Annotated in this window: 40 protein-coding genes (2 of these 40 running past the window's edge); 29 read left to right on the top strand and 11 right to left on the bottom strand. The window is 60.3% G+C overall.

Annotated elements, in window-relative coordinates; translation table 11 throughout:
• A protein-coding gene (locus AAA021_RS00670; protein WP_349087563.1) for an FctA domain-containing protein crosses the window boundary here: on the top strand, positions 1-5,984 show its 3' portion. It extends 601 nt beyond the left edge of the window; only the last 5,984 of its 6,585 coding nucleotides appear in the window; its start codon lies beyond the left edge, outside the window; the stop codon is at positions 5,982-5,984.
• A 600-nt stretch (positions 5,985-6,584) separates the two neighbouring features.
• Here AAA021_RS00670 and AAA021_RS00665 read toward each other — a convergent pair.
• Both AAA021_RS00665 and AAA021_RS00660 read right to left on the bottom strand, forming a co-directional pair.
• Positions 6,585-7,214 carry a response regulator transcription factor gene (locus AAA021_RS00665; protein WP_349087561.1) on the bottom strand — a complete coding sequence of 210 codons (630 nt, stop codon included), beginning with the start codon at positions 7,212-7,214 and terminating at the stop codon, positions 6,585-6,587.
• Positions 7,211-8,356, bottom strand: coding sequence for a histidine kinase (locus AAA021_RS00660; RefSeq protein WP_349087560.1), 1,146 nt, complete (start codon positions 8,354-8,356; stop codon positions 7,211-7,213). The genes AAA021_RS00665 and AAA021_RS00660 overlap by 4 nt, the downstream gene beginning before the upstream one ends.
• Positions 8,357-8,553: 197 nt before the next feature.
• Between AAA021_RS00660 and AAA021_RS00655 the strand changes: the two genes are divergently transcribed.
• From AAA021_RS00655 to AAA021_RS00630, 6 genes are all read left to right on the top strand, one after another.
• Positions 8,554-9,492 carry an ABC transporter ATP-binding protein gene (locus AAA021_RS00655; protein ID WP_271731174.1) on the top strand — a complete coding sequence of 313 codons (939 nt, stop codon included), beginning with the start codon at positions 8,554-8,556 and terminating at the stop codon, positions 9,490-9,492.
• A 9-nt stretch (positions 9,493-9,501) separates the two neighbouring features.
• Complete coding sequence (locus AAA021_RS00650; protein WP_349087559.1) at positions 9,502-10,689, top strand: ABC transporter permease; 1,188 nt, start codon at positions 9,502-9,504, stop codon at positions 10,687-10,689.
• Positions 10,676-11,881 carry an ABC transporter permease gene (locus AAA021_RS00645; RefSeq protein ID WP_349087558.1) on the top strand — a complete coding sequence of 402 codons (1,206 nt, stop codon included), beginning with the start codon at positions 10,676-10,678 and terminating at the stop codon, positions 11,879-11,881. Before AAA021_RS00650 ends, AAA021_RS00645 begins: the two co-directional genes overlap by 14 nt.
• Before the next feature lie 253 nt (positions 11,882-12,134).
• Positions 12,135-12,848: an ABC transporter ATP-binding protein gene (locus AAA021_RS00640; protein ID WP_349087557.1), complete on the top strand. Its 714-nt coding sequence runs from the start codon at positions 12,135-12,137 to the stop codon at positions 12,846-12,848.
• Between the two features lie 8 nt (positions 12,849-12,856).
• The gene (locus tag AAA021_RS00635; RefSeq protein WP_349087556.1) at positions 12,857-15,523 is read left to right on the top strand and encodes an FtsX-like permease family protein; all 2,667 of its coding nucleotides are present in this window, start codon (positions 12,857-12,859) and stop codon (positions 15,521-15,523) included.
• A 329-nt stretch (positions 15,524-15,852) separates the two neighbouring features.
• Positions 15,853-17,058, top strand: a complete 1,206-nt coding sequence (locus AAA021_RS00630; RefSeq protein ID WP_349087555.1) for a DUF362 domain-containing protein — start codon at positions 15,853-15,855, stop codon at positions 17,056-17,058.
• A gap of 133 nt (positions 17,059-17,191) precedes the next feature.
• On the opposite strand, the gene AAA021_RS00625 is transcribed toward AAA021_RS00630, so the two are convergent.
• A complete protein-coding gene (locus tag AAA021_RS00625; RefSeq protein WP_349087554.1) occupies positions 17,192-18,157 on the bottom strand; it encodes an alpha/beta hydrolase in 966 nt (321 codons plus the stop codon).
• A 186-nt stretch (positions 18,158-18,343) separates the two neighbouring features.
• Between AAA021_RS00625 and AAA021_RS00620 the strand changes: the two genes are divergently transcribed.
• The 8 genes from AAA021_RS00620 to AAA021_RS00585 all read left to right on the top strand — a co-directional run bounded on the left by AAA021_RS00620 (position 18,344) and on the right by AAA021_RS00585 (position 27,573).
• Positions 18,344-19,027 carry a hemolysin III family protein gene (locus AAA021_RS00620; protein WP_172676303.1) on the top strand — a complete coding sequence of 228 codons (684 nt, stop codon included), beginning with the start codon at positions 18,344-18,346 and terminating at the stop codon, positions 19,025-19,027.
• Positions 19,028-19,137: 110 nt separating this feature from the next.
• Positions 19,138-20,511, top strand: coding sequence for a hemolysin family protein (locus AAA021_RS00615; protein ID WP_349074725.1), 1,374 nt, complete (start codon positions 19,138-19,140; stop codon positions 20,509-20,511).
• 24 nt (positions 20,512-20,535) lie between these two features.
• On the top strand, positions 20,536-21,369 hold the full coding sequence (locus tag AAA021_RS00610; protein ID WP_349087553.1) for a hypothetical protein: 834 nt from the start codon (positions 20,536-20,538) through the stop codon (positions 21,367-21,369).
• Positions 21,370-21,505: 136 nt separating this feature from the next.
• Positions 21,506-21,895 (top strand): YtxH domain-containing protein, encoded by a 390-nt coding sequence (locus AAA021_RS00605; protein ID WP_035136593.1) that lies wholly within the window; start codon positions 21,506-21,508, stop codon positions 21,893-21,895.
• A complete protein-coding gene (locus AAA021_RS00600) occupies positions 21,895-22,650 on the top strand; it encodes a hypothetical protein (protein WP_055252569.1) in 756 nt (251 codons plus the stop codon). The genes AAA021_RS00605 and AAA021_RS00600 overlap by 1 nt, the downstream gene beginning before the upstream one ends.
• Positions 22,651-22,722: 72 nt before the next feature.
• Complete coding sequence (locus AAA021_RS00595; protein ID WP_271737751.1) at positions 22,723-24,129, top strand: polysaccharide deacetylase family protein; 1,407 nt, start codon at positions 22,723-22,725, stop codon at positions 24,127-24,129.
• 328 nt (positions 24,130-24,457) lie between these two features.
• Positions 24,458-26,302: a CBS domain-containing protein gene (locus tag AAA021_RS00590; RefSeq protein ID WP_195503035.1), complete on the top strand. Its 1,845-nt coding sequence runs from the start codon at positions 24,458-24,460 to the stop codon at positions 26,300-26,302.
• A 74-nt stretch (positions 26,303-26,376) separates the two neighbouring features.
• On the top strand, positions 26,377-27,573 hold the full coding sequence (locus AAA021_RS00585) for an Nramp family divalent metal transporter (RefSeq protein ID WP_349087618.1): 1,197 nt from the start codon (positions 26,377-26,379) through the stop codon (positions 27,571-27,573).
• Positions 27,574-28,090: 517 nt separating this feature from the next.
• On the opposite strand, the gene AAA021_RS00580 is transcribed toward AAA021_RS00585, so the two are convergent.
• Positions 28,091-30,307 carry an acyltransferase family protein gene (locus tag AAA021_RS00580; protein WP_349087551.1) on the bottom strand — a complete coding sequence of 739 codons (2,217 nt, stop codon included), beginning with the start codon at positions 30,305-30,307 and terminating at the stop codon, positions 28,091-28,093.
• A gap of 185 nt (positions 30,308-30,492) precedes the next feature.
• On the opposite strand from AAA021_RS00580, the gene AAA021_RS00575 reads away from it, so the two are divergent.
• From AAA021_RS00575 to AAA021_RS00540, 8 genes are all read left to right on the top strand, one after another.
• Positions 30,493-31,455, top strand: a complete 963-nt coding sequence (locus AAA021_RS00575) for a ribokinase (RefSeq protein WP_349087550.1) — start codon at positions 30,493-30,495, stop codon at positions 31,453-31,455.
• Between the two features lie 30 nt (positions 31,456-31,485).
• Positions 31,486-32,460 carry a nucleoside hydrolase gene (locus AAA021_RS00570; RefSeq protein ID WP_349087549.1) on the top strand — a complete coding sequence of 325 codons (975 nt, stop codon included), beginning with the start codon at positions 31,486-31,488 and terminating at the stop codon, positions 32,458-32,460.
• A 260-nt stretch (positions 32,461-32,720) separates the two neighbouring features.
• Entirely contained in the window at positions 32,721-33,560 is an 840-nt protein-coding gene (locus AAA021_RS00565) for a PRD domain-containing protein (protein ID WP_349087548.1), read from the top strand.
• A 70-nt stretch (positions 33,561-33,630) separates the two neighbouring features.
• Complete coding sequence (locus tag AAA021_RS00560) at positions 33,631-35,079, top strand: PTS transporter subunit EIIC (RefSeq protein ID WP_227790492.1); 1,449 nt, start codon at positions 33,631-33,633, stop codon at positions 35,077-35,079.
• Positions 35,080-35,222: 143 nt separating this feature from the next.
• Positions 35,223-36,644, top strand: coding sequence for a 6-phospho-beta-glucosidase (locus tag AAA021_RS00555; protein ID WP_082222971.1), 1,422 nt, complete (start codon positions 35,223-35,225; stop codon positions 36,642-36,644).
• Between the two features lie 182 nt (positions 36,645-36,826).
• Positions 36,827-37,837 carry a LacI family DNA-binding transcriptional regulator gene (locus tag AAA021_RS00550; protein ID WP_349087547.1) on the top strand — a complete coding sequence of 337 codons (1,011 nt, stop codon included), beginning with the start codon at positions 36,827-36,829 and terminating at the stop codon, positions 37,835-37,837.
• Between the two features lie 202 nt (positions 37,838-38,039).
• Positions 38,040-38,528 carry an S-ribosylhomocysteine lyase gene (locus tag AAA021_RS00545; protein ID WP_099432485.1) on the top strand — a complete coding sequence of 163 codons (489 nt, stop codon included), beginning with the start codon at positions 38,040-38,042 and terminating at the stop codon, positions 38,526-38,528.
• A 136-nt stretch (positions 38,529-38,664) separates the two neighbouring features.
• On the top strand, positions 38,665-39,309 hold the full coding sequence (locus AAA021_RS00540; protein ID WP_349087546.1) for a DUF4867 family protein: 645 nt from the start codon (positions 38,665-38,667) through the stop codon (positions 39,307-39,309).
• A 196-nt stretch (positions 39,310-39,505) separates the two neighbouring features.
• On the opposite strand, the gene AAA021_RS00535 is transcribed toward AAA021_RS00540, so the two are convergent.
• Positions 39,506-40,612, bottom strand: a complete 1,107-nt coding sequence (locus AAA021_RS00535; RefSeq protein ID WP_117848350.1) for an ATP-binding protein — start codon at positions 40,610-40,612, stop codon at positions 39,506-39,508.
• Positions 40,613-41,076: 464 nt separating this feature from the next.
• On the opposite strand from AAA021_RS00535, the gene AAA021_RS00530 reads away from it, so the two are divergent.
• The 4 genes from AAA021_RS00530 (at position 41,077) to AAA021_RS00515 (ending at position 46,649) form a co-directional block, all read left to right on the top strand.
• A complete protein-coding gene (locus tag AAA021_RS00530; RefSeq protein ID WP_349087545.1) occupies positions 41,077-42,507 on the top strand; it encodes a 6-phospho-beta-glucosidase in 1,431 nt (476 codons plus the stop codon).
• Positions 42,508-42,733: 226 nt separating this feature from the next.
• Positions 42,734-44,482: a histidine kinase N-terminal 7TM domain-containing protein gene (locus AAA021_RS00525; RefSeq protein WP_349087543.1), complete on the top strand. Its 1,749-nt coding sequence runs from the start codon at positions 42,734-42,736 to the stop codon at positions 44,480-44,482.
• Between the two features lie 119 nt (positions 44,483-44,601).
• A complete protein-coding gene (locus AAA021_RS00520; protein WP_349087542.1) occupies positions 44,602-46,032 on the top strand; it encodes an ATP-binding protein in 1,431 nt (476 codons plus the stop codon).
• Positions 46,029-46,649 (top strand): response regulator transcription factor, encoded by a 621-nt coding sequence (locus tag AAA021_RS00515; protein ID WP_195919558.1) that lies wholly within the window; start codon positions 46,029-46,031, stop codon positions 46,647-46,649. Before AAA021_RS00520 ends, AAA021_RS00515 begins: the two co-directional genes overlap by 4 nt.
• 109 nt (positions 46,650-46,758) lie before the next feature.
• Here the strand turns inward: AAA021_RS00515 and AAA021_RS00510 are convergent, their stop codons facing one another.
• From AAA021_RS00510 to AAA021_RS00495, 4 genes are all read right to left on the bottom strand, one after another.
• On the bottom strand, positions 46,759-47,601 hold the full coding sequence (locus AAA021_RS00510; RefSeq protein WP_349087541.1) for a hypothetical protein: 843 nt from the start codon (positions 47,599-47,601) through the stop codon (positions 46,759-46,761).
• An 81-nt stretch (positions 47,602-47,682) separates the two neighbouring features.
• Positions 47,683-48,924, bottom strand: coding sequence for an SPFH domain-containing protein (locus AAA021_RS00505; protein ID WP_346976695.1), 1,242 nt, complete (start codon positions 48,922-48,924; stop codon positions 47,683-47,685).
• 48 nt (positions 48,925-48,972) lie between these two features.
• Positions 48,973-50,295: a hypothetical protein gene (locus AAA021_RS00500; RefSeq protein WP_349087540.1), complete on the bottom strand. Its 1,323-nt coding sequence runs from the start codon at positions 50,293-50,295 to the stop codon at positions 48,973-48,975.
• 24 nt (positions 50,296-50,319) lie between these two features.
• Positions 50,320-51,057: a DUF4428 domain-containing protein gene (locus AAA021_RS00495; protein ID WP_349087538.1), complete on the bottom strand. Its 738-nt coding sequence runs from the start codon at positions 51,055-51,057 to the stop codon at positions 50,320-50,322.
• Positions 51,058-51,431: 374 nt separating this feature from the next.
• On the opposite strand from AAA021_RS00495, the gene AAA021_RS00490 reads away from it, so the two are divergent.
• Positions 51,432-52,976 carry a helix-turn-helix domain-containing protein gene (locus AAA021_RS00490; protein WP_349087537.1) on the top strand — a complete coding sequence of 515 codons (1,545 nt, stop codon included), beginning with the start codon at positions 51,432-51,434 and terminating at the stop codon, positions 52,974-52,976.
• Between the two features lie 181 nt (positions 52,977-53,157).
• Here the strand turns inward: AAA021_RS00490 and mgtA are convergent, their stop codons facing one another.
• Complete coding sequence (gene mgtA, locus AAA021_RS00485) at positions 53,158-55,926, bottom strand: magnesium-translocating P-type ATPase (RefSeq protein ID WP_349087536.1); 2,769 nt, start codon at positions 55,924-55,926, stop codon at positions 53,158-53,160.
• A gap of 437 nt (positions 55,927-56,363) precedes the next feature.
• Here mgtA and pyrE point away from each other — a divergent pair, with 437 nt between their 5' ends.
• Positions 56,364-57,044, top strand: coding sequence for an orotate phosphoribosyltransferase (pyrE, locus tag AAA021_RS00480; RefSeq protein ID WP_148332521.1), 681 nt, complete (start codon positions 56,364-56,366; stop codon positions 57,042-57,044).
• Positions 57,045-57,398: 354 nt separating this feature from the next.
• On the opposite strand, the gene AAA021_RS00475 is transcribed toward pyrE, so the two are convergent.
• Positions 57,399-57,671 carry the end of a Fic family protein gene (locus AAA021_RS00475; RefSeq protein WP_195445967.1) on the bottom strand. 900 nt of this gene lie beyond the right edge of the window, so the window shows 273 of its 1,173 coding nt (coding positions 901-1,173); its start codon lies off the right edge, out of view; the stop codon is at positions 57,399-57,401.

Below are 57,671 nucleotides of genomic sequence, written 5' to 3'. Positions count from 1 at the left end.
CCCTGACGCCGTGTGTCGGTGATGACGCAACGAGCCTTAAGGAAACGGTCAACTCCATCAAGCCTAACGGCGCCACGCAGGCTGATTTCGGTATGCAGCTGGCCCAGGGAATCACCTCTGAGCGCGAGGATGCTCAGAAGGTCGTTGTGTTCTTCGCCGATGGCTCACCTACGAGCTTTCGTGATTTTGAGCCCGCGGTCGCTAGGGACGCCATCAATACCGCCAAGGACATAAAGAGTGGCGGGGCGACCATTTATGCCATCGGTATCTTCAACGGTGCGAAGCCGGGCGACGATCCAACAAGCAGCGACACGAGCAACGAGAATAAATTCATGCATGCCGTGTCGAGCAACTATCCGAATGCCACATCGTCCGTAAGCTATGGCTTTTTTGGAACTGAGGAGTGGAATGTCAATTTTGGTAACCCCGTTGCCGGTGCCAGCTACTACAAGTCGGCGACCAACGCCGCCGAGCTTGATCAGGTCTTTAAAGACATCTCGAGTGCCATTACGTCGGGCAAGGGTTTCCCGACCAAGGTCGAGGGCAACAATCCCAACGGCTCCGGTTACATCACATTCGAGGATGAGCTGGGTGCCTTCATGCAGGTCGATAGCTTTACCGGTGCCGAGTACAACGGTGAGACCTATGGCGCCGCCACTAAGTCTAGCGACGGCAATATTGATACCTATACGTTTGACGGCAAGCTCGCCCATCTCGTAATTACGGTCGATCGCGCGGACGAGAACAATCCACAGCGCGGCGACATCGTGACGGTCAAGGTCCCCGCATCGCTCATTCCGCTGCGCCGCTTTACCGTTGACGAGTCGGCGGGCACGTTTGTCGTCGATGCCATCTCGCCTATCCGCGTGGTGTATGCATCGAGTGTAAAGGCTATTGCACGCAAAAACCTGTTTACTCCCAATAACGTTCCGGGGCTGCAGGATTATATCGACAAGCACAGGGACGCCGATTCCAATACCGTTAGCTTCTACGCCAACAAGTGGACCGGCGACGATGCGGGCGATACGGTCGCGAGCTTTGAGCCTGCTGCTACGAACGGCTACTACTGCTTCCAAAAGCTAACGCCCGTCTACACGGATGCGGCTTGCACCAAGCTTGCAACGGAAAAGCCTTCGGGCTCTAAGACCTATTGGTACAAAGATGAGTTTATGGCGCAGAACTCGTCAGGCGCGCCGTACGATGATTCCGTTTCGATTCCGGTTAAGGGAAGCGAGCTTGAAAGCTTTGAGGGCGCTTTGGTAAAGGATGGCGACCACTGGTCGATTAAGGCTGGTACCGCGCGCCTCGCCTTTATCAATCAGCTCCACACCACCAAGGAGCGTGTGGGTGGAAACCCGACTGACACCGCACGCGACGTAATCAATCCCCAGTGGAACAACACGAAGGTTGTTTCCGGCGCGACGAAGGTCAATGTTTATCTGGGCAATAACGGCAAGATTAGCTTTACGCTCAATACCAAGCCGACAACGTTGACAACTGCCGACTTTGGCCTGGTCAAGGTGCTCGAGGGCCGCAACTGGACGGATGAGGACAAGTTTGAGTTTGGTCTGACGTCGGAGAACAGTGCCCCGATGCCCGAGTCCACGACTGCGGTTGCAACAGAGGGCCATGCGTACATTAGCTTTGGCGAGATTGCCTATGATAAGCCGGGCACGTATGTCTACAAGGTTTGCGAGAAGAACGCTGGAACCACGCTCGACGGCATCGCCTACAGCAAGAACGTTGCAGAGTTCACCGTGACAGTGAAGCCCAATGAGAAGGGCAAGCTTGAGGCTTCTGCGACGAAGACCTCGGGTGAGACCGAGTTCAAGAACACCTATGCTGCGGATCCTGTTGAGTCCAGTGTTACCAGCCAGATTGCAGTTACCAAGGCCCTGACCGGTCGCGACCTTACGGCCGACGAGTTTAGCTTTGAGCTGCGCGAGGTTAAGGGCGAGGACTCCGCGCTTATCGAGACTGCCAAGAATGATGCCGAAGGAAACGTTGCGTTCAACGCCATCAAGTACACCGAGATCGGTCAGCACACCTACACGCTGTGCGAGGTCAAGGGTAACGCCGGCGGTATTACCTACGACGAAACCGTCCACACCATCGTGACAACCATCAACGATAACGGCAAGGGCCAGCTGGTGGCTACGCATAAGCTGCAGGGCGCCGAGGACGTTACGAAGATTGAGTTTAAGAACGCCTACAGTGTGACTCCCGAGAGCTCCAGCGTCACCGACCGGATCACCGCGGTCAAGTCCCTGGACGGCCGTGACCTCAAGGCCGGCGAGTTCTCCTTCGAGCTCGTCGAGGGCGAGGGCGAGGACGCCAAGGTTGTCGCTACCGGCACCAACAATGCCGAAGGCAAGATTACGATGAGCCCCATCGAGTACACTGCTGCTGGCAAGCACACCTACACGCTGCGCGAGGTCAAGGGCAACGCCGGCGGTATCATCTACAGCGATGCCAAGTTCACCATCGAGACCACTATTACCGACAACGGCGACGGTACGCTTAGTGCCACGCATGTTCTGAAGGACGTCAAGGTTGCCGAGTTCAAGAACTCCTACAACGTGACCCCCGAGAGCTCCAGCGTCACCGACCGGATCACCGCGGTCAAGTCCCTGGACGGCCGTGACCTCAAGGCCGGCGAGTTCTCCTTCGAGCTCGTCGAGGGCAACGACGTCGTCGCTAGGGGCACCAACGCTGCCGACGGCAAGATCACGATGAGCGAGATCACCTACAACGAGCCCGGCAAGCACACCTACACGCTGCGCGAGGTCAACGGCGGAACCACCAGCAAGGGCGTCACCTACAGCGATGCCGAGTACACCATCGAGACCACCATCACCGACAAGGGCGACGGCACGCTCGAGGCGAAGCATGTCCTGAAGGGCGACGACGAGGCGAAGTTCAGCAACAGCTACAAGCCGAATCCTGACGAGTTCAGCGTCAGCGACCAAATCACCGCGACCAAGGTCCTGACTGGCCGCGACCTCAAGGCTGGCGAGTTCTCCTTCGAGCTCGTCGAGGGCGACAAGGTCGTCGCCACCGGCACCAATGCCGCCGACGGCAAGATCACGATGAACGCCGTGAAGTACACCGAGGCCGGCAAGCACACCTACACGCTGCGCGAGATCAAGGGCGGAACCACCAGCAAGGGCATCACCTACAGTGACGCCAAGTACACCATCGAGACCACCATCACGGACAATGGCGACGGTACGCTCAGTGCCACACATGTTCTGAAGGGCACCGAGCCCGCCGAGTTTAAGAACTCCTACAGCGTGACCCCGCTCGATGCAGAGCTCGACTTTGACCTGAGCAAGGCCATCGACGGCCGCGACTGGACGGACTCCGACAAGTTCAGCTTTACCATCACCGCTCCCGAGGGCACCCCGCTGCCCGATCCCGCAACCGTAACCGTGAGCAAGAAGGACGCGAAGGACGGAATCGCCGTCATCAAGTTCGGCAAGATTCGCTACACGGCTGCCGGAACCTACAAGTACGAGATTCGCGAGAACGCGGGTAATACGGTCGGCATGACGTATGACTCCCACGTCGCGACCGCCGAAGTAACCGTGACCGAGGACGGCGATGGCAACCTGACCGCCAACGTCACCAAGAAGGAAAACGGACGCTTTACCAACACGTACCGCACTGAGCTTAACTACACCGCGGCCGGCGGTCTGTGGCTCAGCAAGTATCTGGACGGCCGCCCCATGACCGAGGGCCAGTTCACCTTTACCGTGACACCTGCTGACGACGCCTCGGCTCGCGCGCTCGGTCTGCTGCCCGGGGCCAACAGCTTCAAGTCCCCCGAAGCGGCAGAGGCAACGGTCGGACTGATCGACATTCTGGCTGGTCATGAGGTTAAATTTACGCAGGCTGACGCCGGCAAGACCTTCAAGTACACCGTGGCCGAAAAGAACGACGGCCAGCCCGGTTACACCTACGATGACGCCGTACGCACGGTGACGATCGCCATCGCCGACGACACCGCCGGTATGCTCACTGCTACGACGACCGTTTCCGGTGGTCCCGAGGGCACGCATGAGACGGTCCACAAGAGTGGCGAGAACAAGGTCGAGAAGGCCCTGGTGCCGTTCCACAACAGTTACAGCGCTACGACCAACACGCCTGGTGGCACCGCTGCTCAGGTCGTTGCCACCAAGACTCTGACCGGTCGCCCGATGGCCGACGGCGAGTTCTGGTTCGGCATCGCCTATCAGGGTGAGCTTGTGGCATACGAAAACCTCAAGCCCAATATCGGCGGGCATGTGAGCTTTGATGCGCTGCACTACGACACCGAGATGCTTGCCAATCTTGAGGCGGCTGGGCTTGCCCATCGTACCGACAAGGACGGTAAGCTCGCTTGGACCATTAACTACACGGCCTACGAAGATTTATTCGGGCTGCCGAATGGCGTTTCCGCTACAACGTGGAGCTTTGGCTTTAAGGTTATCGTTGTCGACAACGGTGACGGTACCCTGACGGCAACGGTCGACTACGGTGGCGTCGAGCCCTTGTTCGAAAACGTCTACGGCGCCGAGGCCGTGGATGCCGCACTCATCGGCACCAAGAAGCTTCAGGCAGCCGAGGGCCTGACCCCGGCTGACATCGCGGGCAAGTTCACCTTTACCGTGACCGCCGACGAGGCTGGCGCCCCGATGCCCGAGCGCACGACCGTAACCAACGACGCAGCCGGTAACGTGGACTTTGGCAAGATCCACTTTACGCTCGAGGACCTCAACCGCGCTCTGGGCGTGACGGACGATGCGACCGATAAGGCCGAGGCGGACGAAGCTGACGGGGCCGAGGCCGACGAGGCAGAGGCTGAAGAGGCCGACCCCGCCGCTGACGCCAATGTCGACGAGTCCGAGCCTGCGGCCCCCACCGCTCCGCGCTCGCACACCTTTGCCTATACGGTGACCGAGACCGGCAGCGCCCCTGGCGTGACCAACGATGCCAACGCCACGCGCAAGGTTTCCTATACCGTGACTGACGACGGCGCCGGACATCTGAGCGTCAAGCGCGAAGGCGACGACGGTGCTGCCTTCACGTTCACCAACACCTACAGCGTAACGCCTACCGATTCGTCCGTGACCGATCAGGTCAAGACGGTCAAGCGTCTGACCGGACGCGACCTTGCAGTCGGCGAGTTCACGTTCGATCTGCTCGAGGACGACGTGGTTGTCGCAAGCGGCACCAACGACGCCAACGGCACTGTGACACTGAGCCCGATCCGCTACGAGGCGCCCGGCACGCACACGTACACGCTGCGCGAGGCTTGCCCCAATGCGCTTGGCCTGTACAAGGGCGTCACCTATGACGGTACGACCTACACCGTCGTGGCCACCGTCTCTGACAACGGCGATGGCACACTGGCCGTGACGCACAAGCTCGAGGGAACCACCGAGTCGGCTGGTTTTACCAACAAGTATCACGCCATGCCCACCCAAGTCTCCATCGGCGCCATCAAGGTGCTCGAGGGACGCGAGCTCAAGAAGGACGAGTTCAGCTTTAAGCTCGTTGGCGAGGGCATCGAGTCCACCATCACCAACGATGCCGACGGTAAGATCAGCTTCGACAAGTTTGAGTACGACGAGCCCGGTACGCACGTCTACACCATCAGCGAGGTCAAGGGCGACGAGATCGGTATGACCTACGACAAGTCCGTCTTTACCGTGACCGTCAACGTGGTCGATGACGGCGAGGGCAACCTCAAGGCGAACGTCGCCTTTACCAAGGGCGACAAGAGCGTCGAGGGTATCGTGTTCAACAACACGTACAAGAAGCCCGAGACGCCCGTGCCGACGCCCGATCCCGGCACGCCCAAGACCGTGACGAACATCGTCAAGACGGTCAAGGGTTTCCTGCCCACCACGGGTGACCAGCAGGCCGCCGCTCTGCTTATGGCATTTGTTGTCGCCATGGCCGGCGTCGGAGCCTTGGTCTGGGGTATCCGTAAGCGCTAGGCACGCTGGCAACGCCCGGGGCCAAAAGGCCCCGGGCGGCTGGCGGGGAGCCAGAACACAGCCCCCACCCCCATCCCCGGCCGCCACGGAGGTATCTCCCTCCTCCGTGGCGGCACTTTTGTGTGCCGGGGGCGCCACGAAACCGGCCCATCTACTACGTTTAGCCCCTTACCCCCAACCATGCCAAAAAAACGCGAAGACAAAACCGCAGGTAGAACGCCTGCCGTTTTCTGGAAAATGGGGATATGGTCGGAGGTATTGAGTCAAACGTAGTAGATGGGCCGATTTCGTGGCGCGCGGTTCCGGCTGATTCCTTGGGGGCGAAGGAAAACGGATCATTTTGGTTCCGCGAGGCTGGCAGAGGCACTCGTGCGGGGTTGCCCGAACAAAACTATGCCGGTTTACGGGGCTGGATGGCGAACCTCCGACCATACGGAAAATCCCAAAAACAAAACCGCAGGCAGATTGCTTGCTGTTTTTCAAAAATAGGGGGTATGGATGAGGGTTCCGACTTTAGTCCCGTAATCCGGCATAGTTTTGAAATGGCCCCATATCCGTAACAGCCATTTTGTTATGCCGGGCTGGTCGGTCGTTGGGTAATTACCCTCGCAGGTAGGCGATGGCGATCTGCGTGCGGTTGCGCAGGCCCATTTTGGCAAGGATTGAGCTGATGTGGTTGCGCACGGTGCCTTCGCCCATATAGGCGGTGGCGGCAATCTCCTTGTTGTCGAGGCCGCGGGCGATGAGCTCGGCGACTTCGAACTCGCGGTCGGTCAGGCCGGCAAAGGCGGCGGGCCGGCGGGTCGCGCCGGCCTCGACGTCCGCCCCATCAAAGTTGATATCTTCGATCGCCTTGCCCTCGAGTACGCGTTTGCCGTCCATGACCTGCGTCAATGCCGGAGGAATGGCGGCGACATCGGTTTTGATCAGGTAGCCGCGGGCGCCCAGTTTGAGCGCCGACACAATGTACTCGTCATCCGAGAATGTCGTCAGAAACACCACGCGCGCCGAAGGGTCGCGCTCGAGGATCTCGCGTGCCGCCGAAAGTCCGTCGCGTCCCGGCATCTGAATGTCGAGCAGCGCGATATCGGGTGCGTGTTCGGCGTAGAGCGCCACCGCATCGTTGCCGTTGGCACCGGTGCCCACCACTTCGATCTGCGGCTGGGCGCCCAAGATAATCTTGAGCGAATCGACCACCAAGCGGTCGTCGTCGACAACGATGAGCCTCATCGGCCCTCATCTCCTCGCTGTTTGGGAACGGTGGCAAACACACGCCAGCCGCCGGCGCCGGCGCGCGGGCCGGCGGTGAAGGTGCCGCCAAGCGCCTCGACGCGCTCGCGCATGGAGGCGAGCCCCATGCCTTCTGCGACGTTGCTGCTGCTCGCCGGGGTCGCGTCCGCGCCATCATCGGTAACGATGAGCTGGTAAAACGACGGATGCTCCATGCATCGTACAGTGATGGTCTGGGCGCAAGCGTGGCGCATGGTGTTGGAGAGCGCCTCGCGCAGGACCGCCGCAAAGCAGTTGGCGACGTTTGCGGGCGCATGCTCGGTCATAACTTCAAGCTCAATCTGCGGACCGCCGTCCGAGTGCGCGCCTTCGACAATGCGTTCGAGCTGCACGGAAAGGTCGACAGCGTTGTCGTTGAGCGCGTGGACGCTGGTGCGCACAAGCTGGAGCGCCTCGTCAACCGTGCGTTTAACGTCGGCGAAATCGGCGGCGACGCCAGGCTCGTCGGCGTGGACCACGCGTAGGGCTTCGGCCTGCAGTGAGGCGCGCGTGAGCTGGTGCCCGACGTTATCGTGGATCTCGCGCGCGATGCGGGCGCGTTCGGCGAGCGTCGCGAGTTCGACTTCGTAGTCCTGGCGATCGGCAAGATCGCGGTTGCGCGCTTCGAGCGCGAGGGCTCGTTCTTGCAGCTCGTCGCGGGTACGGCGCATGCGCTGTTGCTCGCGCTCCAGCTGGGCGGTACGTAGCGATAGCAAGGTGGCAGCAACCGAAAGGATGGCGGTCAGCAGGAACGTTCGGGTGGTGAGCGCGCCGCCGCGAAGGTCCGCGACAAGCGCAAAAGCAAAGACGGAGCCAATGCCCAGCGCGACCCAGGCGTGTTCGCGGCGCGCGCGTCGCGCGATGTCATAGAGAGCGAGAGGTGCAAACGGCACAAACGGCGGCACGAAGACAGCCGCGATGATGTAAACGTAACTCGCGGCCTCGCTTGTGCGGCGCGTGCGTTCCTCCTGTGCGACCTCGGCCAGCGAGGTGGAGATAACTCCAAGGCAAAACGCCGCGACCAGGCGAGCGTCCACAGCAAGGCCCATGGCGGCCGCAATGCAGCACGCCAGCACGATCGATTTGTCGAAAAGCCTGTTCATAAGGGTATTGTACGCGAAGCCGCGCGTGGTGGAGGGACCGCCTGCGCAACTGTGACATTCCTCCCGTGCGGCAAAGCGGGGACGTCGGCAGGCCGCACGACCAAGCCACGCACTCGTGACAAAGCTCACTGGTGCGCGCCGGCGGCTCCTGCGATGATGCAATCGTACCGGGCTGCAATCAACAGAAGGGCCGCCTCATGACAGACATCGTCCACGTCGAAAACCTCGTCAAGCGCTACGACGACCTTATTGCGCTCGACCACTTTAACCTGAGCATCGCCCCCGGCGAGATCTTTGGCCTGCTGGGCCCCAACGGCTCGGGCAAGACCACATCCATCAACTGCATCCTGCAGCTGCTCGCCTACGACAAGGGCACCATCGAACTGTTCGGCGAGCCCATGACGCCCGCCCGCTACGACCTCAAGCGCCGCATCGGCGTGGTGCCGCAGCAGGTGGCGGTGTTTGACGAGCTTACGGTGCGCGAGAACATCGACTATTTCTGCAGCCTTTACGTTAACGACCGCAAGCGCCGTCGCGCGCTGGTCGACGAGGCGATCGACTTTGTCGGGCTGGGCGACTTTACCAAGTTTCGCCCCGGCAAGCTCTCGGGCGGCCTGGCGCGTCGCCTCAACATCGCCTGCGGTATCGCGCACAAGCCCGAGCTCATCTTTTTTGACGAGCCCACGGTGGCGGTCGACCCGCAGAGCCGCAACGCCATCCTGGAGGGCATCTGCCGCCTGCGCGACGAGGGCGCCACGGTGGTGTATACCAGCCATTACATGGAGGAAGTCGAGCAGATTTGCAGCCGCATCATGATCATGGACGGCGGCCGCGTGCTGGCGCAGGGCACCAACGACGAGCTCAAGCGCATGATCCAGATGGGCGAGAAGATCGTGATCGAGGTCGGCGAGGTGCCGAGCGCGGCGCTCGGTGCCGTCGCGAGCCTGCCGCATGTCCTGGACCTGTCGGCGACGGCAGGCCAGCTCACGTTTTCGTGCGAGGCGAGCCCGCATAACCTGACGGACATTCTCGATGCGCTGCGTTCGCATGACGTGACGCTCGGCCGCATTTATTCCGAACCACCGACCCTCAACGACGTGTTCCTCGAGATCACCGGCCGCGAGCTGCGCGACTAGGGGGCGGCCATGTTCAACACCATTATCATTACGGTCAAGACGCTGCTGCGCCGGCCGAGCACGTGGGTTTGGGGCGCTCTCTTTCCCATCGCGCTTTCCACGATGTTCATGTTTATGTTTGCGAATCTCAGCTCCGACGGCAAGATCGACCCGGTGCCGGTTGCCGTTGTTGCTGACGAAGCCTGGGGCGCTTCGTCCTTTAAGGACGTGGCGACTTCGCTTGCCAAGGAGGGCGAGAATCAGCTGCTCGATGTGAGCGAGTACGAAGACTTGGCTGCCGCGCGCAAAGCGCTCAAGGCCGGTGAGGTCGCGGGTATCTATACGGTCGACGCTGCGGGCACGCCCAAGCTCACACTGCTATCGAACTACGACAGCTCGCGCGCATCATCGGTGCTCACCGATCGCAGCATCCTGGAAACGGTGGCAAGCTCGTATACACAAAATGCCGAGCTCATGTCCCAGATTGCCCAGGACAACCCGGCGGCACTCGCCGACCCCGAGGCGGTTGCGCGCGCCCTGTCGCTCGAGGGCGGCACCCGTCGCGTGAGCCTTACGCGCACCACGCCCGACGGCACGGTCATCTACTATTACGCGCTCTTTGGCCTGGTGGCGATGATGTCTGCCGAGTTTGCCGCCTTGAGCGTCGTCGATCTGCAGTCCAATCTGTCGGGCCTTGGCGCGCGCCGCTGCGCGGGCGGTCTTTCCAAAACGGCGTCGCTGGCCGGTATCTTTGTGGGCTCGTGGCTGGTCTCCTTTGCCTCGATGACGATCGCGATTGGCTACGTGCGCCTGGTCGTGGGCGTCGACTTTGGCGGGCGCGAGGGACTGTGTTTGGTGGGCGGCGCCGCTTCCGCGCTTGCCGCCACAGGCCTGGGACTCTTTGTGGGCACGCTTCCCGTTAAGGGCGGCAAGGCGTCCAAGTCCGGCATCCTCACGGGCTTTGCTACCACGTGCGCCCTGTTCGCCGGCCTCTACGGCGAGCCGGCGATGGCGCTTGCCGACGACGTCGCCCGCGCCTGCCCGGCCGAGTGCTGGCTCAACCCCGTCAAGCTCATCTGCGACATGTTCAACCGCCTGTATTTCTTTGAGAACCTGGGCCCCTTTGTCGTTCGCGCCGGCGCGCTGGTCCTTATGGCGCTGCTGTTCGTTGCCGCCGCCACGCTGACCTTTGGAAGGAGCCGCTATGAGCACCTTTAAGACTGCGCTTCGCATGGCGCTGGCGCACCCGTTCTACCTGCTCATCTATACGGTGTTCATCTCGCTCATGGGCGTATTCATCGCGGCATCGGTGAGCTGGAACTCGTCGCAGCTCACCGAGTACGAGCCCTACGACACCAACGTGATCGTGATCGACCGCGACAATAGCGACCTTTCGAGGGCACTCACCAAGCACCTGGGGTCGCGCTTTGAGTTGGTCACGGGCGTCGGCGACGATACCTACGATCTTGCGGACGCGCTCTCCAAGAGCAACAGCGCCAAGGGTAGCGCCGACTGCGTGTTCTTTATCCCGGAGGGGTTTGAGAACGACCTGGTCGCGGCCGCCCGCGCGGGGGAGGCCCTGCCCAAGCTCGATGTGACCTACGGTGCCGGCACCATGGCGGCGGCGCTTTCGTCTGCTGAGGCCTCGCGCTGGATTTCGCTCGCGGGCGCTGCAGCGGCCCTAGAGCCCGCCGCCTCTAATGGTAGCGTCGCCAAGGCCGCCGAGCATGCCGCCGCCAAGCGCGCCGAGGTCCAGATTGAGCAGGTCAAGGTTGGTTCGACTGCCGCCGCCATGCTCAAGTCGTATTTCAACTTTGGCGCGTACGCGATTATCTCGTCGGTCATCGTATCGGTGGGGCTGGTGTTCTCGGGCATGAACGAGCCCGAGCGCGTGCGTCGTATGGATGCCGGCCCAATCTCCGAGCGCCGGCGTTCGCTCGTCGTGTTTGCGGCCGCCACTGTGATCACCGTCTGCATCTGGTTTGTGTCGAGCATGATGGGCGTCGTGGGCTTTGCCGGCGCGGTTGCCGAGGTCGGCGTGGGTCGTGTGTGCCTGGCGCTGGCGGCGACGTTTGCCCTGACGTGCACGCCTCTGGCCGTTGGCTTTGCCCTTTCGAGCCTGGGTGCGCGTGAGGAGCTGCTCAACGGTGTGGGCAACCTGCTCGGCATGCTCATGACGTTTTTGGGCGGCGCCTGGATGCCGCTGTCGCTGATGGGCCCAGCCGTGCAGACCGCGGCGCATTTTGTGCCGACGTATTGGGTGAACGACGCGATTGGCAAGGCGCTCGCCGCGGACCTGACGTCCACCGTGCTGGGCGACATCGCTTGCGATCTGGGCGTCACAGTGCTCTTTGCCGCGGCCATCGCCGCCGTAGGCCTAGCCCTCGCCCACAACAAATCCCACGCCTAGACACCTACTCATTGGGGACAGACTTAAACGACCAAAAGTATTCATTGGGGATAGACTTAAATGACTAGCCATCGGGGGCAGATAAGGAGCGTCCCCAACTGCCGGGTGGCGAAAGAGCGTCCCTTGTGACTGGTCATTTAAGAACGTCCCCAATGACTAGTCTGAAACAAATCCCCACTCTCGCCCCAAAATAGTTCGCCAAGGTTTACTATTACGTTCATAAAGTAGTACTAGGCTAACAATGGGGGATACCATGGCAACGCAGGAAGCCTACGTCCAGGTTAAGGATCTCAAAAAGCACTACGGCGACGGTGATGCGCGCCTGACGGTACTCGATGGCATCGACACGTCCATCAACCGAGGCGAGATCTGCGTCATGCTGGGGCCCTCGGGCTCGGGCAAGTCGACGTTTCTTAACCTGATCGGCGGCCTGGAGGATGCCGACGCTGGCTCTATTTTGGTGGACGGCTGCGACCTCACGGTGCTCAAACCTACCGACCTGGGCGAGTATCGCCGCCGTGAGCTGGGCTTTGTCTTCCAGTTCTACAACCTGGTGCCCGATCTCACCATCAAGGAAAACATCGAGGTCACGGCACACCTGTCCAAAAAGCCGCTCAACATCGACGACCTGTTGCGTTCGCTGGGTCTCTACGAGCACCGCAACAAGTTCCCGCGCCAGGTTTCGGGCGGCCAGCAGCAGCGCTGCGCCATCGGCCGTGCGCTCGTCAAAAACCCGGGCCTGCTGCTGTGCGACGAGCCCACGGGCGCGCTCGACTATAAGACGTCCAAGGAAATCTTGCAGCTCATGGAGGATGTCAACCGCACCTACGGCTGCACCATCATCATTGTCACCCACAATGCCGCCATCGCGCGCATGGCCAATCGCGTGCTGCGCCTGCGCGACGGGCGCATCGTCGAGGATGAGCTCAACGAGTCGCCCGTCTCGGCCGCCGAGCTCGATTGGTAGGCGGCGCCATGACACCTCTCGCAAAACGTCTCCCACGCGAGCTGCGCCGCAATACCGGCAAGTACCTGGGCATCTTTTTGCTTATGTGCGGAAGTATCGCTCTCACCTCGGGCTTTTTGCTCGCGGCGCATTCCATCGGCTGCCTCATCGATGACATGCGCGATGCGTACACGATTGAGGACGGCCGCGTGACCACCTCCTTCGAGGCGACCGAGGAGCAACTCAAGGCAGCCGAGGACGCGGCCGACGACGTCGGCGGCGTCACGCTCTACAAGAATTTCTCCATCGACGCCATCATCAAAAAGACCGCCGGCGACGACGGCACCAAGCGCACGCTGCGCACCTATGCGCACCGCACCAAGGTCGTTATCGCGTCCTACTGTGAGGGCAAGGAGCCCAAGACGGACGATGAGGTAGCCATCGACCGTGTCTTCGCCACCAACAACGACCTCGCCGTGGGCGATAAGGTTGAGCTTGAGGGCCGCACCTACATCATCTGCGGCATCATGACCCAGCCCGACAGCCAGGCGCTGTTTCTCAACAATTCGGACTTTACGGTGAACACCATCACCTATGGCGTGGCCGAGGTCACCGACGCTGGCTTTGCCGCGCTCGAGGACGTCGGCGGCGCGCCCGCCTACACCTACTCCTTTACCTTTACCGATCGCGACCTCCCCACCGCGGATCGCATCGATGCGGAGCAGGATATGGTCGAGGCGCTGACCGATGCCGATGCGCGCGTGGACGATCTGATCGATGCCGATTCCAACCAGGGCATTGGCTATGCGCGCGACGACGTGGACGGCGACTCCATGATGTGGATGACGCTGCTCGACATCATCATCGTGATTATGGCGTTCGTCTTTGTGGTCCTTACCGACGCCACCATCGAGGAGGAGAGCGCCATCATCGGCACGCTGCTCGCCAGCGGCTATCGTCGACGCGAGATCGTCCTGCACTACCTGGCACTTCCCGCCATCGTGGGCGTGGTCGCGGCGTTTTTGGGCACTGCGCTCGGTGTTGTGTTCTTTACCGAGCCCATGCGCAGCCTCTATTACGGTTCGTACAGTCTGCCGCCTTTCCAGGTGTACTGGAGCTGGGAGATCTTTGTGAAGTGTGCCGTGGTTCCCGCCGTCGCGCTCATCCTCATCACGCTGGTGGGTTTGCTTCGCAAAATGGGCAAGACGCCGTTGCAGTTCCTTCGTCACGAGGCGAGCGGCAAATCGGGCACCAAGCGCGGCTTGCAGCTGCCGGAGCGCATGGGTTTTGTTTCCCGCTTCCGCCTGCGTATCTTCCTGCGCAACCTGGGCAACTTCGTCACGCTCTTCGTGGGTATCGCGTTTGCGTCGCTGCTGCTGCTCTTTGGCCTGGCGATTCTGCCCACGATGACGCACTACGCGGACAACTTGGAGACAAGCCTTGTCGCCGAGCACCAGTACACGCTCAAGGCTCCGCTGGAGCTTGAGGGTACCGCCGAGGAGCGCGAGCAGTGGTCGGCACTCGAGCGCTTGCAGGCGGTGGACGGTACGCTGCTTTCTGCCGCCCAGGATGCAGATGACGAGCTTGACGACGCGGTCGATGCCGCACGGACAGCCGCCAATGTCGCGGCCAGCTCCCCGTCTGCCGAGAGCCTGGCCGCAGCGCAGGACGCGCTTGCGGCGGTTCAGGACAAGAAGGATGCGCTCTACGCGCGCCTTGATGATCTTGCCGGTGCTCTCGGCTGCGACCGCGACGAGGCTATCGACCTGATCGATAAGGCCTCGAAGATCGATACCGACAACGACGATATTCATCCCGTCAATACGGCCGATAACGGTTCAGCGAAGATTGCGCAGGCCGAGAAATATGCCGTCTACCAGCTGCAATACGACCGCGGTGACGGAAATGGGCAGGAGACGATTTCCATTTACGGCGTCTCGCCCGATTCGCGCTACTGGAAGGACCTCGATGTAGGCGATGGGCGCGTCGTCTTTGGCGGCGGCCTGCTCGACAAGTTTGGCTGGAGCGAGGGCCAGAAGGTCACGCTCGACGACAAGTACGAGGGCGAGCATTATTCTCTTGAGTGCGCGGGCAAGGACTGTGCCTGGGGCTCCAAGTCGGACATGAATATCTATATGAGTATCGACGACTTTAACGAGCTGTTCGACAACGACGCCGCCTACTTTAACGGCTATGTGAGCGACGAGAAGCTCGACCTCGACGCGCGCTACTTTGCCGGCGACACCACACCCGACGACATGCGCGCCGTGGGCGACCAGTTCATCGGCATGATGAGCAAAATGATCGGCATGATGGTTGGCCTCGCGGTGTTTATCTTCCTGCTGTTTATGTATCTACTGACCAAGGCTGTGATCGACCACAGCGCCCGTTCGATTAGCTATATGAAAGTCTTTGGCTATCGCGATAGCGAGATCTCGCATCTGTACATCCGCTCGATCACGCTGTGCGTGGCGGCGTCGCTCGTGCTGAGTCTGCCGGTCATTATTGGCTCGCTCACGGCCATCTTCCGCTCGATGCTGCTCGCCTATAACGGCAATATCGAGATCTACGTGCCCTGGTGGTCCATGGCGGCGTGCGTCGGCATTGGCTTTGCGACCTACCTGGTCGTGGCGCTGCTGCACACGCGTTCTATCAAGCGCGTCAGCCTGGCCGAAGCCCTCAAAGTGCAGGAGTAGTCATCGGGGACAGTCCTTGCCATTCGTCGGCTCGCCGGCCGGGCTGGCAAGGACTGTCCCAATATGCCGGCCTTTGGGGACGTTCCTTTTCTGCCGGCACTTGGGGACTGTCCCTAACTGCCGGCAGGAAAGGAACGTCCCCAGCTGCCAGGTGGCGAGGCACTCATTTAAGTCCGTCCCCAATGAGTGTCTGGCCGAGGCCCTCAAAGTCCAAGAGTAGTCATTTAAGAACGTTCCCAATGACTAGGTTCCGTACTTGACTTTAACTCTGCTTTAACTGGTACCATCCTCTATGTCTGTAACGCCATATAGACCGAGGGGATAGATCTATGACCGCAACTGCACCCGCAGCACCCGCCAAGGTGTACTTCACCAACCTACGCACGCATGCTCGCGAGAGCCAGCTCGACAAGCTCAAACGCCTCATTCGTCACGCCGGTATCGAGCAGATCGACTTTGAGAACAAGTTCGTCGCCATCAAGATTCACTTTGGCGAGCTGGGCAACCTGAGCTTTTTGCGCCCCAACTACGCCCGCGCCGTCGCGGATGTCGTGAAGGAGCTGGGTGGCAAGCCCTTCCTCACCGACTGCAACACGCTCTATGTGGGTAGCCGCAAAAACGCGCTCGAGCACATTGATACCGCCTACCAGAACGGCTTTACCCCGTATGCCACGGGTTGCCAGATCATCATCGCCGACGGCCTCAAGGGCACCGACGAGGCGCTCGTCCCGGTTGAGGGCGGCGAGTATGTGCACGAGGCCAAGATCGGTCAGGCGCTCATGGACGCCGATATCGTGATTAGCCTCACCCACTTTAAGGGTCATGAGCAGGCCGGTTTTGGCGGCGCCATGAAGAACCTGGGCATGGGAGGCGGCAGCCGTGCCGGCAAGATGGAGCAGCATGCCGCCGGCAAGCCGAACGTCGCGACCGAGCACTGCGTTGGCTGCCATGCCTGCGAAAAGATCTGCGCGCACAACGCTATCTCGTTCGACGGCACCCGCGAGCGCGAGCTTGCCAGCGGCGCTACTCGCACGGTGCACGTGGCTGCCATCGACCACGATCGCTGCGTGGGCTGCGGACGCTGCATTGCGGCATGCAACCAGGACTGCATCAAGCCCGGTTATGAGGCCGCGGCCGACGTGCTCAACTGCAAGATCGCCGAGTACACCAAGGCCGTCGTCGACGGCCGCCCGAGCTTCCACATCTCGCTTGCCATGGACATCAGTCCCAACTGCGACTGCCATCCCGAAAACGATACGCCTATCGTCAACGATATCGGCATGTTCGCGAGCTTCGACCCGGTCGCCATCGACCAGGCCTGCGCCGACGCCGTCATGGCGTCTGAGCCGCTGCCCAACACCGAGCTCACCGATAGCGCGGCCAAGATGGAGCATAACCACGAGCATCTGGAGGGCGAGCAGGCGCACGACCCCTTCTGCATTACGCATCCCGACACCGACTGGCGCGTGTGCATCGCGCATGCCGAGAAGATCGGCCTGGGCACGAGCGAGTATGAGCTCATCGAGGTCAAGTAGCACCTAGCTATTAGACAAAACAAGCGCCTTTGTAGCACAACTGTTAGTAAAAGCCGCCCGTGAGCACAGTGCCCACGGGCGGCTTTTCGGAAGTGCTAGGGGGTCAGATAGACCAGTAAACCGTACTATTTGCCTAAAAATACTCGTCGAGGAAGTCGTCGACCGTATTCCAGTAGAGCTCGGGGTCGACCTGCGCGCTCTTGGCGTGGGTGGCACCATGGATGGTGAGCTTTTGCTTGACCTTGCTGGCGCATGCGTCGTAGTTTTGGTCGAGCATGTCGTACGGCACAAAGGTGTCCTGGTCGCCGTGGATAAACAGCATGGGAACCGTCGCGTGTTTGAGTTGCTCCACACTGCTCGCCTTATGAAAGTCGTAGCCCGCGCGCACGTTGCACACCAAGTTTGCTACATCGAGCAAGGGAAAGCTGGGCAGGCCGAACACGTCCTTGAGCTGCAGAGAAAACTCGTCCCAAACACTCGTATAGCCGCAGTCCTCGATAATGCACTTCACGTTTGCGGGCAGAGATTCCCCCGCGACGTTCATGGCGGTTGCCGCACCCATCGACTCGCCAAAGACAAGAATGCGCGCCTCGGGGTCGGCTGCAACGATCCGTCCAATCCATGCAACGACATCGAGGCGCTCGGGCCAGCCCATGCCGATATAGTCGCCGCCGGAGCGCTCGTGGGCGCGGGCGGCGGGTGCGAGTACGTTCATGCCGCGGTCGTGGAATCGCTTGACGTATCGAGCCATGCCGATGGGCTCGTTGGTATATCCATGCAGGCAGACGGCGTAGTCGTGTGCGCTCTCCGACGCAGCAAAATACCAGGCGGCAAGCTCGGTCCCGTCGTCCGCGGTGAGGTTGCTGCTCTCGCGATTCTCTTTAAACCATGCCCGCGCCTCGGTATCCTCGGCATCCGGCTGCTCACCTTCTTTGTCGTTCTTGCTATCCTGCATCATCTTCATGGTGTATGGCGCGCGGGGATTCAGCGCGAAGTCAAACAAAAAGTTGCCGGCAAATCCGAGCAGCGCAACGACAACCACCAGTGCAACGATGCCGGCTATCTTGAGCTTTCGATGGGAACGTGCGTTTTGAGCCATGCGGTATTCTCCTATAAGATGTTAATACATCAACATTTAATGCAAGCGCATTATGGACGTTCGCCGTTGATGCGTCAACAGGCAAAGAATGGGTAAACAAAGAGTCACGTATGGTGCAAATTTCGCACGTACCTAGACGCTTTGATATAGTGTTGAGAACTCTTTACGTTGGAGGATGTAACCGGCATGTCCGATTCGAGCGACAGTTCTAAGCCGCGACCCAAGACCGCGGCCGTTCCACACTACACAGTGGGCGAGGAGATCATGAACTCCGTCACCCATGGTGTCGGCTGCCTGCTGGGTATCGCGGGCCTGGTGCTCCTGATCGTATTCGCCGCCCTGCGCGGCGGAGGCCCGGCCCATATGGCCGCGGCGATTGTCTATGGTGTCAGCATTATCCTCGAATACCTAGCCTCCACGCTCTACCACGCGATTCAGCCCGCGCGCGCCAAGCGCGTGTTTCGCATCATCGACCACAGCTGCATCTACCTGCTCATAGCCGGCAGCTATACGCCGTTTTGCCTCATCACGCTCGCAAACGACGGCGGCGCTGTGCTGTTCTTTGCCGTATGGGCCATCGCCATCATCGGCATCGCCCTCGAGTGCTTCCTACGCGAGCGCCAGCCGCATTGGGTAAGCGGCCTGGTCTACCTGCTGATGGGCTGGCTCGTTGTCTTTAAGCTGCCCGAACTTGTTGCGCTGCTCAACCCCGTGGCACTTGCCCTGCTCGCCGTCGGCGGCGTGTGCTACACCGCGGGCGTGCCGTTCTATATCGCCAAAAACGTGCGCTATCTGCACAGCGTGTTTCACCTGTGGGTGCTCGCCGGCAGCATCTTCCAGTTCATGGCGGTGATCCTCTTCGTAATCTAGCGACCACGCCTGCGCGCCCGCGTTCTCGTTTGGGCGCCGGTGCAATTGCCGTATCCGCCATCAACGTTTTAACCTGACGTCCCGAATCTTGGAGGTTCGAGAAACTCCCGATGGACATAACCATCTCCCTTATCACCACCCTCGTTTTGACCCTCATCAACGGCTACTTCTCTATGTCCGAGATGGCGCTCACCACGGCCAAGCGCGCCGTGTTGGAGCACGAGGCCGAGGAAGGCGACAAGCGCGCCGAGCGTGCCATTAAGCTGGCTGCCGACTCCGACCAGCTGCTCGCCACCATCCAGGTTGCCATTACGCTCGTGGGCTTCGCCTCGTCCGCCGTCGCCTCGACGAGTCTGTCCGACCCGCTCGCCACGTGGCTCATGAGCTTTGGCATCGCGCCGCTCTCCGCCATCGCGCGCGGCCTGGCGCCGGTCATCATCACCGTCGCGGTCGCCTTCGTGTCCATCGTGATCGGCGAGCTCGTCCCCAAGCGCATCGGCCTGGCCAATGCCGAGGGCGTGTCCAAGCAGGTCGTGGGACCGTTGTCGTTTTTCCAAAAGATCGCCCGTCCGCTCGTGTGGCTGACCGGCGCCTGCTCCGATGGCCTGGCCCGCATCCTGCGCATCAAGAGCGCCGACGACCGCCAAAACGTCTCGGAAGAAGAGATCAAGTACATGGTCTCGGAGCAGGACGACCTGCTCGACGAGGAAAAGCGCATGATCCACGAGATCTTCGACCTAGGCGACACCGTTGCCCGCGAGGTCATGGTGCCGCGCGTGGACACCACCATGTGCGAGGACGACGAGACGGTCGCCGACGTGTTGTCCACCATGCGCCAGACCGGCTTTAGCCGCATCCCCGTCTATCACGAGGATCCCGACAACGTCGCCGGCATTGCGCACATCAAGGACCTGATCCAACCCGCGCTCGACGGCAAGGGTGACCAGCCCATCGCCGGCTTTTTGCGCGACGCCACCTTTGTGCCCGACACCAAGGACATCCTGCCGCTGCTGTCCGAGATGCAGACCTCTCACGACCAGATCGTGGTGGTCGTGGACGAGTACGGCGGCACGGCCGGCATTATCACCATCGAGGATATCGTCGAGGAGATCGTCGGCGAGATCGAGGACGAGTTCGACCCCGACAACAAGTATCTCACGCGCCTTTCGCGCCGCGAGTGGCTCGTTGATGGGCGTTTTTCGTGCGATGACGCGATTGAGCTTGGTTGGCCGCTCGAGGAAAGCGATGATTATGAGACCATCGCCGGCTGGATTTTGGAGCTTTGCGACTCGGTGCCCGACATCGGAGAGGTATTTGAGGTTGCGGGGTACAAGTTCAAGGTACAGTCGATGCGTGGCCAGCGCATCTCGCTCATTCGCGTGATCGCTCCGGCCGAAACCGATAAGAAGGATTCCGAGTCTTCGGCAGAGAAGCCGGCGGCGTCGGGTGCGGGTTCCGCGAATCCGCACGACGGCGACGAGTAGGACAAGGAAGAGTAGGGGAGAGTTATGGCAGGCCTGTTCAACATCCTTAAGGTCACCGTCAGCGAGGACAAGATCTGTGCGCATGTGCTGGTGAACCCCGGCATGCCGCTCATGACCTCGGAGGATATCGAGGCCACGGCGCGCGTGTATTACCTGGTGCCGGCGATTGCCAAGCACCTGTGCCTGGGTGATTCCGGTCGCGAGTTCCAGGACTGCATGGGCCAGACCGAGCTTTGCCATCTGCTTGAGCATGTGACGGTCGAGCTCATGAACGAGACCGGTCTTGCCGGTAGCATCTCGTGCGGCCGCACGCGCGTAAGCGAGCACGACGAGCGCGTCTTTGAGGTTGAGCTTTCGTGCCCCGACGACGCGCTGGCCATCGGTGCGCTGTCTTCGGCCACCTTTATGATGGACTGGGCGTACCTGCACGCCGACCAGCCTGCCCCCGACGTGGAAGGCACGGTCGCGGGCCTGCGCAACCTGGTGCTGGGCATGCGCGCCGAGGCCGAGGGCAAGGATCCTCACGAGGCCGTCGCCGCTGCGAACGGCGAAGATGCTGCCGAGGACGAGGGCGCTGACGAGGGCGATGTGCCGGCCGACGCCGAGCCCGTTGCCGATGCGACCGCCGAGCCTGTTCCCACCGAGCCCCAGGGTGTCCCCAACTTTGACGACGAGCCCCAGGCGGCGATTGATACCGAGGGCGCGGTTGCCGAGAACCACGAGGCTTCCGCTGCCGTCTTTGGCGGTGCGGCGACGGTTCCGGCAGGACCTGCGCATGAGGGCAGCCTGCCGCTCGTGGACGGCGCCGGCGAGGACCCGGGTGCCACGGTGGCCATGTCGGCTATGCCCCAGGAGTAGGCCTACGCGTTTATCACCATCACGTACCTGCGCCTTTGCCGTACGCAGATGAGCGGAGCGGCAAGTGATACGCTGCGGGTATAATGGACAGCATTCAAACGGTGGGCACCGACGTGCCCGCAGGAGAGGAATGATCATGGGTAAGACTTTCAGCTTTGTCTCCGGCGCACTTTTTGGTGCCGCTGCCGGCGCTATTGTCGGCGTTGCTCTGGCCCCGCGCTCGGGCGCCGAGACCCGCGCCATGGCTGCCGATATCGCCAACGACGCCTGGGACAATATGCGCGACACCTACGAGCACAGCGCCGAGGAGGCCCGTGCTGCGGTGAATGACTTTGGCCCGATGGTCGACGCCAAGACCGACGACCTGCGCGCCAAGGTCGACCTGGCCCGCGAGCGCATGGACCAGCTGCGCGAGCAGCTCAACGACGCCATTTCGGGCGGCAACGTGACGCCTGCCGCCGACGTCGTGGTCGAGAACGCCGTCGAGGCTGATACCGAGGCTGCGGAGCCCTCGACCGAGGCATAATGCGCGCCGGGGATTTTGTCGGCGCCAAGATCTATCGCAAGCCTACCGAGGACAAGCGCACCAAAAAGGACGGCACGCCGCGCAGCCCTAAAAAGCTCGGAAAGATTCACTTTCCGGTCTTTACCCCGGGCGGTACGCGCGTGGTCGGCTTTATGGTCCGCCAGTCCGATATCGCGGGCATGATCGAGCGTCCCGACCGATTCGTAGCGCTCGACGCCATTGGTGTCTACGAGGGCGCCATTGCGGTCGATGACGTCAAGGACACGTACGATGCCGCCGCCGCCAAGCGCCTCGACATCAACCTGGACGATTGCATCATCTGGGTCGGTATGGACGTGCGCACGGAATCGGGCGACGTCGTGGGCTATTGCTCGGATGTGGAGTTCAAGCCGCGTTCGGGCATCGTGCAGGCATTCTATGTGACCGCCGGTGCTGCTTCGAGTGTTTTGGTTGGTGACACGCAGGTGCCGCCGACGATGCTGCGCGGCTACGAGAACGGCGCGATGGTCGTCTCGGACGAGGTCAAGTCGCTCGGGTATTCGGGCGGCGCCGCCGCAAAGGCTGCCGAGGCAAGCGTCGTGGTGGGCGATAAGGTCAAGAAGGGCGCCAAGGTGCTCGACGACAAGGGATCGGTTGCCGTGGACAAGGGCAGTCGCGCACTGGGCAAGCAGCTCGGCAAGACGCGCGGCATGTTCAAGGCCTTTAAGGACGAATACCAAAAGGCGAGCGGAGGCTCGTCAAAAGCTACAAAATAGCGACGTACCAAATGATGGGAGGCAAGCCGGAGACCTGTTGCTCCGGCTTGCTGTGTTTATGGGGGAGGGCACATGCGCCAAAACGGATCCAACTTAAACGGGCGTTCGGGTACGCGTCCGACGGCGCGCCGCGACCTGGGGCAGCTGCCCAGCGGTCAGCGCAAGCGTCACCGTAAGCCCGGCGCGATGTATCTCAACCATAGCCGCGGCTTTAGCGATCGCAGCGCTCGCATCGGCAACAGCCGCACACCCCGTCGTTCGTCTCGCCTGCCCTATGCGCTCATCGCCGTGGGTTGCGCGCTCGTGCTGTTTATCGCTGCCGTCGTGGGCTACGTCAACCGCAGCGTGGACGTGGAACTTAACGGCCAGAAGACCGCGGTGCGCGTGGGCTCTACGCTGCAGAATCTCATCGACGACCAGGAGTTGACTGACACCTACGACGCAGGCGACCTGCTGGCCGTCGATGACAGCGTGCTCAAGCGCCATGGGGGCGAAAAGCTGTCGGTGAAGGTCGACGGCAAGCGCGTGAAGCAGGGCAAATGGGATAGCCGCGAACTCGAGGGCGGCGAGAAGGTGACGGTCAAGGATGGCCGTAACACCTACGAGAAGCACGAGGTTCAGGCTACGGTTATCGAGCCCAAGCTCAAGGTCGAGGGCACGGGCGCTATCGAGTATGTGCAGACGTGGGGTGTCCAGGGCCGCTCCGAGGTGTGGGTTGGTGAGCAGTCGGGCAAGACGCAAGACCGCGGCGAGGTTGTGCCCGCCACCGATTGCGTTGTTGCGTGCGCCAGCGTGGCGCCCAAGGGCAACAAAAAGTACGTGGCGCTGACGTTTGACGAGGGTCCGAGCGGCGCCACCAAACAGATCTTGCAGGTGCTCAAGGAAAAGGGCGTCACCGCGACGTTCTTCCTTTCGGGCGATGCGGCCGAGGCCTCGCCTGCCACGGCCAAGGCGATTGTCGATGCCGGGTGCGAGATCGGATCCAACAGCTACAGCGACGATTCGCTCAAGGGTCAGGACCGTGAGGCGGTACGCGAACAGATCACGAAAGGCACCGATGCGATTAAGTCGGCGACCGGCGTGAAGACGATGCTACTGCGTGCTCCCTACGCTGCCTTTGACGAGCAAAACTGGATTGATGCGATGGACCTGGTCTCCGCCGTGGTCTCGTGGAATATTGACTCGGGCGACTGGCTGCTCAACGGTGCCGACGAGCAGGTCTCGACGGTGCTCGATTCGGTGACGCCGGGCAATATCGTGCTGCTCACCGATAGAGACGAATGCGCCGAGCAGACGCTCGAGGCGCTGCCGCAGATTATCGACGGCCTCATTGCCGACGGCTACAAGATCGTGACGCTCAGCGACCTGGTCAAGACGGACACGTCGCTGAGCAAAAAGCTCACCTCGCTGACGAAGGTCACCATGCCCAAGGACGCCGTGTTCCCCCAACTTGCCGAGGACAACGACACCACAGAGTAGTTATTGGGTAGTCATTTAAGAACGTCCCCAATGACTATGTCACGGATGCGTCAGCGTTTGGTATGCCTGCAATGTGCAGCGCATAAATTCGATGCCGCAGGGCGATGCTGATGCTATAGTTACTGCGGTTAATGAGGGTCAAGAGAAAGGTTACAGGTGAAATCCAAACCTCGACCATACAGTCGATGACCCCATGCAGGTGCTTTTTGCGCATGCACGGGGTGTAAGCGTCGAGCGGTGTGCCGCCCGCGCATGCGTATACATATCCAGAAATCCCCGGACGCCGCACACGCGGCCGCGTCCGGAGGAATAATGATGGGGAGCACCATTGAATTATCTGAGTGAGATGCTCAAATTGCCGGTCTTGGACGTCGATGGCGAAAAGCTCGGCGTTGTGAACGATTTTGGCATTGCTACCGGCGAAGTTTTTCCACACGTGACGTCGCTCGCGTTCCGCGGCCCCGGCAAGACGCCGTTTATGATCAGCTGGCGCAAATGGGTCGACCGTATCGACGAGACGGGTGTACACCTTAAGACGTCGGCCACCGAAATCCGTTTTTCGTACCTGCAGCCGACCGAACTCCTGCTCGCCCGCGACGTGCTCAACAAGCAGATCGTCGACACGCAGGGCATGAAGGTCGTGCGCGTAAACGACATCAAGTTTTCCATGTCGGGCGAAAACCAGCTGCGCCTGCTGGGCGCCGAGGTCGGTGCCCGTGGTCTGCTACGCGCCATCAGCCCCGCGCTCGAGCATATCGTCGAAGGCTTTATGAAGCACCTGGGCAAGCCGCTCAGTGAGGACATCATCGCTTGGTCCTACATGGACCTGCTCGACCGCTCGACCAAGAACATTCAACTCTCGGTGTCGCACAAGACGCTCGGCGAGCTGCACCCTGCCGACATCGCCGACATTATCGAGCAGCTCGACCCGCGCCTGCGTGCGCAGGTGTTTGCGCAGCTCGATACTGCCCAGGCCGCCGAGGCCATCTCGGAGTTCGATGACGACGAGCTTATGACCGAGATGCTCGAGGGCCTGTCCGATACCGACGCATCGTCGATGCTGGCCATGATGGACCCGGACGACGCTGCCGACCTGATCGACGAACTCGATTATGAGAAGGCCGAGAAGCTCCTGCGCCTGATGGGCGTCAAGGAGGAGAAGGCGATTCGTAATCTGCTGGGCTACGAGGACAACACCGCCGGCCGCATCATGACCTCGGAGTTTGTCTCGCTGCCCGCCACGGCGACGGTCGGCGACGCCATCGAGGCGATTCGCAAGCTCGACGAGGACTTTGAGAGCGTCTATTACGTCTATACCGAGGACCCGAGCGGCATGCTGACGGGCGTGCTTTCGCTGCGCACGCTGATCGTGGCCGACCGCGACGCCACGCTGGGCCAGCTCGCCTATCGCGATCTGGTCTACGTGTCACCCGACGAGGACCAGGAAGACGTGACGGACGAGATGACCAAGTACGACCTGGTTGCCATCCCTGTCTGCGACGAGAACCGTCATATCCTGGGCATCGTGACCTTCGACGACGCCATGGACGTTATTGCCGAGGAGCATCAGGAGGACCTGCAGATCGCCGGTGTCGGCTCGGGCGATAGCGCGTCGGACGACTCGACGAACGTGCTCAGCTGGTTCGTGCATCGTCAGTACTGGGTCGTCGTGTGGGGCATCGCCTCGTGCATCATGGCAACGGTGCTGGGGACGGCGCTGGGCTCCGCGCATTTGGTGGTGTTCCCCATGTGCGCCATGCCGCTCGTGTTGCTGGCTGCCTCGCGTATGGTGTCGTTCGTCAAGAACTACTTCCTGGAGTATGACGGTCACGACGACGAGCCCAAGCCGTATCTGGGGTTCTTCTTCCAGAGCACGGGCATGGGCCTGATTCTGTCACTCGTGACCTACCTGTGCGCTCAGCTGGTGCGCACCGCTGCGTTCCTCGATGCGCCCATGTTTGAGGAGCAACTCTTTACCGGGTGCTTTAATATTGCTGCCATCATTTGCCTGGTTGGTAACATGAGCGCCGTGATTTACCTGATGGTGCTGTTCTGGCGTGACGAGCATGACCTCAACACGTCGGGCACTGCCATGAACGTTATTGCCGTCATGATCTCGTGCGTAGCGTATTGCGCCGCTGCGGTGCTGCTCACCATGTCGGTCATGGGTTAGGTGGTCGCGTGCAAAATACCAAGCAAAAGTCGGGCACCAAGCAAAAGTTGACCATCGCGGCCATCTTTGGCGCTATGGGTCCCGGTCTGCTGGCGGCGCTTTCGGGCAATGACGCCGGCGGCATTGCAACGTATTCCAGCGCGGGCGCCAGCTATGGCTACAAGATGCTCTGGATGCTTCCCGTCATGACCGTGCTGCTTATCGTGACGCAGGAGACCGCGGCGCGCTGCGGCTGCGTCACGGGCAAGGGCCTGGCATCGCTCATTCGCGAGCGCTTTGGCGTGCGCAAGAGTGTACTTGCTATGGCGGCGCTGTTGATCGCCAACACGGCTGTGACCATTTCGGAGTTTGCGGGTATTGCGAGCGGCCTTGCTCTCTTTGGCGTGCCGGCGAGCATCTCGGTGCCGTTGGTGGCGCTGCTGGTGTGGATGCTTACCATGTCGGGTAGTTTCCAGCGCATCGAGAAGATTTTGCTGCTGGTGAGCTGCGTGTTCGTGACCTATGTCGTCGCTGCATTTATGGCTGGCCCCAACTGGGGTGAGGTCGCGGTCGACTTGGTCGTGCCTAACATTCAAAATGACCCCAGCTACGTGTCGCTCGTGGTCGCAACGATCGGTACCACCATCGCGCCGTGGATGATCTTCTTGGCGCAGAACAACGTGGTCGATAAGAACGCGGGCGAGGACGATATCGTGCTGCAGCGCATCGATACCGTGAGCGGCTCGCTTGCCGCCGATGTCATTGCCGGCTTTATTATCATCACGACCGGTACGGTGTTGTTCCCGGCGGGTATTCAGATAAGCGATGCCGCCGATGCTGCCCGCGCGTTGGAGCCTATTGCGGGTCAGTGGTCCACGGTACTGTTTGCCTCGGGCCTGGTCGCGGCGAGCTTCTTGGCTGCCTGTGTGCTGCCGGGCGTTACGTCGAGCGCTATCTGCGAGGCATTTGGCTGGGAGCGCGGTGCCGACCGCAGCTGGGACGAGGCTCCGGTCTATCGCGGCATCATTACGGCCATCATCGGTATCTCTGCCGTGCTGGTGCTTATGCCCGGCGTCGATCTGTTCCAGATTATGATGACCTCGCAGGTCATCAATGGCGTGCTACTGCCCGTGGTTCTGGTGTTCCAGGTGGTTATTGCCGCTGACCGTCACATTATGGGTGCCAACCGCAACGGCCGCGTGTGGAATGTGCTCACTTGGGCGACTATCGGTGTGATTACGGTGCTCACGGTCGTCATGTTTGTTCTGCAGGCGATGGGCTACAGCGCTTAACGCCCACTTTTGCTTCCGAACAGGCCGCAGCGATGGGCTGCGGCCTGTTTTTTGTCTGCTATAGGGTGTTAGTTATATAGCAATGGACAAAAAATGCCAAATATGAGTACTGTTGCTAAGTGAATAGCATTTACATCCTAAAAGATAATGAACATAGCCTTTAGTATGTTCATTAAAATTGGCTCCAATACGCCTTAAACCAGTCAGGTTGGCTGCTTTAGGGGGTTGTAGGGGTCGCTCGGACGTCATTTTGGGTGGTTTTGCCTGCTACTAAAATGGTAACAGTACTCATATTTGCCCTTTTTTGCCCACAGACCTTTGAGGGTGCGGCGAAAAGGGCTTGTTTTGATTGTTTGGGGCAGGCACGAGGCGCGGAAACGATGTCTGGAGCGACGGAGCGGCCTGGAATTCATCCGTAGAGGTCTTCATTGGCTGCGCCAGGAGTGTCCCTAACTGCCGGAGGGGGTGTCTGCCGTGGCAGACACCCCCTCCGGATGTGGGAAGTTTGCGCTGCAGGTTACTTGTCGGTGCCCAGCTTGTGCGGCTTGAGAGCGAGCGCATTGACGAGTGCGTCGGTGGCAGACTTGACGGCTGCCGGCTGCGGATCGTTGACGTGATCCTCGGGGTGTACGGGCAGGTCCTTCTTGACGGCATCGTGGATCAAGTTGAGGTACTCAGTCACGCCAGTGGTCGATAGATGCGTGCCATCGCCATCGAACAGGTCGTTGCGGTTGGCACTGTATCCGTACCAGTCGATAACGCGTACGTTCTTGTAGCGCGTAGCGGCGTTGGCGATGGCCTGGTTGGTAGAGCCAACCCACGGCTGCGGGCTGCGCGTGTTCACAAACACCACAATACGCTTATCTCCTGCATCGGCCATGATGGCGTCGATTTGGTCGTCGGTTACCAAGCCGTTGGTGCCCAGCGCAAAGACCACGATCTTGCCGGCAAGGTTCTGCTGGATATAGCCCTCAAATGTCGCGCGCCCCGCATCAAACTGCCGGCCCTTTTCGGCATCGATATGGCTGTGCGGGAACACGCCGTCAAAGGTGTCTACGGCACGCAGCGACACGGAGTCGCCGATCATAAGCAGATCGTAGGAGCCATCGGGGAAGCCGTCGTTGTCCTTGTCGGTGTCGTCGGCCGCCTGCTGGTCGGTGGGCGCGGTGTTCTTGGCTTCCTTGTTCAGAACTTCGGCGCCCTCGCCGCTCAGCGCAGACGTCTCGGGCACAAAGATCAGGCCGCCCAGTGCAACGACCAACACGACAGCGCAGGCTGCGCAGACAGGGATGTGCGTGCGTGCCCAGTTGGCGGGCGTGGTGGTGCCATCGCGGAATTCGGCGACGGTGCGCCCAAAGGCGCCCTTCCTAAACGGAGTCTCGATAAAGCGATAGCAGCACTCTGCCACGGCGACCACCAACAACACCTGCAAAATGTACTGCCACCACGGCGTATCGTTGATGTTGGCGACCGGGTTCATGAGGAGCAGCAGCGGATAGTGCCACAGGTAGATGCTGTACGAGCGCTTGCCAACCCATACGAGCGGCTCGGCGGACAGCGCGCGGGCAACCATTCCCTGGGGCTGCACGCAGGCCGCGATGACCATGAGCGTGAGGATCGAGCACAGCAGCGTGCCTCCGCGATACTGGAAGGCGGTGTAGCCGTTGGTGAGCGCGACCATGGCGGCAAGGCCAACCAGACCCACGACGCCCAACACATCGATGGATGCGGGCGAGGACCAAAAACGCACGAGGACGCTCGGCTGTGCCGGGGCGGTCTCGGCTGCTTCGTCGGCCTTCTCGCCAGGCTTGCCCTCGGCGTTCTTGCCGTGCTTGGCGGCCCCGACCAAGCGGTCGAGCCCCAAACGACGAGCGAGACGCACCGGCGCCAGGTCGCGATCGGGGATAAAGGCCATCCAGGCACCCAGCAGCAGCGAGAACACGCGGGTGTCGGTGCCGTAGTACACGCGGCTGGGGTCGGCGGCAGGGTTGTAAAGCACCATCATGGCGAGGGCAGATACCGCGGCAAGGCCCAGAACCACGCGGCGCGTGTTGGGTTTGCTCACATGCATGGATACCATGGCAAACAGCAGTGGCGGCCAAATCAGGTAGAACTGTTCCTCGATGGCAAGCGACCAAAAGTGCGTGAGCGGCGAGGGGTCGCCCAGAGCATTGAAGTACGAGACGTTTTGGGCAATCTGCCACCAGTTGTTGAAGAACAACAGTGACGGCAGGATGTCGGGGCGCATCTTGGTGAGCATCACGTGGTTGAAGGCGGTGCACAGCGCACAGGTCACCACCACGACGGTCACCACGGCGGGAACCAGGCGACGGATGCGGCGGATCCAGAAGCTCTTGAGGTCGATGCGGCCGGTCTTAGCGACTTCGTTGAGCAGCAAGCGCGTGATCAGATAGCCCGAAAGCACAAAGAAGATCGTGACGCCGAGCAGGCCGCCCTGAGCCCACGTGAGGTTAAGGTGATAGAGCACCACCGCGACGACGGCGAGCGTACGCAGGCCGTCGAGTGCAGGGATGTAGCGGGACTTGGGGCGAGCAGGCGTCTGCTCCGCGGCGGGAGTGTTGGCGCGGCCCACGTTGTTGGCAGAAGCGCGATGGGGGCTCGCGGTGCGTCGCGGTTCGTTAGCACGGCGTTCGCCCTTCACGCGTTCGTGCGGCGCTGGCTCGTTGCCCGTGCGGCGTCGACCGCGCGAGCCCGATTGCGAGAGTTGTTCCATAAAACATCATCCAATGACGAGAATAATCAGCACGCCTTCATTGTAGCTGCCTGCTCCTGTGAATGCTTGCTGCTGGCGAAGCTCAAGCGCGCGTTCACATCAAAGTGAACTAAAGTTATAGAGGTGCGAGAGCACACGATTGACGGCCGACAGCGGGTGCAAAGCCCGCGGACGAGGAGGTTTCCATGGCAGATCGCGGCATCGTTGCGGTGTTCGGCAGCATGAACATGGACCTTTCGGTGGCGTGCGAGCGCATACCGCGTGCGGGCGAGACCGTCGGCGGCAGCGGGTTTATCACCAACGCCGGAGGCAAGGGCGACAATCAGGCCGTAGCTGCCGCGCGTATGGGCGCGTGCACGCACATGATCGGCGCGGTCGGTCGCGATGCGTTCGGCGCGTCGCTCGTGGCGGGGCTCCAAGACGCCGGCGTGGACTGTGACTTTGTAGTGCATCGCGATGACGTGGAGACGGGAACGGCGACCATCATTCGCTGCGAGGGCGACAACCGCATCATACTGTCACCGGGCGCCAACCATGCGCTTGCGGGCGCGGACGTTGCCTGCGCGCTGAGGCGTCTGGTGGCCCATGAGCTCGACGGCGGCGCCAGCGAGATTGCCCCGGCTGCCGGAAGCGTCTTTATCGCCCAGGGCGAATGCGACCTTGCGGCGACGGCCGAGGCGCTTGTTTGCGCTCACGAGCTGGGGTTCTATACGGTCTTTAATCCAGCGCCCGCCTGCGAGCTGCCTGCGGAGGTCTGGCCTGCGGTCGACCTGGTCTGTCCCAACGAGACCGAGTGCCAGGTGCTGACGGGCATTCTGCCCACGGATGACGCGAGTTGCGTCACCGCGCTCAATGCGCTGCTCGACAAGGGTGCCGGGGCTGCGGTCATCACGTTGGGCGGTGCCGGCTCGGTTTCGCTCGGCGATGGCGGTGAGCTGCTGCGCATGCCGGCACTTTCGAGTACGGTAGTCGATACCACGGCCGCCGGCGATACGTTTATCGGCGCGTTGGCGGCGGCTCGCCTAGAGGGCTTGCCGCTCTTTGAGTGCATGGCTGCGGGTGCTCGCGCCTCGGCAGTGACGGTGTCGCGCCTGGGCGCTCAGCAATCGATTCCTACGCGCGCCGAAGTTGAACATTGGTTTGGTTAAACGATAAAGACGGAGAAGCGGAGTAGAACAATGGCAATCAAGAAGCTGATCCTTGATCTGGATATGGGTGTGGACGATGCGATGGCGCTGGCCTATGCCATCGCGAGCCCCGAGGTGGAGCTCGTGGGCATCACCACGTGCTTTGGCAACGTGCGCGTCGAGCAATCGGCGCACAACTGCCTGGCGGTGCTCGATCTGCTGGGTCGCCCCGAGGTTCCGGTGTACCTGGGTGCCGACCGTCCTCTGCAGGCGACTGAGCCCTATACGCCGCCGGCGTCCACCGCGCTCATTCACGGCAAGAACGGCATCGGCGGCGCGAGCGTGCCCGCGTCGCCCTACGAGCCGGTGGGGGCGACCTCGGCCGACGGCAACGCCGCGGTCGATTATCTGATTGATGCCGCGCGCACCTATGGTCCCGATCTGGTCTACGTAGCGACTGGCCCGCTCTCCAACCTGGCGCTCGCCCTGGAGCGCGATGCGGCGGCGATGATGTCCATCGGCCGCGTGGTCGTGATGGGCGGCGCCCTTACCGTGCCCGGTAACGTGAGCGCGGGCGCCGAGGCCAACATGGCGAGCGACCCCGAGGCAGCCGACGCGGTGCTGCGCTCGGGCCGTAAGCTCACCATGGTGGGTCTGGACGTGACGCATCGCGTGGTGCTCACACGCCGCGACATTGCCGGCTGGACGGGTTCGGGCACCATGGCCGGTTGCGCGTTTGCGAGCATGGTGGAGCACTACATTGGCTCGTACGAGATGAACGCACCCTACCTGGGTGGCTGTGCGCTGCACGATCCTCTGGCCGTTGCCGTGGCGATCGACCCTACGCTCGTGGGTGCGCTCGGCTGCAATCTGCGTGTTGATCTGCTAGGCGAGTATCGCGGCCGCACCATTTGCGACGAGCGCCGCCTATCCGATCCGGACAAGAGCGCGCTTGTGGCGCTGACCGTGGATGCCCCGCGCTTCCTGTCCGAGTTCAAGACACGCATGGCCCTCGTCCTGGGCTGATCCGCAAGATTGAGACGGCCTCCCAATCGTTTCAACGCTTCCAAAACCGTTCACGGACGATATGCTACCGTTGGTCGGCTGTGGACGGTGCTCCCCGCGAAGATATGGGCTATCATTCTTTGCTGCGCGGATTGTTACTTCTAGGGAGGCATGCCCGCGCCTCGATACAACGGATTGTTACTGGTAAGGCATGACCGCGATAGCTCGGCTATTTGCAGTCATACCTTTTCTTTTTGATAATTCCGAAAGGAGGTTCAATAATGCTTGCGATTAAAAAGCTCAACAACAATGCCGTTCTTTGCCGCGACGGGCAGGGGCGCGACGTGATCGCCATGGGCAGGGGCGTCGGGTTTGGGGGAGAATTTCCCCGCGAGCTGCCGCTCTCTAAGATTGAGCATACGTTTTATGACATCGACCCCAAAGGGCAGGACGTCATGCGCGACCTTCCTTCTGAGATCGTGATGTTCACGGCCAAGGTGATGGACATCGTCGCCAACGAGCTGCCCTATGATCTGTCGACCAAGGCGACATTGTTCATGGCCGATCACCTGTCATTTGCGGTGGAGCGCGCGCAAAAGGGTTTTCGTATTGCGATGCCTCTCGCCCATGAAGTGCGCGAGACATATCCTAAGGAATACAAAGCGGCGCAGTTTATCGTTATGAGGCTCGAAAAGGAGCTTGGTGAACGACTTCCCAAAGAAGAGATTGCCAGCATTGCCATGAATCTCGTCAATGCGCGGGTTGTTCAGGCCATCGAGACCGCGAGCAAACCCACCAAGCAGTTTGACGATATGCTAGAAGATGTCACTGAGATCGTCGAGAGTGATTTTCGCATCATCGTTGACCGCGATTCCTACGATTTCACTCGCTATGCCACGCATCTGCGGTACCTGTTCAAGCGCATTCAAGCCGGCGAGTCGCTGAACAGCGCCAACATGCAGATGTACAAGAACTTTCGTGAGGAGTTTCCGCAGTTGGCAGAGTGCGTGAAGCATATCGGTTCCTATTGTCGTGAAACGTGGGACGCCACGCTCTCCGAGGAGGAGGAACTCTATCTGATGATCCATCTCAACCGGATCATCACCAAAAAAGGATTGTAACCCGTAGCCATTCGGGGCATGACCTTTGCCGATTCGAACAGTAAGCCAAGATTGTGCAAAGGAGCCAATGATGGCAAATTACAAAAAGGTGGCAGAACAGATTCTCTCCACTGTGGGCGGGGCGGAAAACGTGGCTTCGGTTACGCATTGCATGACGCGCCTGCGCTTCAACCTCAAGGATGAAAGCCTCTCGAATGATGAGAAGCTTGAGGACATCTCGTCTATCATCAACGTCGTGCACGCCGGAGGGCAGGTGCAGCTGGTGATCGGGCCCACGGTCGACAAGGTCTACGACGAGGTTTGTAAGCAGGGCGGATTCGAGGTCACGGTATCGATTGACGAGGAACTCGATGGCCCTCAGCTTAGCTGGAAGGAGCGCTTGGCACCCAAGCACCTCTTCAATCAGCTGCTCGATGCCGTGAGCGGCGCTATCACCCCGATCCTTCCGATCTTTTGTGTCGCCGGTATCTTCAAGATGCTCGTCATTCTGTTTGGGCCCGAAGGCGCCGGTTTTATGTCCGAAACGAGCGACCTGTATCGGATCCTTTCCCTGGTGGGCGATGCGGCGTACTATTACTTCCCGGTATTTGCTGCCTACAGTTCGGCTAAGAAGTTCAAAACGAGCCCTGTGCTGGCACTGCTCATCGCCGTTGTGATGATTTACCCCGACATGCTCGCTATTGTTGAGGACGGAAAGCCTTTCAGCGTCTTCGGCATCCCCATGCAGCTCGTCAACTACACCCAGGCTGTTCTTCCGGTCATCTTGATCACCTGGGCCCAGTCCTATGTTGAGCGCTTCTTTAAGAAGATCTCGCCTGATATGTTGCGCGTTCTGATCGTACCCGTGGGTACGGTGCTCGTGATGTTGCCGGTCGCGCTGTGCCTCTGCGGCCCTGCCGTCCAATTTGTCATGGGCCTTGTGGCCGATTTCATCATTTGGCTCGCCTCTGTTGCCGGTCCCGCTGCGACCGCGGTTATCGGCGCATTCTGGAATCTGATCATCGCCACCGGCATGCACGTGCCGATCTATACCGCCATATTGCCCGCCGCGCTCCAGAACGGTTACGACGCCATCTTATACCCCGGCGCCGCGGTTGTAGCCTACACCACGCTTGCCATCGCGCTCGCCTATGGCCTGCGCGCTAAGGACAAGGAGAATCGAGCCACGGGCTGGAACTTGTTCATCACCTATGCCTTCGGTCGCGTGAGTGAGCCCATCATCTACGGCATCCTGTTTCGCGACAAGAAAGCTCTTGCCTGGAACATGATTGGTGGTGCTGTCGGTGGTCTGCTGGTAAGCCTTCTTCATGCCAACGTCTATATCTTCACTGGCGTTGGTTTCCCATGGATGAACGTGCTCATGTTTGCTCAGGATATCATCCCCGGCACCATCGGGTGTCTTGCTGGCGGTGCCGTGACGTTTGCGTTGGCGATGGTTTTTGGATTTGAAGGACAGGAGAAGATGCCGTTGAAGTCCAAGAGCGGCGATTCTGAGGCTGTTGAATCCGTCGAGGCATAAGAGGCTACTGCACAAATATGCTCCCCAGCCGTTGCGCGGTCCGACCCCTTGGCCGCGCAACGGTACTGTGCTGTTGCGCGGCACTTGCCGAGTCCGTTGCGTTCGACAGCGTGGGCCGGGAATTTGATAGAAAGGACGACACCATAATGTTTAGAGAAGATTTTTTATGGGGCGGGGCTCTGGCTGCAAACCAGTGCGAGGGAGGATGGAACGAAGGCGGTCGCGGTTTAGCCAATTCCGACATGCTGCCGTTTGGCGATCAACGCATGGACGTCATGCGGGGAGACCTTGATCCGCGTGCGTTGGCACCCGACAGCTTCTATCCCGCTCGCAAAGGCATTGATTTTTACCATAGGTACAAGCAGGATATTGAACTGTTTGCCCAGATGGGTTTTAAATGCCTGCGCTTATCGATCGCCTGGAGCCGCATTTTTCCCAAAGGAGACGAAGCCGAGCCCAATGAAGAAGGCCTTGCCTTTTACGAGGATGTTTTTAGGACGTGCCGCGCGCATGGCATTGAGCCTTTGGTGACGCTCAACCACTATGATGTCCCCATGCATCTCGTCGATGCGTATGGCGGATGGCGCGATCGCAGGTTGGTCGACCTGTTCGATCGATATTCGCGTACCGTGTTCGAGCGCTATCGGGGATTGGTCAATTATTGGCTGACCTTTAACGAGATCAACATCATGACGCAGGCGTGCTTTATGGCGGCGGGGATCATCTTCGAGCAAGGGGAGAATCGCTATGCAACGGTTCACACGGCCGTGCACCATGTATTGGTTGCGAGTGCCCGTGCGGTCGGGGCGTGTCATGAACTGTGCCCCGGGGCGAAGATCGGTTGCATGCTCAACGCAGGTGTCTTCTATCCGGCTACATGTGATCCGGACGATGTGCTGGCTGCGCAGGCTGAGAATCGCAGCCATTACATGTTTACCGACGTCCAGGTGCGCGGTGCGTACCCGAGCTATGTTCTCAAGGAATACGCCCGCCATGGTTTTGAGGTGCCCTATCGGGATGATGACCGCGAAGTACTGGCTGCAAACCTGGTCGATTTCGTCTCGTTTTCGTATTACTCGACGCGCGTCGCAAAAGCGCATGCGGAAGGTCAGTTCGATTCGAACCTTCTTCGCTCGGCGCCTAATCCGTATCTAAAACAGGAGCCTTGGGGGAGGTTTATCGACCCCAAAGGGCTGCGCGTCACCATGAATGAAATCTGGGATCGCTATCAAAAGCCGCTGTTCATCGTCGAAAACGGTTTGGGTGCTCCTGATGTGCCGGAAGATTCGGGTGAAATAGAAGACGACTATCGAGTTGAATACCTGCGGGCCCACATCGAGGCGATGAGGGAGACCGTCGAGCTCGACGGGGTGGAACTCATGGGATATACCTGTTGGGGCCCGATCGATTTGGTTTCGGTCGCCACAGGACAGATGCGTAAGCGCTACGGGTTTATCTATGTCGATCGAGACGATAGCGGTGCGGGCTCGTTTGAGAGACGTAAAAAGAAAAGCTTCGAATGGTACCGACGCGTAATAGCAAGCAATGGCGAAGACCTTGCGTAATAACGTTAAGATGGACAAATGCGCCCGTTGGGGGAATAGTCGTGCCACTTCGCTTGACAACAGGCTAAACTAGCTATTAAACATTTACTATTCTGTTTAGATTGAATTTGCGGTCGTTTAGTTGCCGAGCCACGGGGCGGTCAAGCCACGATGCTCGGCCGCGACCGATGCTAGGGGGAACGATGGCTAAAGCAAGCGTCCGCGAGATCAGCCGCATTACCGGCTTTTCGCCCGCAACCGTGTCCAACGCGCTCAACCGCAAGCGCAGCGTGAGCGAGGAGACCGCCAAGGTCATCCTGGAGTGCGCGCAGTCGCTTGGCTATCAGCAGTCGACGCAGCTCGAGAGCATCCAGTTTGTGCTTGCGCGCAAGACGGGCGCCATCCTGGACGAGAGCACCTTCCATCCCGCGGTCATCGAGGGCGTGGAGCGCCAGGCGCGTCGCCACGGCATGAGCACGAGCTTTGTCTCGCTCGACTTTAGCGACCTGGACGCCGTGCGCCCGCAGGTCGAGGGCCTGATCGCCGACCCGTCGGCCGCCATCGTGCTGATGGGTACCGAGCTGGGCGAGGAGGACTACGCCTTGTTTGCCAACGCTGCCGCCCACCTGATTGTGCTCGACGGCTGGAGCGATCGCCAGTACTTCGATGCCGTAGTCATCGCCAACACCGATTCGGTGCTGCGTGCCGTGGATTACCTTATCGAGAAAGGCCACAGGCAAATCGGCTATCTGGCGGGCGACCTTCGGATCCGCAACTTTAAGGACCGCGAGCGCGGCTATCGCCAAGCGCTTGAGGACGCGGGCCTTGAGGCCAATCCGGCATGGCGTGTCACGTTGGGCACCACGCTCGAGGGTGCCTATCGCGACATGGGCGCGTGGCTCGACAGCGTCTCGCACGACGACCTGCCGACGGCTTTCTTTGCCGAAAACGACGTGCTCGCCGTGGGTGCCATGCGCGCGCTCAACGAGCACGGTATTCGCGTGCCCGAGGATGTCTCGATCATCGGCTTTGACGACCTGTCGTTGGGCGCCTTTTCCAACCCGCCGCTCACCACGGTGCACGTTCCCAAGCACGAGGTGGGCGAGATCGCGGTGCGCCGCCTGGTGGGCAACATCCGCAATCCCAAGAGCTATACCTGCAAGACGGCCGTATCGACCTATTTTGTCGAGCGCCAAAGCGTGCGCGAGATCTAGTCGGAACGGCGCCAGACCCCAGAGCGGAAAAGTCCTTCTAGATTACCTAGAATGATTTTTCTGGGACGGGGATTTAAAACTCATTGATCCCCGTCCCGGGTAGCTCATTTGGGACGGGGCTTTTTTGACTGGTATGATTGGTGCGACCATTCGAACCAGCTAAAAGAGCCCCGTCCCAATTTAACTACCGAGAGGATCTGCCATGGAGCGTATCGCGAGTTTTTCCGTTGACCATCTGCTGCTCGAGCCCGGCGTGTATGTGAGCCGCATCGACCGCGATCCGGCGACCGGCGCCGCCGTCACCACCTTTGACCTGCGCCTGACCACGCCCAATAAGGAGCCGGTCATGAACACGGCCGAGTGCCACACCATCGAGCACCTGGGTGCCACGTTCCTTCGCAATCATGCCGAGTGGTCGAGCCGCATTGTCTACTTTGGTCCCATGGGCTGCCGCACGGGCTTTTACCTGGTTGTTTTTGGTGAGCTGACGAGCGAGGAGATTCTGCCGCTCGTGCGTGAGCTGTTCGAGTTTGTCGCCAGCTTTGAGGGCGATGTCCCCGGTGCTGCTCCTGAGGAGTGCGGTAACTACCTGGACCAGAACCTCCCCATGGCAAACTGGCTCGCACGCCGCTACCTTGACCGCGACCTGGCCGATATCGACGAGAAGCACCTGCACTATCAGCAGGCGTAAGGCTGCTGGCAGGAATAGCGTTTGCGCCAGAAGCGCTCCCGCTCTTTGCGGAGCGCTTTTTTATACCGAGCGCTCAAAAACAGAATGAGATTGTTCTAGAATGTTCATACTGTCACACAAACGAACAGGAGCGAACATGCATATCTACTCTGTCTCTGATCCCGAGTTCAAGTCCTATGGCAACGTTTGGGATAACGTTCCGTCCGAGCTTACGTCGCCCGTGCTCGAGGCACTTGCCTCCACGCCCATCCCCGAGGGCAGCAAGTATGTGGCCTCCGCGCCCGAGCTCGAGGGTGTCATGGATGCCGATAAGCTGGGCTTTCTCATGTTTGGCGGTCGTCCCTTCCAGCTGGGCTGGTGCAACGGCCACAACACGCGTCTCAACTGCCTGGAGTACCACCGCGCGAGCGAGTTCAACCTGGGCGCCCGCGACTTTATCCTGCTCGTGGCGCATCGCTGGGAGATCGAGGACGGCAAGCTCGATACCGCGTGCGTCAAGGCGTTCCGCGTGCCGGCCGGCACGCTTGTTGAGGTTTTCAACACCACGCTTCACTACACGCCCTGCATGGTCGACGACGGCGGCTTCCAGGTGATGGTGGCGCTGCCCGCCGGCACCAACGGCCCGCGCCCCGAGGCTGCAGCCGACGTGCCCACGGCTGGCGACAGCTACTGCTACTGGAAGGCCGACAAGTGGGTTCTCTGCCATGCTGACAGCCCCAAGGCTGCCGATGGCGGCTACGTAGGCCTTATCGGCAAAAATCTCGACATCGCCTGCGACTAGAATCTTCCGTCTCAATCTGTAACATCTAGCGGGCTAAATCGTCTCTATCTGTTACAGATTTAGACAAACCGCAGGGACCCGCCCGAAAAATCTCGATCTGTAACACCAGGCCCGGTTTTGACGGCCCACCTGTTACAGATCGAGACAAACGGGCCCAAACCACCACAAAGGTGCCTGTCCCCATTGCGGTGGCTGCCTAGAGTTGGCTGCGCAGATAGTCAGCCATATATGGAACGGCGAAACGCACGTAACCGCGGCGCGCCTGTTCGATTACGCCGGCGTCGATGAGGCGCCGGCGATACTTTTGCGCATAGTCGGGTGTGACTGACATACGTTTCGCTACATCGGAAATGCGCGAAACGGCGTCTTCGTCATCAGTCATTGCGTCGAGAAACGCGACGTCTTGGTCCGATAGCGCGGCGAGCGTCGTTTCACAAACATCGTTTTCGAAATCGGCTTTTGACGCTTCGATAGCTCCGTCGACTTGCTCTGGCGTTACGTGTTCTCCTGTCTTGCAGCGATTGCCGATGTTATAGCCGATGAGCTGCAGCATATAGGGTGAGCCTTGGGTTGCGCGAGCGGCACGGAGGCGAAGATCGCCTGGAATATCAAGGTCGAGCTCTTCGAAAGCTCGCTGATAATAGGCATCGACATCTCCGACTGAAAGCGGTTCGAGCGTGACCTTGCGAGCGCGGTTGAGAAATGTCAGCACGCGGTCATTGAGCGTTGCACAGACGGCTCCCGGGAGACCTGCCATAACAAGCGCGACGTTGAGTCCCTCACCGACCAGCTCTTGATAGGCGGTGACGAGCTGTCTAATCTCAGGTGAATTAGCTTGGAGCTCATCGATAAGGATGAGGATGCCGTGCCCCTGCTCGGTCAGCTTGCGCGCCAGCTGCGTGAGTTTGAACTGGAAACTCTTGGTCTCCTGCACATCGCGTGTGAACTCGAGACCGGCTGAGAAGCCGAAGACGCTCAAGCTACCGCCAGAAAGTTTGGGGAGATGACGCTTGCTGACATAAGGCTCGCCTGCTTCTTGGATTTTTTCAACAATGCGCTCAAGCATATCTTCGGAGGCTACGGTGGGTGTGGCGACAACAAAACCGAGCTTGCGTGCGCGGTCGGCAAGTTCCCACAGAAGAACCGTCTTGCCGCTGCCTCGCTGGCCGAGCATGAGCATGGCTCGGTCTCGATTGCCCGGCTCCTGCTCAAGACCGGAGATGAATGTCGAAATCACGTTCCCGCGACCCACCAGATAGGACGGGCGATTTCCAAATGAGGGGGAGAAGATGGTTTCAGTCATAAGTCTCCTTTCCTTTTTTTCCTATTTTTTCCTTTCTTTCCTATTCAGTCAAATGAATTGCTGAGCGAAGGCGGTTACGTAGGCCTCGTCGGCAAAACCTCGACATCGCCTGCGACTAGAATCTTCCGTCTCAATCTGTAACATCTAGCGGGCTAAATCGTCTCTATCTGTTACAGATTTAGACAAACTGCAGGGACAGACCGAACAATCTCAATCTGTAACACCAAGCCCGATTTTGACGGCCTAGCTGTTACAGATCGAGACAAAACGGGCCCAAACCACCACAAAGGTGCCTGTCCCCTTTGTGGTGGTTTGGGGCGGCGGTATCAGAAAGTGTCAGACGGGGGCGGCTGCCGGGCCGCCGTGTGCGAAAAGAAGTGTCGGCCTGCGTCGCTGTCGTTGGGCGAGGCCCTATTTGCGGGGATACTGAAACCACGACAAGCAGCGTGCGAAAGGATTGATACATGGCTTTCCGTAATGACTTCCTGTGGGGCGGCGCAACGGCTGCCAACCAGTGCGAGGGCGCCTACAACGTGGACGGCCGCGGCCTGGCCAACGTGGACGTGGCTCCGCACGGCCCCGAGCGCTATGCGGTGGTCTCCGGCCAGCGCAAGATGCTCGACTTCGAGGACGGCTATTACTATCCCGCGCAGACCGGCATCGATTTCTATCACCATTACAAGGAGGACATCGCCCTCTTTGCCGAGATGGGCTTTAAGACCTTCCGCATGAGCCTGGCTTGGACCCGCATTTTCCCCAACGGTGACGAGACCGAGCCCAACGAGGCTGGCCTGGCCTTCTACGAGGACGTATTCCGCGAGTGTCAGGCGCACGGCATCGAGCCACTCGTGACCATCACGCACTTCGACTGCCCGATTCACCTCATCAAGGAGTACGGCGGCTGGCGCAACCGCAAGCTCATCGACTTCTACAAGAACCTCGCGACTACGATCTTCACCCGCTACAAGGGCCTGGTGAAGTACTGGCTTACCTTTAACGAGATCAATATGATCTTGCACCTGCCGTTTATGGGTGCCGGACTGGTCTTTGAGGAGGGCGAGAACAAGGAGGCCGTCGAGTACCTGGCCGCTCACAACGAGCTCGTCGCCAGCGCTTGGGCAACCAAGATTGCCCACGAGATTGACCCCGAGGTCAAGATCGGCTGCATGCTCGCCGCAGGTAGCTACTACCCCTACAGCTGCCGTCCGGGCGATGTGCGCCAGGCGCAGCTCGACAACCAGGACAATTACTTCTTCGTCGACGTCCAGAGCCGTGGCTACTACCCGGCCTATGCCGTCAAGAAGCTCGAGCGCCTGGGCATCGACGTTGGGATGACCGACGAGGACCGCGAAATCCTGGCCGCCAACACCGTCGACTTCATCAGCTTTAGCTACTACAGCACCCGTTGCTCCGCCGGTGCCGACAACCCCGATGTCGAGCGCACCCAGGGCAACGCCTTCGCCGGCGCCAAGAACCCCTACCTGCAGGAGAGCCAGTGGGGCTGGGCCATCGATCCGCTGGGCTTCCGCATCACCCTTAACGACCTGTACGACCGTTATCAGAAGCCGCTGTTTGTGGTCGAGAACGGTCTGGGCGCCAAGGATGTTGTCGAGGAGGATGGCTCCATCAACGACGACTACCGTATCGACTACCTGCGCCAGCACATCGCCGCGATGCGCGACGCGGTGACCGAGGACGGCGTTGACCTGCTGGGCTACACCACCTGGGGCCCGATCGACTTGGTCTCGGCCGGCACGGGCGAGATGTCCAAGCGCTACGGCTTTATCTATGTCGACCGCGATGATGCGGGCAACGGCACCCTCAAGCGTTCCAAGAAGAAGAGCTTCGACTGGTACAAGAAAGTTATTGCTTCTAATGGTGAGGACCTGTCCTAAAGAAGTTGAGACGCTTAACTTCAGAGTCTCCTAACCAAGGCGCCCGGCGAGCAGTTAATGCTCGCCGGGCGCCTTGCCGTCTGCGGATTTTGGGACATGTGGCCCGCTTTTTGAGCCTGCCTGTCGGTACACTAAAAGCACTATGGGTACCCGCGAGCGACATATCGGCCACACGGCCGCCCGATCCGCACCCGTGGCGGATCCCAGGGGCGGCAGGCTCTTCGCCATGCCGCGATTCCTTGTTGGCATAACACATCAGGCGTACCGTCACCGCGTCTTCGCTATCGCCGGCGCCATCACCGCACTGTTCCTCATGCTTTTGGCAGTCTTGCCGGCGCTGTTCGCCTTCGACCCCAAACTTTCTAACGCCGTGTCCGCCTATAGCGAGGTGTCCGAAGAGGTCGTGGATGCGCTCGTCCATTCGAGCTCTCTGCCGTTGCTTGTTGCCGCAATTGCATTTTCGATCTGGGGCGTATCGGTCTATCTGCGCTGTTTGGACTATGTGTTGCGCCGCCGCCTTGTTGCCATCGCCACCATCTGCGCCCTGTGGATGATCGAAGTCATTCTCAAGTACAAGTCGTTCACGCCGTTCTATGCCACCGTGCTGTGGTACCTGTACTACGTGCCCATGACGCTCATTCCGCTGCTCTACCAGTTGTGTGGTCTGCGCCTTGCGGGCCTGGAGCAACACCGCCTGGGTCGCCGCTACTGCGCTGCGCTGTGGATTGTGGCCATCCTGCTTATCGGATTTGTGCTCACCAACGATTTTCACCAGCAGGTCTTCCGCTTTGACCGTACAAGCGACACCTGGAGCAACGATTACACGTACGGCTGGGGTTATTTCGCCGTCTTAGTGTGGACGGCCTTTAACTTCGTGGCCTTTTTTATCCTGGTTGGTCGGTCCTCGTCCTTTCGCATCCAGCGTTTCTCGGGTACGGCGGCGCTCGTACTGCTGGGCGGCGCATTCTTTGCCATCTCCTATGCGTTGCGCGTGCCCTGGGCATGGAGGCTCAACTTCTCGCTCATCTATTGCGTCTTGTGCGTGGTGGCGATGGAAATCTGTCTCGATTGCGGTGTCATTCCGTCGTATCACGACATCGCCGGCATCTTCGACACCTTGCCGCTTGACCTCAAAGTTCTAACGCGCGACCTGCAGGAGGTCTATGCCACGCCGGTGTCAAAGCCAGTGCCGGTAGGCGTGCGCGAGGAGTTGTGGACCCAGGAGCACGGCCGCGCCCATGCCTTTGCCGTGGCGTCCGATCCCGATGTGATGATGTACCGTGCCTTTCCACTGCTGGGCGGATCGGCCCTGCTTGCCCAAGACGTGTCGGAGCTCAACGAGCTTAACCGTGAACTGGCACACCGTCGCATGGAGCTGCAGCGTCAAAACGAGCTGCTTGTCGCCGACTACGATCTTAAGACGCATTTGGCAGATCAAGAGGCCGAGACCCTGCTGGTCCAAGACGTGGACCAGGCGCTTGCCCGCGCGCTCGAAGAGATGTACGACTCGCTGAGCTCGCTGCCACCGTTGACCGACGAGGCATCTTCGCACGAGCGTTACCGCATGCTGCAGCGCGCCAAGATGCTCGTCGCCTATTGCAAACGCAAGGGGTCGCTCACGTTGGCACAGCACGGGGAGAGCGGTTTTGACCGCGACCGCATTCAGCTCATTGCCAACGAGCTCGCAAGCGACCTACGCACGATTGATGTCGATTGCGCCTCGATTATTGCCATACGGCGCCCGATGCACGCCAGTGCGGTAAGCGCGCTGTACGACTGCGTATATGACTTTGCGTTTTTTTGCCTACACCACTACTCGACCGGCACTTATGTATCACTTGAGCGACCACGACTCGTGCAGTGTGGAGCTGCGTGCCACGCTTTTCTCCAACGACGAGGAGGATCTTTCGCAGACACCCGCTGCGCAAGAGCTCGAAAGCGCTTTGCAAGGGCGCAACGTGGCATACCGCTTTGAGGGCGAGCCCGGCCAGCTGCGCATGATCGTCTTGATGCCGAGGGCGGGTGAGTGACGATGCAGATTTCGCTCATCCTTCCCCAAATCGTTGCGCTCGATGTTGTCTTTGCCCTGGCTGCGTGTCTGCAGACGATCCACGTCCCGCTATCGCATCGCGCCGCTCGTCCTATAACCGTAAGGTGATTTGCGCCTACGAGGCGAGCCTTGTGCTTCACCTGATGATTTCGGCGCTCATCTTATTCGCGTCGTCTGGCTCGTATCTGGTGGCGCCGCTTGACGTTTGCGCCAGGGCAATGGGCGGAGCGTTGTGGCTCAATGCCGCGATCTTTGCCTATGGCGTGGTGCTTATGGTGCACTATCGTCGCCCCGTCATGCTGGTCGAGCTGCTGCTTGTTGTCGCCGTTACACCGCCGGTGGTTTTTGCCATGGGCTCGGCGTGGACCGTTGTCCTTATCGCAGAGGGAGCGTTCTTCCTGTTCCGTTCCATCGCGGCGCTCTTGATGGACGTCCGTAACCGCCAGGAGGATATCACCGCATTCTCGACGATTGAAACCATCAACGTGATTCCCGTGGGCATCCTGTATCTAGACCCGAGGGGCCGTCCGCTGCTCATGAACCGCTGCATGCGTAAAAACCTGGTGGAGCTTCATATGCCAACCGATCTACGCGACATGAGCGGCACATGGAACGACCTGCGCAAACTTAGCATGCAAATGCCCGAAAGCAGAAGGAACCGTGTGCGGATTAATCTGGACCGCTTTGGTGAGGCGCGGGCGGTGGTCGAGGTCTCTCCCGCCGAGATTCGCCTATTTGTGTGCGATCGTGTTATGGTTTCGGGCCGTTCGTTCGAGCGCATTATCGGTCTTGATGTGACAGAGTACGCGCATGCTCATGACCGCTTGGCGCAAGCCAACCACCTGCTTGAGCTTGCGGGCCAAGAGCTCCAAGCCCAGATCGAAGAAGTCAAAAAAGTTGCCGACAATGCGGCCTACCTACGTATGCGCGCCCGCGTTCACGATGTGATCGGTCAGCGCCTGTCCATTCTTCATCGCTATTTGGAGGAGGGGCGTCTGGACGATGAGTCGCTCGAGCAGATTGACCCGTTGCTGCGCTCAATCGCCGCCGATTTGCGCAGTGGCGGTGCCAACGAGCCTGCAGAGCAGCTGGGTGATATCGTCCATGCTTTTGGCCTGGTGAGTATGCAGATCGATGTTGAGGGTGCGCTGCCTGAGGACGCGCGTGTCGCGGCGGCCTTTTTGCAGATTATCCGCGAGGCCTCGACCAATGCCACCAAGCATGCTCAGGCGCATCGGGTCCACGTGCGTCTGTGGCAGGAGGGGACGGATGCTGGCGCCGTCGCGTGCATGACGATTTCTAACGACGGGTCCCCGGCCCCCGTATCGTATCGCGAGGGAACGGGTATCCCTGGTATGAGGCATGTCGCACAGAATCTGGGCGGCAGCCTTGAGGTCCATGCCGCCCCACCCTTTACGCTTACGGTATCCATTCCGCTTAACGCCAACGACACATCCCAAAGGAGAAGCTCATGATCCGCGTCCTTATAGTCGAAGACCAGGCCATTCTGCGCGAGAGCCTGGCGCGCTCCGTTGGCGATCAGCCCGATATGACCGTTGTTTCCGCCATCGCCGATGCCTCCGAGGCCTTGGGTGTCGCGCTCAAGGAGCGTCCGGACATGATACTGATGGACGTATGCACCGAGCATGATTCCAACGGCATCGTGGCGGCGGCGCGCATCAAGGAGCAGCTGCCCGAGTGTCGCATCATTATCATGACCGGCATGCCCGAGATCACTTTTGTCGATCAGGCCCGCGAGGCGGGCGTCGATAGCTTTGTGTACAAGAATGTCGGTATCGACGAGCTGTTCGCCGTGATGCGCTCCACGCTGGCGGGCTATTGCACGTTTCCCAAACCACCCGAGAGCATTTTCTCGGGCACGGCGGCCCTCGACGATGTCGAGCTATCGATTTTGCGCCTTGCCTGCGAGGGCAAAAGCCGTCGCGAGATCGCGGCCGAGCTGTTTATGAGCGAGGGCACCATCAAGCGTCGCATCTCGGAGATCCTGAGCAAGACCGGCTACGACAACATCATGCGTCTTGCCGTGCATGCGGTGACCGAGGGCAGCATCGTCCCCAATATGGAGCGCTAACGCTCGTCGCGCATCGGCATAAAAACGGCGGGGCCGCAGGATTAACTCTTGCGGCCCCGTCTGGTGTGCGCGGATGCGTCCGCCAATCCGCGGCTGTCGTGGTCTGCCGTTACGCGATGGTTGCGCTGTAGGAGGCGACGTCCTCGTAGGAATCGGTCAGGTAGGCGTCGATGCCGATGGTCGTGTTGACCAGGTCGTCAAGGCTGTCAAGCTCGCCGTTCGAGAACGTGAACTCTTCGGTGGCGTTGGTGCCGGGCATCAGGTGAGCCGAGAACCAGGGGTCTTTCATGGTGCCGTTGACATTGGTCTTGCCGGAGGGAGCGTAGAAGGTCAGGTCCTTGTCGCTCTTGTTGGTGATGTTAACGACAAAGCCGATGTCGCCCCAGTCGTCCTTGAACTTCTCGGTGATGGTGATGGTGCACAGGTCGTCATCGGCGACGGTGACGGCGGGGGAGATTTCGACGCTCTGGACATCGTCGTCTTCGACGGCCTCATCGATCTCTTCTTCCTTCTCGGCCGCCTCGCGATCCTTCTTCACCGTGCCGGACAGGTCCTTGTCGGACTTGGTAAAGATGAGCTTGTCGCCGTCCACCTCAAGGACGAGCTTGTCGTCTTTGAGCTTCAGGTCGTGCGACTCATCTTCGGCGGTAATCGTTACGGTGGTGGCGTCCTTGGCCTCCCATTTCAGGTCGGCGACCTCAAGGAACATGTCGAGGACGCCCGTACCGTCTTCGTCGAGGATCAGGATACAGTTGAGGCCCCACTCCTTGAGCATATCCATGTACTCATCGGTGAGCTCTTCGCCGTCCAAGGTTCCACCCGAGTACTGCCAGCTGCCGACGAAGTTGGCCTTGGGGTCTTTGCCGCCGCCGCTGCAGCCCGTCAGGGCAAAGGCGAGCGCCAGGACGCATGTCAGGAATGCGAGTACGGACTTTTTGAACGTTGTCTTCATGGTGTCCTCCTTTATCGAACGAAACCCATAGAAGCAAATGCGGGGGTGGCGGACCTCCCCGCCAATTACCAGGTAGAGGGGCTAGGGCCTGGGCGTTCCGCAATTGCTGCAGAACTTGCCGCCGTTTTCGCTGCCGCAGTTGGGGCAGAACCACTTGGCCGGTGCCGGGGCGGGTGCGGGACTGCCGCACTCGGAGCAGAACTTGCCGGTGTTGGTGGCGCCGCAGCTGCAGGTCCATGCGCCGGCCGCAGGTGCGGCGGCGGGAGCCGGGGCGGGCGCGGACGCCGGAGCCGGCTGCGGGGCGGCCTGCTGCTGTGCCTGGCCGGCGGCGAACAGCTGGCTGGCGTTCATGCCGCCCATGCCGCCCGCCATGCCCATGCCCATGAAGCCTGCCATCGCGCCGTTGGGGTTGGCGGCTGCTGCGCGCATCGCATCGCTCTGGGCGCTGGCGATGTTGGCGGCTGCCATGGTGGGATCGCGCATGACCGCGGCCTTCTGCAGGTCCTTGATCATCTGCTCGTCTTCTTGCGAGGCGGCGATGGAGTTGACGCCAAAGCTCACGATCTCGACACCACGCAGGTCGCGCCAGTCGGCCGAGAGGACCTCGTTGAGCGCGCGGGCGAGCTCGGTGGTGTGACCGGGGATGGCGCTGTAGCGAATGCCCATCTCCGAGATCTTGGCAAAGGCGGGCTGCAGGGCGGTGAGCAGCTCGGACTTAAGCTGGCTGTCGATCTTATCGCGCGTGTAGCTATCGGTCACGTTGCCGCACACATTGGTGTAGAACAGCAGCGGGTTGGTGATGCGGTACGAATACTCGCCGTTGCAGCGCACGGAGATGTCGACGTCCAGACCAATGTTGTTGTCGACCACGCGGAAGGGCACAGGCGAGGCGGTGCCGTACTTGTTGCCGATGATCTCCTTGGTGTTGATAAAGTAGACGCGCTGGTCCTTGCCCGCGTCGCCGCCAAAGGTAAAACGGCTGCCGATATTGGCGAACGTCTCCTTGATGGAGTCGCCCAGGTTGCCGCTAAAGACGCTCGGCTCGCTGCCGGTGTCAAAGACAAACTCGCCGGGCTCCAGCGCAACCTCGATGATCTTGCCGTTTTGCACCACGAGCATGCCCTGGCCGTCGTTGACGGCGATGACCGAGCCGTTGGAGATGACGTTGTCCTCGCCGCGCGTGTTGGAGCTGCGGCCGCCGGTGCGTTTGCTGCCTTTGCAAGCCAAGACGTCAGCGGGCATCGATTCGCAATAGATAAATTCTTTCCACTGGTCGGCCATGACGCCGCCGGCAGCTCCCAATCCAGCTCTCAAGAGTCCCATGGTGATCTTCCTTTCTCGTCAAAGGCCGGGTGGTATTGGTCAGAATGGCTAGTCGTCCTTGTTGTCCTTCATGACAACGGTAGTCTCGGTATGGCTGAAGGTGTCGTGCTTCTCGGTCAGGTCGAGCTCGCCGCAGTAGCAATCGGCGTGGGTGGCCTCGTTGGCCGTCTTGAGCTGGCCCACCAGTAGCACGTCTCCGATAATTACGATGATCAGCGGCGCGACGATGTTGATGAGGATGCCCTCGACATCAAAGGTGAGGTAGTCCGGATCGAAGGCATTCCCACCCATAAAGAGAATCTGGGAGAGGGCAAACCCGATCACAAAGAACAACACCGAGGCGATGGCGAGCTTGGGCTTGGAGCAGGGGAGCTCGCCAACCATGCGACCGGTCTGGCCGTTCATGGCAAACAGATAACTCTTGCCGTTCCACGAGGTGGAAAGCATCCACACGGGGAACAGGGCGTAGTCGCTGTCTTCCCAGGTGTAGTCGAGCTGCTTGCTTTCGACCGTGGCGTCGTCATACTCGTCGACGACGGTCTCGCGCAGGGCCGAAATCGTACTTTCTTCCATACGACGCTCGGCACGCGCCTTGCAGGTCTCGCAATCCTCGTCGTAGCGGTTGGCGATGTAGCCGGGCATATAGGCGACCGAGAACGGGCGCAGCGCGTCGTAGTCAAACGGCTCGATGGCGTCCATGTGGCCGTCGGGCATCTTGGAGGATCCGTCGACGGGCACGCGCTTAAACGAGATGTTTCCCTTGCGGTAGGCATCGTAGTGGTCGGTGGTCGTGACGGTGCGGTCGGATTCCTCGGTTACGGTCTCGTTGGTCGCATCAAAGCACACTTCGCCGTCCACGCGGGCGCCGTAAAGCCAAAACGGCACGTAAACGCCTTGGACTTCGTCGATATGGTTGCCGGTGACAAAGCTCTTGGGCAGCAGAATCTTGCCCTTGTAGTGCTCCTTGAGTGCGGTCATGACATCGTCGCGCCCGAGCTTAAACGGAATTACCAGGTCGGGTGAGAAGTCGCCCGAGAGCTGGCCGGGTGCCACGGCAGAGTTGCCGCAGTATGGACAGGTGGTAACGGCGACGGTGCCATCCGAGATTAGCTCGGCGCCGCACGACGAGCAGATATAGCCGGCGTTTTGGGCGAGCTCCTGCACCGCAGCGTCGGTCGCGGGCTTGGGCGCCGCCGCTGCGGCGTCGGCTTTGGCGTCTGCCTTGTCCTGGCGCTCGCGATAGAGGGCCTCGACCTCTTCGACTTCAAAACGCGAATCGCAGTAGTCGCAGACGAGCTTTTGCTCGGCACTGGCAAAATGCAGGGGGCCGCCACACGCGGGGCACTGATAGTTGACGCTCTCGAAGGCCATGATCGGTCCTTTCGCTGCCGGAGGCTATGCGCCGATGGCGCCGCCGCAGTATTCGCAGCGCCCACTGGCATCGGGAATGGTGGTGGCTCCGCAGAAGGGGCAGGTGACCGCGGTCTTGGGAGCCTTGGCGGCCACGACACTGTCGCGCGTTTCCTGACGCAGCTGCACCAAGGCGTCGCGAACTTCGGTTGCCTGGCGCTTGGCCTCGCGGTATTCGATGGAACCGCGCTGATCGATGGTGGAGTCGTTCACGCGCAGGTTGATCTCGGTAAAGTACGGCGTGTTGACGTGAATGGTCAGGTTAAAGTCGTAATCCAGGTCGTAGCGCGGCGGGTTGTAGCTCTCGCGCTCGCCGTCCTTGGTCTCGCGATAGATCTCGGTGCGCTGCTCGTCGATATCCATATCGCAGCCGAGTACCTGCGAGAACTCGATGATGTCGGGATTGGCGTCGCGCCAGCGGCTCTGCGAAGTGATGATCAGCAGGCCCGCGTCCTCATCGAGCATAATATTGGTGCTCCCGGCAGAAAGCGTGCGCGTGGGGTTGAACGAAGACAGGCGCTCGGCGTTGGCCTCGCGGTAGGCGAGTTGCTCACGGATATCGTCCGCGGTGCTGGAGCGATAGCCGTGAAAGTAGGGGGAGAGCTTGCCGGCGCACTCTTTGCACAGGTAGCCTTCATTGATTTTTGTCTTACCTAGAAGTCCCAGCTCGGTACCGCAAATCGCGCACTCTTTCTTCTCGAACATCTTGTCAAAGAAGCCCATGGCTGCCTCCCATCAACTGGTAGCGTGTGTCACTTTTGATGATGGGGGAGTGCGCGATCCTTCGCGATACCCAGACGGCTCAAGGAGTCTCCACAACTGGGACACATGGCCCATTTTTCATCCGACACATAGGGACACTCCTTGCTGCGGGTAGTCATTGCACTCATTGGGGACGTACTTAAATGAGTGGTAGTTGGGGACACTCCTGGCCGAGCTAGAGATCGCGCGCGTCCCTTCTGGTCCATGCGGCTCAAAATCGCGGCGTGATGTGGACGGCTGGGGTCGAATTGGCAGCATTTCGAGCTCGGCTTCGATATTGAGACTGGTTCTTTATTAAAATAGATTTCCAGACAATTGAGCGTGGGGGGTTAACCATGAGGGGCATGGGAGACACAACCGCATATTTGCGTCGGGGCATTCGGGAGATTATATGCCTGGCGCTGTTCTTCTTCACGTTTTTGGCGTGCGAGTATCTCTTTGATGTGCGCATGGCCGAGTTCGTGTCTCCGAACGAGGTCGTTATTTATGAGAGCCTTGTCATCGGCGCGAGCGTGATTGGCTTCTTTGTGCGTCCCATTCTGTACTATCGCCGTCCCCATGCTATCGACGCAACGAGTGACGTCACGGGCGTTTTGCTGGTGGCGGCATTGCTGCTGTTGATTATGGCGGTTCAGGTTGAGGTGGTAATTGCCGGCGGTTTGGTGGCGTGCTGCGCGCTGGGCTACTGCGGATCGACTGCTCATGCAAATTTTGCGAGGCGCTTTGCGCGAACGCCCTGCTTGGCGCGCGCCGCCGCACTTTCTTACGCCATGGGCGTTCTGGTGCAGGTTCTCAACCACATGGTGATGCCTGCCGGCATTCCTCAGCAGGCTGTTCTGGTTGTCTGTGCGATCGCGCAGGTGGCGTTGCTCCACGGTGCCCGACGCGCCAAGCTGCGCGACGAGTCCGATCCCAGCTTTGAACCCAGTGTTGCCGGGCTTTCGGTAGATGCTTTGGAATATGGCGCCAAGTGGCAAGACGATCCCAAGGCAAAGGCGGCATTCCGCCGCGCCGTGGTCCGCCTGACCGTGGCGACGGCGTATCTTTCCGGCGTATTCGCCGCTCTCAACGCGGGTCTCACAACCTTGCATGCTACCGGAGCCGTTGATTTGGGTGACTGGCCGCGCCTGCTGCTTGTCGTGAGCTCGTTGGCTGCCGGCGTCCTATTTGACCTGCACGGCCGCTCGTATATGAATATCGGCATGACATGTGCCGCCATACTGTCCACGCTTTCGTTCTTTGTGCTCATCGTCGATGGCAATGGCGGCAACGAGCTTGCTGCCGCGATCATCTTTTATCTGGGCTCGGGCTTTTTCGTGGTGTTCTTTACCACAAAATATGCCGCCGTCTCGCTCTATGCGCGCTGGTCATATTTTTGGCCGTGCATGGGTCGCGTCGTCAACAACGTGTGCTCGATGTTCGTGACGGCGCCGGCAGTGGCGATTATCTCGAGTCAAAATGTGCTGGCTGCGGTCGGTGCGGCGCTCGTGATGTTTGTGGGCATTGCGATTACGCTGCTGGGGCAGTTGGGGCAACGAGCCGATGATGCCGCGATGCGGGACGGACTGCCGCTTGCCACCGACGATCTTGGTGGGGATCTTGCGCCCACATGCTCCGACCCCGAGCCCGTGGAGGCAGCGGAGCTCACGTCCGATGAACGCCTTGATGCCTTCGTCGCCACCTTTGGGCTTACAGAGCGCGAGCGCGATATTCTTGAGGTCTTGGTCGTTTCGGACCAGAGCGTTCAGGACATCGCCACAACGCTCTTTCTTTCGCGCTCCACGCTCTATCGCCACATTTCCTCGATCAACAAGAAGGCCGGTACCGCCTCGCGCGTGGCCCTCATCAACTTCTTCTGGTCCTGGACACCCAAGGACTAGGTAATCTCCCAATACGTTGCGGTGGAATAGTCCCTAAATTAAAGTCACGGGGCTTTAAACAGGAACTATTTCACCGCAACTGCTGGGGGGATAGACTGCGGCGGCGGCAGAGGCAACGGCAGCGGCGTTGGCAGCTGTGGTAGTGGCAACGGCAGCTGGCAGGGTGTTTTCCGTCTACTTGCTACAGCAGCTCGCCGTGGCGGGCAATGTAGCGGCGCTTTGCCAGCTGGGTGAGCGCGATATAGGCGGTAACGATGCCAATGAGCAGCCCAAAAAAGCTCGTGGGCAGCGGCATGAGGCCGAGCGCATCGGCGATGGGGCTTGCCGGCAGCCAGGTGACGAGCGCCAGGCCCAGCACGGTAAGAACGCACAATGCGGGCGCGGCGTGGTCGCGCGGGCTCGGCAGATGCGGGGAGCGCAACATGTGGACCACGAGTGTCTGCGACCACATGGACTCGACAAACCAGCCGCTCTGGAAGAGCGCAGCAAAGGTCGCCATACCCGCGACGTCGCCCGCGGCGGCAAGCTCGGACCAGCTTGCGTCCACGGCGGCGGGGCACACGACAAAGAAGAGCGCGGCGAAGGTCACGATGTCAAACAGCGAGCTCACGGGGCCCAGCTCGAGCATAAAGCCCTTGATGGACGCGGCGTCCCAGGCACGCGGGCGGGCAGTCCAGGCGTCATCGACGGTGTCCCACGGCAGCGCGATGCACACGATCTCGTAGACCAGCGACAGCAGCACCAGCTGCAGGGCGCTCATGGGCAAAAACGGCAAGAACAGGCTCGCGACGGTCACGGACAGCACATTGCCAAAGTTGGAGCTCACCGTGGTCTTGAGGTACTTGAGCAGGTTGCCGTAGGTGCGGCGGCCTTCGATGATGCCGCGCTCGAGCACGCCCAGGTCCTTCTGAAGCAAGATGATATCGGCGGATTCCTTGGCAATGTCGACGGCCGAATCGACCGAGATGCCGCAGTCGCTCGCACGCATGGCGGCGGCGTCGTTGATGCCATCGCCCATAAAGCCCACGGTGTGGCCGAGCATCTCGCGCATGACACGTACCAGGCGCGCCTTCTGCAGCGGCGAGAGCTTGGCGAAGAGGTGGGTTTTCTCGGCGCGCTCGGCAAGTTCGGCGTTATCGAGCGTATCGATCTCGGAGCCGAGCAAGACGCTGCTCGCATCGATACCAATCTGCTCGCAGACGGTGGCGGCGACGCGGTCGTTGTCGCCGGTTAGGACCTTGACCGCCACGCCCTTGGCCTCGAGGGTGGCGACGGCGCCCGCGGCACTTGCTTTGGGCGGATCGAGGAAGGCCAAAAAGCCCATCAGCACCATGTCGCACTCGTCGGCGATGCCAAACTCGCCCACGCAGCGCGGATTGGTCTTCTGCGCCACGGCAATTACGCGTAGGCCCTCGGCGTTAAGTCCGGCGATCTGCTTGCGAATCTGGGCGAGCTTCTCGTCGGTGAGCGGCTGAGCGATGCCATCGATCTCGACAAAGGAGCAGATCTCGAGCATTTCCTCGGCAGCGCCCTTGGTAACCATCTGGGTTTTGCCTTGGGCGTCGGTGACAACTACGCTCAGGCGACGGCGCGAGAAATCGAAGGGAACCTCGTCGACCTTGGTGTAGCGGTCGCGCAGGCTCTGGCCCAGCATGGAATCGGGTGCGACGGTCGAGGGTGTCACATCGGCACGGTCGATTACGGCCAGGTCGATAAGATTTTTGAGGCCGGTCTGGAAGAAGCTATTCAAAAACGCATGGCGCAGCACGCGCGCGTCCTCGTTGCCATCGGTGTTGAGGTAGCGCTCGAGCACGATGCGGTCTTCGGTGAGGGTGCCGGTCTTGTCGCAGCACAGGACGTCCATCGCTCCGAGGTTTTGAATCGCCGGCAGCTCCTTGACGATAACCTGGCGGCGGGCGAGGTCCTTGGCGCCCTGCGACAGGCTCGTGGTCACGATGACGGGAAGCATCTGCGGCGTGATGCCCACGGCCACACTTGTGGCGAACAGCAGCGCGTCGATGACGTTGCCCTTGGTGGCGGCGTTGATGGCAAAGACGGCCGGCGCCATAACGAGCATGAGGCGTACGAGCAGCATGGAGACGCTCGAGACACCGCGGTCAAACGCGCTCTTCTCGCCGCGCCCGTTGAGCATCTTGGCGATGCCGCCCAGGTAGGTGTCCGAGCCGGTGGCAACGACAAGCGCCATGGCGGCGCCGTTTTGCACGGAGGTGCCGGTAAAGACGATGTTCTTGCAGGCAGAGAGTGGCAGTGCGGAGCCGTCGGCGCCCTCGACGACGGTGACGGCGGTGGTCTTCTCGACGGCCTCGCTCTCGCCGGTGAGTGCGGACTCGATCACAAACAGGTCGCGCGCAGTGATGATGCGGGCATCTGCCGGCACCATATCGCCGGCAGAGAGACGGATTACATCGCCGGGGACGAGCTCGTCGAAGGGGATCTCGATGCGCTCGCCGTCGCGCAGGGCGGTGCAAGTGTTGGAGACCAGGTCCTTGAGGGCCTCGGCCGCATTGCCGCTGCGGGCTTCCTGGATAAACTTCATGCCGCCCGATACCAGCAGCATGGTGCCGATGACGATGACCGTGGAGGGGTCGCGCTGCGGTTCGGGCACGGCGAGCACGTCGATGTAGAGCGAGACCAGTGCGAGCGCGGCGAGGATGCCGGCGAAGGGATCGATGAACGCGTCGGCGATGCGGCGGGCGAGCGTTTTGGTCGTTGCCTCGATGGTGTTGGGGCCGACGGCGTTCAGGCGCTCAGTTGCCTGCTCGACGGTGAGGCCGTTTGCCGTGGCGTCAAGCAGTACGAGGGCGTCCTCGGCACTATGGGTGGCGGCGAATATGGTGTTCTTGGACAGGCCGGTATGAGCGGCAGGGCGCGCCGTGCGGCGGCGCTTGGAGATGGCTTCGAGTACCGTGACGGTTTTGAGCATCAGCATAGGGTCCTCCTTGTTGAGGGGAGTTAGCGTACGTGTCGTATTTGCTTCAAAAAACCTAGATGTCGCTCACGTCAAGCTCTTGAGCCCACAAAGGGTGCAGCGCGCCTTTGCGGTGGTTTTGGCGATCTGCCGGTGGCGTTTATGCGTGTGCGGAGTCCTCGCGGCGTGCCGAGGGCGACATGCAGGTTTTTCGACTAGGACTGCCTTCCATGGCACACCTCCTAAAGGCTGAGCGCAGCGCGCTTTGGGTATCTCGTACCCCTTTTTAATCCGCCCGTATTCTTGATGAGGGGGTTTGACATGTCAACCCCATTGTTCGGAAAACCATTCCCCCTGACAAAGCCTTTACAGAATGCCGTGGCCCCAAAGCGCGCCCGCATCGACGCTTCGCCTGCGCTAAACTGGAAGGCACGTACGCGATTACGAGAGGAGCCCGCATGGAGGCTTACAAGCAAGAGTTCATCAAGTTTATGGTCGAGTCCGACGTCCTTAAGTTCGGCAGCTTTACGCTCAAGAGCGGCCGTCAGTCCCCGTTCTTTATGAACGCCGGCGCTTACGTGACGGGCTATCAGCTCAAGAAGCTGGGCGAGTATTACGCTCAGGCCATCCACGATAACTTTGGCGACGACTTTGACGTGCTGTTTGGACCGGCCTACAAGGGTATTCCGCTGGCCGTCGTGACCGCAATTGCCTACCACGAGCTGTACGGCAAGGAGGTCAAGTACTGCTGTGACCGCAAGGAGGCCAAGGACCACGGTGCCGATAAGGGCAACCTGCTGGGTTATGAGCCCAAGGACGGCGACCGCGTGGTCATGGTCGAGGACGTCACCACCAGCGGCAAGTCCATCGACGAGACCTATCCCAAGGTCAAGGCTGCTGCCGATGTCGAGATCAAGGGCCTCATCGTGTCCCTCAACCGCATGGAGGTCGGCAAGGGTGGCGTGACCACCGCCCAGAAGGAGATCGAGGCCAAGTACGGTTTCCCCGTCGCGAGCATCGTCTCCATGGCCGAGGTCGTCGAGACCCTCTATAACCACGAGATCGACGGCAAGGTTGTCATCGACGACGAGCTCAAGACCGCCATCGACGCCTACTACGAGCAGTACGGAGCACGTTAGTTACGGCGTTTTACCAAACGCCGTAACTGCTCGACGCTGCGCGGGCCGCATTTGAGACAATCTGACGTTCAACTTCAAGGGCGCGACCAGAAGGTCAGCGCCCTTTCGTTTCACGTCACCTTGTCTCAAATGCGACCAGCTCGCTGTCCGTTCTCTACCTGCGGCGTCGTCTTGCTCCGAATGCGGCTCGCTCGCTGTCGTTGCCGAAACATCGGCGTTGCCGGACTAGTCATTGGGGACGTTCATAAATGACTACTCAGGAATGAGCGTGGATAATCTCCCGTTTTTGGCCTGTGTGCGGGCTCAAAGTGGGAGATTATCCACGCTCGCTTTAATTTGCCTGGGCTGCGATGCCTATCTAATCGGCTCGGCGTCTTCCCTGAGAATCGAAAGATACTCTTCATACCCGTACTGCCGGTATCTCTGTCTTGACTCGTCGAGCGGACGGAGGATACCCAATTCTTCAAATGATTTGACGAGCGAGCTCGCGGTACTCCTGCCGATATCGAGTTGGGCAGCGATGAATGCGGTGTCGACGATGGGGTGCTCTTCAAGAATGCCCAACAGCCTTTGCCCGTTTGCAGCAGTCCTTCCGAGATTTTCGGTAATGGTTGCTGTGGAACGGTT

This window comes from Collinsella sp. CLA-JM-H32 (genome assembly GCF_040098165.1).
In the GTDB taxonomy this organism is placed as follows: domain Bacteria; phylum Actinomycetota; class Coriobacteriia; order Coriobacteriales; family Coriobacteriaceae; genus Collinsella.
Note: the sequence above shows the minus strand (reverse complement) of the source record. Positions and strands in the feature narration are given on the sequence as shown.

Coding starts and splice junctions, on each gene's coding strand:
- AAA021_RS00665 (WP_349087561.1), bottom strand. CDS start 7,214: ATGAGGCTCATCGTTGTCGACGACGACCGCTTGGTGGTCGATTCGCTC.
- AAA021_RS00660 (WP_349087560.1), bottom strand. CDS start 8,356: ATGAACAGGCTTTTCGACAAATCGATCGTGCTGGCGTGCTGCATTGCG.
- AAA021_RS00655 (WP_271731174.1), top strand. CDS start 8,554: ATGACAGACATCGTCCACGTCGAAAACCTCGTCAAGCGCTACGACGAC.
- AAA021_RS00650 (WP_349087559.1), top strand. CDS start 9,502: ATGTTCAACACCATTATCATTACGGTCAAGACGCTGCTGCGCCGGCCG.
- AAA021_RS00645 (WP_349087558.1), top strand. CDS start 10,676: ATGAGCACCTTTAAGACTGCGCTTCGCATGGCGCTGGCGCACCCGTTC.
- AAA021_RS00640 (WP_349087557.1), top strand. CDS start 12,135: ATGGCAACGCAGGAAGCCTACGTCCAGGTTAAGGATCTCAAAAAGCAC.
- AAA021_RS00635 (WP_349087556.1), top strand. CDS start 12,857: ATGACACCTCTCGCAAAACGTCTCCCACGCGAGCTGCGCCGCAATACC.
- AAA021_RS00630 (WP_349087555.1), top strand. CDS start 15,853: ATGACCGCAACTGCACCCGCAGCACCCGCCAAGGTGTACTTCACCAAC.
- AAA021_RS00625 (WP_349087554.1), bottom strand. CDS start 18,157: ATGGCTCAAAACGCACGTTCCCATCGAAAGCTCAAGATAGCCGGCATC.
- AAA021_RS00620 (WP_172676303.1), top strand. CDS start 18,344: ATGTCCGATTCGAGCGACAGTTCTAAGCCGCGACCCAAGACCGCGGCC.
- AAA021_RS00615 (WP_349074725.1), top strand. CDS start 19,138: ATGGACATAACCATCTCCCTTATCACCACCCTCGTTTTGACCCTCATC.
- AAA021_RS00610 (WP_349087553.1), top strand. CDS start 20,536: ATGGCAGGCCTGTTCAACATCCTTAAGGTCACCGTCAGCGAGGACAAG.
- AAA021_RS00605 (WP_035136593.1), top strand. CDS start 21,506: ATGGGTAAGACTTTCAGCTTTGTCTCCGGCGCACTTTTTGGTGCCGCT.
- AAA021_RS00600 (WP_055252569.1), top strand. CDS start 21,895: ATGCGCGCCGGGGATTTTGTCGGCGCCAAGATCTATCGCAAGCCTACC.
- AAA021_RS00595 (WP_271737751.1), top strand. CDS start 22,723: ATGCGCCAAAACGGATCCAACTTAAACGGGCGTTCGGGTACGCGTCCG.
- AAA021_RS00585 (WP_349087618.1), top strand. CDS start 26,377: ATGGGTCCCGGTCTGCTGGCGGCGCTTTCGGGCAATGACGCCGGCGGC.
- AAA021_RS00580 (WP_349087551.1), bottom strand. CDS start 30,307: ATGGAACAACTCTCGCAATCGGGCTCGCGCGGTCGACGCCGCACGGGC.
- AAA021_RS00575 (WP_349087550.1), top strand. CDS start 30,493: ATGGCAGATCGCGGCATCGTTGCGGTGTTCGGCAGCATGAACATGGAC.
- AAA021_RS00570 (WP_349087549.1), top strand. CDS start 31,486: ATGGCAATCAAGAAGCTGATCCTTGATCTGGATATGGGTGTGGACGAT.
- AAA021_RS00565 (WP_349087548.1), top strand. CDS start 32,721: ATGCTTGCGATTAAAAAGCTCAACAACAATGCCGTTCTTTGCCGCGAC.
- AAA021_RS00560 (WP_227790492.1), top strand. CDS start 33,631: ATGGCAAATTACAAAAAGGTGGCAGAACAGATTCTCTCCACTGTGGGC.
- AAA021_RS00550 (WP_349087547.1), top strand. CDS start 36,827: ATGGCTAAAGCAAGCGTCCGCGAGATCAGCCGCATTACCGGCTTTTCG.
- AAA021_RS00545 (WP_099432485.1), top strand. CDS start 38,040: ATGGAGCGTATCGCGAGTTTTTCCGTTGACCATCTGCTGCTCGAGCCC.
- AAA021_RS00540 (WP_349087546.1), top strand. CDS start 38,665: ATGCATATCTACTCTGTCTCTGATCCCGAGTTCAAGTCCTATGGCAAC.
- AAA021_RS00535 (WP_117848350.1), bottom strand. CDS start 40,612: ATGACTGAAACCATCTTCTCCCCCTCATTTGGAAATCGCCCGTCCTAT.
- AAA021_RS00530 (WP_349087545.1), top strand. CDS start 41,077: ATGGCTTTCCGTAATGACTTCCTGTGGGGCGGCGCAACGGCTGCCAAC.
- AAA021_RS00525 (WP_349087543.1), top strand. CDS start 42,734: ATGCCGCGATTCCTTGTTGGCATAACACATCAGGCGTACCGTCACCGC.
- AAA021_RS00515 (WP_195919558.1), top strand. CDS start 46,029: ATGATCCGCGTCCTTATAGTCGAAGACCAGGCCATTCTGCGCGAGAGC.
- AAA021_RS00510 (WP_349087541.1), bottom strand. CDS start 47,601: ATGAAGACAACGTTCAAAAAGTCCGTACTCGCATTCCTGACATGCGTC.
- AAA021_RS00505 (WP_346976695.1), bottom strand. CDS start 48,924: ATGGGACTCTTGAGAGCTGGATTGGGAGCTGCCGGCGGCGTCATGGCC.
- AAA021_RS00500 (WP_349087540.1), bottom strand. CDS start 50,295: ATGGCCTTCGAGAGCGTCAACTATCAGTGCCCCGCGTGTGGCGGCCCC.
- AAA021_RS00495 (WP_349087538.1), bottom strand. CDS start 51,057: ATGGGCTTCTTTGACAAGATGTTCGAGAAGAAAGAGTGCGCGATTTGC.
- AAA021_RS00490 (WP_349087537.1), top strand. CDS start 51,432: ATGAGGGGCATGGGAGACACAACCGCATATTTGCGTCGGGGCATTCGG.
- mgtA (WP_349087536.1), bottom strand. CDS start 55,926: ATGCTGATGCTCAAAACCGTCACGGTACTCGAAGCCATCTCCAAGCGC.
- pyrE (WP_148332521.1), top strand. CDS start 56,364: ATGGAGGCTTACAAGCAAGAGTTCATCAAGTTTATGGTCGAGTCCGAC.